The following is a 56,189-nucleotide window of genomic DNA, read 5'->3' as shown; positions in this document are numbered from 1 at the left end:
AATATGGCCGTGGACGATGCCGAGTTCAGCGATGATCGAGCGATTGGCTGCATGCATCGCCGCGTCTTCAGTCGGGAAACCGGCAATAAGGTCCGCCCCGATCGCAATGTCGGGCCTGCGGGCCTTAAGCCGCTCGACCAGCGCGACCGCATCGGCGCGGCTGTGGCGGCGCTTCATGCGCTTGAGGATCAGATCGTGACCATGTTGCAGCGAGAGATGCAAATGCGGCATCAGGCGCTGTTCAGCCGCAAAAAGCTCTTCAAGCAGCGGGTCGATCTCGATCCCGTCGAGCGAGGACATGCGCAGGCGCGGCAGTTCCGGAAATGCCTTCAGCACCGCCTGCACCATCGTGCCGAGGGCGGGGCAGTCCGGCAGGTCATGGCCCCAGCTGGTTACATCGACCCCGGTCAGCACAATTTCCGGTGCGCCCTGATCAATATGCCGCTCCACCTCGCGAAGGACTTCAGCGAGGCTCAATGATCGGCTGGGGCCGCGACCCTGCGGGATGACGCAGAAGGTGCAGCTGTGGTCGCAGCCGTTCTGCACTGTCACGAATGCTCGGGTGCGCGAGGCCGGTCGGGGCGGGGCGCTTTCCGGCACGTTCCACGCGCGCGGATCGAGCTTGGCGGTGTTGGCAACCAGCCCGTCAACTTCCGGCATGGCGGCTAGTTGCTCGCGTTCGATATCGGCGGCACAGCCGGTTACCAGCAAGCGCGCATCGGGGTTGGCGCGGCGCGCGCGGCGGATCGCCTGGCGCGTCTGTCGGACAGCTTCGCTGGTGACTGCGCAGCTGTTCACCACCACAACGCCTTCTTCGCCCGCCAGCATGTCGCGGATGCGTTCGCTTTCGGAGATGTTAAGCCGGCAGCCGAGCGAGATGACTTGCGGATTGCTGGTCGGCGCGTTCATCCAAAATCGTCCCATTCGAACGAACCACGGAAGCTTTCCTGTGCCGGCCCGGTCATGGTGATTGATCCGCCGGGCTGCCACTCGATGGTCAGCGCCCCCCCGGGCAAGCGCACTTCCACCGGTGAAGCAACCAGTTTGCGGCGGATAGCAGCCACAGCTGTCGCGCAGGCCCCGGTGCCGCAAGCCTGAGTCAAACCCGCGCCACGTTCCCAAACCCGCAAATCGATCGCTCTGTCCGTTACTTTTGCGACATTCACGTTGACGCGCTCCGGAAAGAGCGGATCCAGCTCAATCAGCGGTCCAAGTCGCTCCAATTCGACTGCACCGGCATCGTCCACGAAAAAGATGACATGCGGATTGCCGACATTGACCGCGTCAGGCGCTTGAAGCTGCTCCCACCCGACCGGTATCCGGCTGGTATCCATGGCGTATTCGAGCGGGATTGCGTCCCATTCGAAGCGCGGCTGACCCATATCCACGCGCGCACCACCATCGGCCGGGCTCAGAGCGATGATGCCGCCTGCTGTCGCGAGTTTGGCGGGCTTGCCATGATACAGTGCAACGGCGCGGGCAGCATTGCCGCACGCTTCGACTTCGCCGCCATCGTGATTGAAGATTCGCATGCGGAAATCGGCGTCTGATTGATCGCTCACCGGCTCCAGCAATATCAACTGGTCGCAGCCGATTCCGGTGTGTCGATCAGCCAGCGCCTTTGCCTTGCCGGCAGTCATTGCAGGGAGCGCAGTTTCACGCGCGTCGAGCACGACGAAATCATTGCCGAGACCGTGCATCTTGATGAAGGGAACGCGCATAGGCTGCGCATCTATGGATTGCACAGTCGCGCGTCTAGTACCGGCTTATGCCTGTCGCTGTTGATCGGCTGCTTCTGCGGCCTCGTCCTCGGCAGAGTCGCCACCTTCGCCAGCCATATCCCGCACGCCGCCACTCTGACTGAGCAAACCGAGCTGTAGCAACCGCGCGCGCACAGCGTCTGCCTGTTCCGGGCGCCCGTAAAGGTAGCCCTGGCCCTTTAGTTTGCCCTTGCCGCGCAGCGCCTGAAGGATCTTGTTGTCTTCGATGCCCTCTGCAGTGATCGGCAGGTTAAGCCCGTCACCCAGCGCGATGATCGCATTGATCAGCTTCTCATTGGCATCCTCGGCATTGAGTTCGCCCACAAAGCTGCGGTCGATCTTGAGCCGGTCGAAGGGAAGCGAGCGCAATTGCGCGAGGCTTGAGTATCCGGTGCCGAAATCGTCCAGGCTGATACGCACGCCCTGGTTTTTCAGGCTGGCGATCATCGAGCGGACATGGCTCATATTTTCGTGCAGGCAGCTTTCTGTGATTTCGATTTCCAGCCGCTCCGGCGGAAAGTTATGTTCAATCAGTTGTTTGAGCAATTTCTGGGCAAACCACGGATCGCGCATCTGGACGGGCGAAATGTTCACTGAGAGCGTAAGATGCTGCGGCCATTCCTTCGCGTCTTCGAGCGCCTTGTCGATCAATTGTTCGGACAGGTGCCCGATCAGCCCGATTTCCTCTGCGACGGGGATGAAGGTGTTCGGATCGACCACACCGAGTTCAGGGGAATGCCACCGGGCCAGCATCTCGAAGCCGACAATCTCACCGGATTCGATGTCGATCTGCTGTTCGTAATAGGGCACAAATTCGCCATTCAGGATGCCCTTGCGCAGTTCGGCTTCCATCTCGTTGCGAAAACGCAGTTCAGTTTCCATCGAGGTTTCAAACCAGTAGTGCCGGTTCTTGCCTTGCTTCTTGGCGTGATACATCGCGATATCCGCCCGGTGCAGCAGGCTTTCGCTCAATGTCCGACCGCAGTCATTCTGTCCCTTGAAGGTGGCGGTTGTCGCGATGCCGACCGATATCGTCGTTTCAACCGGCAGGCCGTCTATGTCATGCCTTTGGGAAATCGTGCTGATCAGCTTGTCCGCGATCCGATCGATTGCGTCGGGTGAGCGATCGTCGAATGGCAGCACGCAGGCAAATTCGTCACCACCTAGGCGCGAAAGCAAACTGCCATCGGGTAATATGGAGCGCATCCGCTCGGCTGTGACCTGCAACAGCAGATCGCCGACCTTGTGTCCGTTAAGATCGTTGACCTGTTTGAAGTTGTCCAGGTCGATCATCAGGAAGGCGACTGCGCCGTGACCATCCTTGTGCGCCTCGATCAGCGCTTCTGTTGCAGGAGCGATGCTGCGGCGGTTGAGGCAGCCTGTCAGCGGATCGATCTCAGCAAGTTGCTTTGCCGTCTCTTCGGATTGGCGACGCTGTTCGATTTCGGCGAGCAATTCGCGATAGCGCCGCATGCCGAACACGATCAGGGCGATATTGAGCAGCAATGCGTTGACCAGCAGGTAATCGGGTCCGCGTTCGTTATATAGCCAGCTGCGCATGATTTGCGGCAGGACCGAGCCGCCCGTGCCGATGAACATCAGGATCGCGGCTATAGCGATGCCGAATGCAACGATATCGCGTTCGACGCGGCGCCGTACATGGCTCAGACGTTCATTGGATTTCGACATTTGCCAGTCGGCCGCCAAACGGACCTGTTTCCCCCGTAGAAGTCTCCCGCTTCCGTTTGGCAAAACACAACTAAGAACAGGTTAATCTCGCTCTGCAGAAGGGGTGGCCATGCTCCTCGGGCCTCGCTACGCCGCTGGTGCTGACACGGCTACGCGGAGAAATTGCGGCGATGGCGCATTATTGGCTGATGAAATCGGAGCCTTACGAATACAGCTGGGACGACCTTGTCGAGGAAGGCGAGGGCGTCTGGAGCGGCGTGCGCAACCACCAGGCCAAGAACAATCTGGCCGCGATGGAAGTCGGCGACCTGGCGTTCTTCTATCACTCGAACAAAGGGCTGGAGATTGTCGGGATTTGCGAAATTAGCGTTGCAGGGATAGCGGATCCGACCGACCCCGAAGGCAAGTGGGCGGCAGTGAAAGTGAAACCAAAGCAAAAGCTCGCCAATCCCGTAACGCTGAAACAGATCAAGGCGGATCCGTCACTGCAGAATATGGAACTGGTCAAGCTTATGCGCCTGTCAGTCAGCAAAGTGCACGAGACGGAATGGGATCACATCCTGGCGATGGCGGAGGATTGATCGCTCGCAACGCACTGGCATGAACAAACAGGCTTAATGTCCCAAGCCTAGACGCTGGAAAAGCCGCAGGTGCGTGATGGTTAGCGGCGGGTTAACACCTGCCCATGCGTAGATCACTTGTCCTCACCGATGATTCCGCCAGACATTCGTTTCTGGCCAGTCTTCCGCCGCACGTCCGCAAGGGAGAAGCAGCCCAAGCTGCCCGTCCGTGGCTGCGGATCACGAAAGAGGACTGGACCGGCTTCCTGACTGCCTACATCGGCTGTTTTGTCGCGGTATCGATCTTTATCGCCTGATCACGCAGCGGATGTGACGGCCGCCGCGTCAAGCTCCGCCCGATAGAGCCGGCGGCCAAGCCAAGCGGAAATCAGGCACATTGCGGCGCACAGCAGCACCTGCTCGGCTATCGGCACGCCCGCGGCGCTCATCGCCATGGCGACCAGTGATCCGCCGACCATCGCCCCCGAATTGACGATATTGTTTGCAGCGATTGTCCGCGAGGCCTTGTCCGGCGCAACGCGCGTCGTGAGGAAAGCGTAGAGCGGGACAACAAACATCCCGCCGGCCACAGATATCCCCAGCAGGCAGAGCAAGAGCGCTGCCGCCATCGGCCACGCGATAAACTCGCTCACGCTGAGCAACTCTGTCGGCTGGTCGGCCTGCCACAATTTGCAGACGACGTAGAACGCGACCACGAACAGCCCCATGAAGATGACCGAAATCGGGGAATAGCGGGCGGAGACTTTTCCTTTGAGCAGGGCATTGATGGCAATCGATCCGATGGCGACGCCGACCGAGAACACGACGAGGAACAGGCTCGCGACCTCCGGGCTCGCCATGATGGTGTTCTTTGCGAGCGGGGGAAACTGGATGAACAGCACCGCGCCGATGGTCCAGAAAAAGCTGATCGCGAGGATGGCGTAATAAACTTCCGCATTGTGCATCGTGTCGCGAACGAGTTTGATCGATGCACGCAGGATGTGCCAATCGAGTTTCTCGACTTCACCCATGGGCGGTGCGGAAGGCACTTGCCGGCTGACAAGATAACCGATGCAGGCGGTCACAACGATCCCGATGGCAGCCCAGCCTGTGTATTCTACAGCGATCGGCCCGGCGAGGATCGTCCCGGCGAGAATCGCGATATAGGTGCCAGCCTCGACCAGCCCGGTACCGGCCAGCACTTCTTCTTTCTTCAGGTGCTGCGGCAAAATCGCGTATTTTATCGGCCCGAGGAAAGTCGACTGAACGCCGGTCAGGAATAGTGCCAGCAGCAGCAGCGGGATTGCCACGGTATGCACTGCGATGCCCTTGTAGGCGAGGTAAAGACCGCAGGCTCCGATGATCATCAGCCCGATTTCACACGCCTTTACCGTCCGGATGATTTTCGCCTTGTCGCGCATGTCCGCCAGTTGCCCGGCGAGCGCGGAAAGCAGGAAGAACGGCAGGATGAAAAGGCCCGATGCCAGACCGCTGAAGGCGGCTTCGGTGCTCTCGTCATTATAGACCGCATAGACCACGAAAAGCACCATCGTGGTCTTGTAAAGATTGTCGTTGAAAGCGTTGAAAAGCTGAGTGATGAACAGCGGGAGAAACCGCCTGCGGCGCAGCAGATGCGTCGATGTTGTCATTAAGCCCCGCCTGCATCCTGCGTCCCGATGCGGTCGGTCTAGCGCAATATGGACTTGGGACAAGGGCAACAGGATGCTTTTTCCCGCCGCATGGTTCGGCTAGGGGGCGGTCTATGCTGACGCTGCCGAATATCCTGACCCTGTCGCGCATCGTAGCGGTTCCGCTGCTTGCTGCCCTGTTGTGGTGGCCCGAATGGAACCTGGGGTATGCGTTGGCATTCGTGCTCTATTCGCTGATGGGCATCACTGACTATTTTGACGGTTATCTGGCGCGGTCCAGCGGTGCGGTTTCGAGACTGGGAATCTTCCTCGATCCGATCGCTGACAAGATCATGGTTGCGGCGGTCATTCTGGTGTTGACGGCACAGGGGTATTTGCGCGGGCCCTACGTCGGGGACCTGCATGTGATCGCCGGGCTGATCATTCTGATGCGCGAGATTGCTGTCTCGGGCCTGCGAGAATTCCTCGCCGGTTTGCAAGTGTCTGTCCCGGTGACGAAACTCGCCAAATGGAAGACCACGCTGCAAATTCTTGCTTTGGGCGCGTTGATTTTCGGCGGGGCCGTTCACGGTCCGCCGCCGCAGTCGCTGGCTGAAGCGAACATGCATATCATGGACCAGTGGATTCACCTGGTCGGACTGGTGAGCTTGTGGGGTGCAGCGGTACTGACGGTGATTACCGGCTGGGACTATCTCAGGGTCGGCCTCAAGCACATGGACTGAAGCGTTCCGGCAAAGTCAGACGCTGAGAGGAAGCCCGAAGCGATCACGCGGATCGTGCCGGTCGAACTCTTCGCTAGGCGTATAGCCGTAATGCTGAACCACTTTCTGGTGCAGCGGTGTCTCGAACTTGACGCCTGCGTTCTTGTCGGCTCGCCATACCACGCGTCCGGGAATAATTGTTTTCGGGCCGAGGCGAATCTTTATCTCAGCGCCGTTTTCGATCTTGTCACTGTCGGACTCGATCATGCAGCCACCGCATGAAAGATTGTACAGACGAACGAAGTGCTTCGTCTTGTCGACGCGACATTCGATTTCCTGATCGGTATCAAAACGATTGTACGAACGCATTGGCTTGCGACCCTTCTGTTATCGGACGCAACCATACTTAGTCGAAAATTTACCAAGAAAAGGTGAATACGGCGAAATTTGTAAAATCAACCGGCGCGCAATTCCTCTGCGAGCAGCCTGAATTCTTCTCCGCGCGGAGAGTTTTTCCGCCAGATCAGAGCAATTTCACGTTTCGCATTGGCGGATTTGAGCGGGCGCGCCACCACGCTTGTTCCGTTGAGTATCCCGGCATCGAGCGCCATCTGCGGCAGCATGGTCAGGCCCAGGCCATTGTCGACCATCTGGACCAGCGTGTGGAGGCTTGTGCCGATCATTGTTACACTGGCGCGAAGTTCGGGCCGGTTGCACGCCGCCAGCGAGTGTTCGCGCAGGCAATGCCCGTCTTCAAGCAGCAACAACCGCCCTTCATCGATCATCTGCGGCGGGATGGCGTCGGGCGGATCGCGCGGGTCGTTCTTGGGGAAGGCCACGAACAGCTGATCGTCCGCGATGTGTTCGACTTCCACTTCACCGGTAGAGAAGGGCAGGGCCAGCAACACACAATCCACCCGACCGTGATGCAGCGACTCGACAGCATCATGGCTGGTTTCCTCGCGCAGCATCAGCTTCAGATTGGGCCGTTCTGTGCGCAGGCGCGGCAACATCCGCGGCAGCATGAACGGTGCGATGGTCGGGATGACGCTCATCCGCAAATCGCCGGACAGCGGCTTGCCGCTCGCTTGCACGAGTTCGCTCAGCTCTTCCGCCTCTCGCAGCAATCGGTGCGCCTTGGCGACGACTTGCTCGCCCAACGGAGTGAACCGGACGACCCGCCGACTGCGTTCGACCAGCGTGACACCGAGCAGCGTCTCCAACTCCCGGATGCCGGATGAAAGCGTCGATTGCGAGACGAAGCTGGCCTCTGCTGCACGCCCGAAATGCCCATGCTCATGCAGTGCAACAAGGTATTGCAACTGCTTGATGGTGGGGAGGTACGTGCTCATTCGGCGGCGTGTGCTTCTTCCTGTGCGATATCGCGGGCGTCTTCCTGTGCCTGCGCAAGGTCGTCGGCCATATCGTCGATATGTGTCATATGCAGCTTGCCGCTCTTGACGGCAAAGGCAAGCTTGCCCTCGACCAGCTCCAGCGCATCACGCCCGAAGACGTCATAGCGCCAACCCTCCAGTATCTTCAGATCGCGTATCCCGGCAGCGAGCGCTTCCATCTCGTCCGCCTTGGTCAGCAACCTGCTCGCCACATCGATTTCGCGTGCGCGGATCTTGAGCAGCAGTTTGAGCAGATCGGCAACGAGTGCCCCTTCCTTGCCGAGCGGAGCGCCGCGTTTCATCTTGGCCGGCATTTCCGATTTATCCAGCGGTTCGGCCTTTTCGAGCACTTTCATCAGCCGCTTGCCGATGTCGTTTTCCTTCCACGCCCCGGAAAGCCCTCGCACCTTGCTCAAGTCCGCCTGCTTCTTCGGCGGATGGCTGGCGATATCGGCAAGGGTTTCATCGCGCATGATCCGCCCGCGCGGGATATCCTTGTGCTGCGCTTCGCTTTCTCGCCACGCGGCAAGCGCTTTGAGCCGTCCGAGTACCTGCGGATTGCGCCCGGCCTGCCGGATGCGTTTCCACGCATTATCCGGGTCGGCACGGTAGTTGTCCGGGTCGGCCAGCTTTTCCATTTCCGCATCGAGCCACGCCCCGCGCCCGGTCTTGATCAGCTTTTTCAGCATCTTGGGAAATATTTCGGCGAGGTGGGTTACATCGCCGATGGCATATTCGATTTGCCGGTCGGTCAGCGGGCGGCGGCTCCAGTCGGTAAACCGGGCGCCCTTGTCGACCGGAATGCCGAGCCAGCTTTCGACCAGATTGGCATAACCGATTTGTTCGGACTGGCTGATCGCCATCATTGCGATCTGCGTGTCGAAGATCGGATGCGGTGTTTTGCCGGTGAAATTAAAGACGATCTCCACGTCCTGCCCGCCGGCGTGGAATATCTTGAGCACTTCTTCATTGTCGGTCAGCAAGTCCCACAGCGAGCTCAGGTCGATGCCGTCTGCCAGCGGATCGACCGCTGCGGCCTCTTCCTCATTGCCAATCTGGATCAGGCACAGCTCCGGCCAATAGGTGTTCTCGCGCATGAACTCGGTGTCCACGCAGACGAATTCCGATTGGGCGAGGCGGGTGCAAAGCTCTTCGAGCTCGGCGGTCTTGGTGATCAAATCGTGTATTTTCATCGTTCTTTTCTTATCTCTTGGGCGGAGTGCCGCCCTCGGCTATTGCCACGGTGTTGTGCGGTGCCTTGACAAAGGCACGCGCATCCCCTGTTAGCGCGCGCGATGTGCGCGACGCGCCCCAGTGGTTTTCACCGGTGGCGCGCCCTTAGCGCCATAGCTCCGAAAATGGAAAGATTTTAGATGCACGCCTATCGTACCCACAACTGCGCAGCGCTGACCAAGAACGATGTTGGCGAAACCGTCCGCCTGTCGGGATGGGTGCACAACAAACGCGACCACGGCGGCGTGCTGTTTGTCGATCTGCGCGATCATTACGGCATCACTCAGGTGGTGGCCGACAGTGACAGTGCCGCTTTGCCTGTGCTGGAAAAGCTCAAGCTTGAGTCGGTTGTCACCATCGACGGTGAGGTGAAGGCACGCGATGCGGCGGCGGTGAACCCGGGCCTGCCCACTGGAGAGATCGAAGTTTTTGCCCGCGCCATCGAAATTCAGAGCCGTGCCGAAGAACTGCCGCTGATCGTCAATTCGGCGGAGGATTATCCCGAAGATATCCGCCTCAAGTACCGCTTCGTCGATCTGCGCCGCGAGCGGGTGCACAACAACATCATGCTGCGCAACAAAGTGATCACCTCGCTGCGCCAGCGGATGATCGCGCAAGGGTTCAGCGAATTCCAGACCCCGATCCTGGGCGCTTCCAGCCCGGAGGGCGCACGCGACTACCTCGTGCCGAGCCGCCTGCATCCGGGCCGGTTCTACGCGCTCCCGCAGGCTCCGCAGATGTTCAAGCAGTTGCTGATGGTTGCCGGGTTCGACCGCTATTTCCAGATCGCCCCATGCTTCCGCGACGAAGACCTGCGCGCTGACCGCAGTCCGGAATTCTACCAGCTCGATTTTGAAATGAGCTTTGTCACGCAGGAAGACGTGTTCCAGGCGATCGAGCCTGTGCTCGCGGGCGTGTTCGAAGAATTTTCGGGCGGAAAAACCGTAACCCCGGCAGGCGAATTCCCGCGGATTCCTTATGCCGAAACGATGCTCAAATACGGCACCGACAAGCCCGATCTGCGCAATCCGCTGATTATTTCCGACGTCACCAGTCACTTCGAGAAATCGGGCTTTGGCCTGTTCGAGAAGATCGTGGGCGGCGGCGGGCGTGTCCGGGTAATTCCTGCCCCCAACACTCACGAGAAGAGCCGCAAGTTCTTCGACGAGATGAACGACTGGGCGCGCAAGGAAGGCTTTGCCGGACTTGGTTATGTGACCCGCAAGGGCGGCGAATTCGGCGGTCCGATCGCCAAGAACCACGGCACCGAGGGCATGGAAAAGCTCTATGCCGAGCTGGGCTTGGGCGAAAACGATGGCCTGTTCTTCGCCGCCGGCAAGGAAAAGGACGCGGCCAAGCTGGCCGGTGCCGCGCGTACCCGTGTCGGCGAGCTTCTCGAGCTGATCGAACAGGGCTGTTTCAAGTTCTGCTGGATCGTCGACTTCCCGATGTTCGAATATGACGAGGACCAGAAAAAGGTCGATTTCAGCCACAATCCGTTCTCGATGCCGCAAGGCGAGATGGATGCGTTGGAAACGCAGGACCCGCTCGATATTCTTGCTTGGCAATACGACATCGTTTGCAACGGTTACGAGCTCTCGTCAGGCGCGATCCGGAATCACCGGCCGGATATCATGTACAAGGCTTTCGAGATCGCCGGGTACAGCAAGGAAACGGTCGATGCGGAATTTTCCGGCATGATCGAAGCTTTCAAGCTGGGTGCACCGCCGCATGGCGGCTCTGCCCCCGGGATCGACCGGATCGTCATGCTCTTGGCGAACGAGCCGAACATTCGCGAAGTGATTGCCTTCCCGCTCAACCAGAAAGCGCAGGACCTGATGATGGGCGCGCCGTCGGAAGTGTCGATGAAGCAGCTGCGCGACGTGCATGTTCGCACCATCGAACCACCCAAGCCGGATCAGAGCTAACGCCGCGAAATAGCCAATCCATGGCATAGTCGCCGGTGGCCGGATTGTGCAAGATTCCCTCAATCTCCGGGGGAATTGAAGATCGAAAGCAAGATTCCAAGGACCGACTGGCTTTTGCGATCGCCGGGTTTGATCCGCAGCGCTGCGGTGTATTCGGCGTTTCTGATAGATGGGACGATTTATTTCATCCGCACCGGTCCGGGCTGGCAAAGGCTGGGCGGTGCCTATGCCGCGATGAACTTCGTCACCAATCCGGTCATCGAGCGGCAAATCAACAAGAACCGGCAAATGCTGACCTTGCTGAATGGCTGGGACTATCGGCGCGATGTGCCGCAGAGAGCGGAAATAAGCTATCCGATCGACATGCTGAAAACGCTGCTGGTGATCGAGCCGCGCGGCTCGGCGGTGGCGACGATCCGGCTCAAATCGCGATCCGGCAAGCCACGGTGCCTTTCGCTCGATTCGCAGGATTATCTCGGCGATCCGCAGGTCAGACGCGCATTCTTTGCGAAGATTGCGATCACTGAATTGCGCTAAGCGATTGAATTGCTGCAGTCCGTGCCTATTTTCCGTGCGGCGCTAAACACTGTCTGCCCCTTGCCAGCCCGCGCGCCGTTCATTAGGGCGAAAGGGAAAGTTCCAACCCCAGTTTCAAGAGGGAAAATATGAGCGATACTGCTGACCGCGTGCAAAAAATTGTCGTCGAGCATCTCGGCGTAGAGGCCGACAAGGTCACTCAGGAAGCCAGCTTCATCGATGATCTGGGTGCTGACAGCCTCGATATCGTCGAGCTGGTGATGGCGTTTGAAGAAGAATTCGGTGTGGAAATCCCGGACGACGCGGCTGAGAAGATCGCAACGGTCGGTGATGCCACCAAGTATATCGAAGAGCACAAGGGCTGATTGCCGTCCCGCCGTGCTCGCCTGAGTAGGCGGGATCCAACAGGCTCGACCCGGAAGCGGGCCGGGCCTGTTCCATTTTGACGGAGAATTGCATGCGCCGCGTTGTCGTAACCGGTCTTGGCCTTGTCACCCCGCTGGGCGGCGACGTTGAAACCTCGTGGAAGAACCTCATTGCGGGTAGGAGCGGCGCAGGGCCGATCACGCGCTTCGATACCGAGGGGCAGAAATGCACCATCGCCTGCGAAGTGAAGGGCAAGGATCACGAATACGGCTTCGACCCCGACAAGCGGGTCGACCACAAGGTCCAGCGGCAGGTCGATCCATTCATCATCTATGGCATCGATGCCGCCGGGCAAGCGCTGGAAGACGCAGGCCTTGTCGATATGGACGAGGAACTGAAGCTGCGCACCGGGTGCTCGATCGGCTCGGGCATCGGCGGATTGCCGGGTATCGAACTCGAATCGGTCAATCTGCACGAGCGCGGTCCTGGTCGCGTGTCGCCGCATTTCGTTCACGGGCGCCTGATCAATCTGATCAGCGGTCAAGTGTCGATCAAATACGGCCTGATGGGCCCGAACCACGCGGTTGTTACCGCTTGCTCGACTGGTGCCCATTCGATTGGCGATGCTGCCCGCATGATCAAGGATGATGATGCCGACGTCATGCTGGCAGGCGGTGCAGAGGGTACGATCAATCCGCTTGGCGTAGCCGGATTCGCGCAAGCCCGTGCGCTCAACATGAGCATGAACGACCGCCCGACCGAAGCAAGCCGGCCGTATGACAAGGGCCGCGACGGATTTGTCATGGGTGAGGGCGCCGGTGTGGTGGTGCTGGAAGAATATGAGCACGCCAAGGCGCGCGGCGCGAAAATCTACGCTGAAGTCGTTGGCTATGGCCTGTCGGGTGATGCCTATCACGTGACCGCGCCGCATCCCGACGGAAAGGGCGCTGAGCTTTCCATGCGCATGGCGCTGAAGAAGGCTGGGCTTGACCCGTCGGACATCGACTACGTCAACGCCCACGGCACTTCGACCATGGCCGACACGATCGAACTCGCTGCGGCCAAACGCGTCTTCGGAGATGATTTGGGCGGAGCATCGATGAGCTCGACCAAATCGGCCATCGGCCACTTGCTCGGCGGCGCTGGTGCGGTCGAATCGATTTTTTGCATTCTTGCCATTCGCGATCAGATTGTGCCGCCGACCCTCAATCTGGACGATCCCGATGACGGGACCGAAGGCGTCGACCTGGTGCCGCATACAGCGAAGGAGCGCGCCGTCCATGCTGTGCTCAACAACAGCTTCGGTTTCGGCGGAACCAATGCTTCGCTGGTGATGAAGAAGGTCGACTGATTGTGGGACGGGCGCTGAAGCTCGCGATCGGGCTCGCCATGGTGCTAGGGCTGATTGTCGCAAGCTGGTTTTCCTACGGCTGGTTCAGCGCTGCCGAGGTCGATGCGGACGCGAACTTCCTCGTCCCGTCGGGTTCGTCGCTCACGTCGGTCGCGCAGTCGCTTGAGGAAAATGGCCACATCGCCTCGGCTGATGCCTTCCTGCTTCGTGCTAAGGTGTTTGGCGGCGGTGAACCAATCCAGGCGGGCGAATTCAAGCTGGTGGCCGGAATGAGCCCGGCCGACATGCTGCACGCATTCCAGAACGGCGACGTGGTGCGGCGCTTCATTACGATTCCCGAAGGCACGCCATCAATTATCGTGTTCGAAACCCTGATGGCGGAAGGCTTGCTGACCGGGGAAATTCCGGTGCCGGTAGAAGGGTCGGTGCTGCCCGACACTTATGATTTTGAACGCGGCGAAGATCGCGCCAAGGTCCTCGCTCGGATGCAGGGTGCGATGCAGAATTTCCTGGCCGAGGCATGGCCCAAACGCGCGCCGGACATCGCAGTCGACAATGTCCGCGATGCGGTCATCCTCGCCTCGATTGTCGAAAAGGAAACGGGCGTTGCCAAAGAGCGGCGGATGGTGGCCGGCCTCTATTCGAACCGGGTAAAAAAGGGCATGTTCCTGCAAGCCGATCCGACAATCATCTATCCGATCACCAAGGGCAAACCGCTTGGACGGCGTATTCTCCGTTCGGAGATCGCATCGATCAATGACTACAACACTTATTCGATGCCCGGCCTGCCCAAGGGTCCGATTACCAATCCCGGACGGGAAAGTATCGAAGCGGTTCTCAACCCGGCAAAAACCGACGCAATCTACATGGTTGCCGATGGCACCGGCGGGCATGAATTCAATGTCGAGCTGGCGGATCACGATGCAGCGGTCCAACGTTGGCGAGCGCTGCGGCGCGAACGCGGCGAAATGTGATTTCTGCGCCTGCCGACGCACCGCTAATCGTCACGGCGCTGCTGCCGAAAGACCTCGCTGCATGGGCAACCGGGTTGCGGCGAGCGCATTTCCCGCCCGAGCGAAACTATCTCGATGCGCATGTGACGCTTTTTCACGCCCTGCCGCCGCACTGCTGCGACGAGATCCAGGACCATTTTCGCCGGCTTAGCGCGGAATTCGCCCCAGTCGGCGCAAGGCTGGAGCGGATCATGTCGCTTGGCGGAGGAACCGCTTTCGGTATCGAAAGTGAGGCCATGCTGCGCATCAGGGCGATGATTGCCGAACGCATGCACGGTTTGCTGACACAACAGGATCAGCACCAGAAGCGCCTTCACGTCACGATCCAGAACAAGGTTACGAGTGCCGAGGCCAAGGCCCTGCAACGCATGCTCGAACCGCAATTCTCGCCCCGCACATTCGCTTTTCGCGGCCTGGGCCTGTATCGTTATCTCGGCGGGCCGTGGGACAAGGTGAGTGAATTTGCTTTCCGCGGCAAAGCGGAGGCATGATCTGGCGGCTAAACTGCCGCTGAATTAACGAGGGGCCAGGCCGATGGATAATCTGTTCGCAATTCTCGCCGGAGTACTGCTGGTCGCGGCGGTGGTGGTCACTTCCTTGCGTCTGGTTCGCATGGTCGCCTTGGCAGCCGGCATATCGGCGATGATCCACTTTGTTCTGATCGGGGAAACCGGCTTGTGGCTGGCGCTGGCGGCCGCTTTCGTGTTCGCGAACGGTGCTCAGCTTGCCGCTCTGTTCAGACGTGCCCGATCGGGCAATCTCGCGCAGGAAGAACATGAATTGCTGGCGCATGTGCTCAAGATCGAAGAGCCGGACCAGCAGAAACGTTTGCTCGATCTGTTCGAATGGAAACAATTCGACCCGGGCCAGGTGCTGATGGAGCAAGGTCAGGCAGAGCCGCCGCTGGTCTATATTGCCAGTGGTGAAGGCCGGGTCGAGCATGACGGTACACCGGTTGGCACCTGCGGACCGGGCGATTTCCTCGGCGAGATGAGCGCCGTGTCCGGTGAGAAAGCGACCGCGTCGATAGTGGCGGAGAGCGATATGCGAGTCGCCCGGTTCGACCGCGATGCGCTGTTCGAAATGACCCGCAACATGCCGGAAATGCGCCGCGCGTTCGATCATGCGCTAAACCGCAGCCTCGCGGCAAAAGTCATCCGCATGAACAAGAGCGCGACAGAGCACGGCTAACGTTCCTCGGCCAAGTACCCGGTTCATCACAAACGGGAGTTGACCGCGAGCGGCACCCGCCCTAAATGCGCCGCCTGCCGACCGGACTAGTGCCGCGGCATGCCTTTCGGGGCGGAGTAGCTCAGCTGGTTAGAGCACCGGAATCATAATCCGGGTGTCGGGGGTTCAAGTCCCTCCTCCGCTACCATTCTCGAATCCGCATGGGTTCGCTTGGGGCCGCATGCATCCGCAAAATTCAATTAAAACAGAATGATGTGAGCGATTCGCGTCCGCTTGCGTGCGCTTGCATTCGCTTGAAGCCGGATTTGGTGTGGGGGTATTTTGGGGGTATTTTCCGGGGGTAGCGAAAAGGAGCGATACCCCCAATGGCCTTGAGTGAGATTCAGATCAAAAAAGCGAAGGCGGCAGAGCGCCCATACAAGCTTGCGGATGGGGAGGGTCTATTCCTCCTTGTTCAAAAGAACGGCTCGAAGCTCTGGCGGCTGAAATACCGTTACCACGGTAAGGAGAAGCTGCTTTCTTTCGGCGCCTATCCCGAAGTAGGAATAGCGGCAGCAAGAGAACTCAAGAAAGTTGCCAAAGGTGTGCTGGCTGAGGGCAGGGACCCGATGGTCCACAAACCGGGTCGGGACTTCGAAGAGGCCAAGACCTTCAGGGCGATCGCCACCATGTGGCATCAGAACAGAGCAAGTAGTCTCGATCCCGCGCATGCGAAGCGTGTCTGGTCACGCATGGACCAGGATGTGTTTCCTGACTTGGGCGAGCTCATGATGCATGAGATCACTCCACCAGAAGTGCTAAAGGTCATTCGGAAAATCGAAGAGCGCGGCGCGCTCGACATCAGTCGGCGGGCAAAGCAATGTATTGGACAGGTGTTCCAGTTCGCTATTGCCAGCGGCCTTTGTGATTCCGACCCTACTGCGCATCTTCGCGGGGCACTGAAGCCACGGCCTCGGGTCAAGCATATGGCGAAGCTACCTCTCGCGCAGCTACCCGAGCTGATGATTAAGATCGGGCAATATCAAGAAGAGGGTGAGAGACGCTCCGAGATTACCCGGGCAGCATTGAATTTCGCTCTTCTTACATGGGTGCGGACGAAGGAGCTTCGATTCGCCAAGAAGCACGAGTTCGAAGATATGGGTGGACCTTCACCAGTATGGCGCATTGGCGCTGACCGGATGAAAATGGGCCGCGAGCATATCGTGCCACTGTCGCGACAAGCCGCTTCTCTTGCTCAGGATTTGATCAGCAAGTCCGAAGGTAAATACGTCTTTCCAGGCCAGAAGCCCAAGATGCCGCTCTCAGAGAATACGATGATCTATGGCCTCTATCGGCTCGGTTACCACGGGCGGCAAACTGTTCACGGCTTCAGGGGTCTGGCGAGCACCTGGGCGAATGAGCAGCTTGTCGAGGTCGGCGATCCCCCGATGTGGATCCGTCGATATCATGAAGACTGGGTCGAACTGCAATTGGCACACAGCGAAGAAAACGAAGTTCGCGGAGCATACAATGCTGCCGAATATCTCGCTCCTCGGCGTGCAATGTTGCAGGATTGGGCAGACTTCCTCGACTCCATCGGCGGCAAGCCGCAAAACATTGCGGTCTTGAGGGCCGCTTGACCTGCTCCTAAGCGGACACCTGACCAAGCCATTCGACGCGAAGCCGGTCGAACCCGACGACAATACCCTCTGCGGTAACTTCAAATCCGAAGTCATCGTTTGAGGGTTCATAGTCTTCAAGAACCCAGTGATCACCGGCATCGGTTACAATTGCAGCTCCCCGAGGAAGATGCTCGAGCCGTCCGCTGATCCTTTTCCGATTCGTAGTCATATCGAGCTGTATGCCATCCATCGGTCGATAACGCTCTTCACATATCCAGGCGTTTCCCGATTTTTCGGTATCCCGCCGGCTCGCGACACGGCGCCGGGTCCAGCGTTGTAGGCGGCCAGCGCGAGATGGATCGCACCAAAGCGCTCTAGCATCTGCTTCAGATACCGCGCGCCACCGTCGATGTTCTGAGCCGGATCGTGGCGATTGCTGACACCGAGTTCTCTTGCCGTTCCCGGCATCAGTTGAGCGAGACCAGCGGCGCCAGCCGGACTGATCGCCATCGGGTTGAACCGCGATTCCTGCCAAATCAGGGCCTGAAGCAGTCGAGGCGGTAATTGGTATCGCGCTTCAGCTTGCCGGATGAGTGGCTCGTACAAAGCTTCCTTGAAGCTTCTATCGATATAAGCCTTGCCGCCTTCTGGTTTGGCCAAGTCGATTGCAGTCGGGTTAAAGCCAAGACCTTTGTCGGTTGTAACCTCAACTTTGCTGAGGTCATGGTCGAAGACTTGAAACTCCCGCGCCCGCGCAGACCCGGAAATCGCTATCGCTATCGCAATCGGTAGCGCACCGCAACCGCAGGCCACCAGATACATTCGCATCGCATAACCTTTCACCTTGCCTCGATCTGCAAGAGAACATAAATAGAACAAATAGGTGTAGGAAAACGCTTTTTTGCGTGCTTATCCGAGAGGAGAGAGGGTCGGTTGGAGGGGCAATTGTGAGGCGATGGAGCCGGTATGCCCGTTTCGAATTCAACCCTGTCACGTACCTCGCTTGAGGACACCGCCCGCAAGATCTGCGAAAGCCGGGGCGGCAAGTGGTCCGGCACCAAGGGCATGGCCTGCTGCCCTGCGCATGATGATCGCACGCCGTCACTCGGTGTGTCGCTCGGCCGACAGGCCATCCTCTTCCATTGCTTTGCGGGATGCGATCAGCAGAGCGTGTTGTCTGCATTGGCGCGTGAAGGATTCGAGGCACCGGCGCTTTTTTCAGCTTCTGCGACCACCAACGGCCCCGAACCGACCAGCACCCGCAAACCCTCGGCGGCAGCGCTGAGGATCTGGCGCGATGCACAGCCACTGCGTGCCAGTCCGGCAAAGGAATATCTTGAGAGCCGCGGCATCCTCGCCGCATCTCCAGCGCTCCGCTTCCATCCACGAACGCCGCTTGGTCCAAAAGGACGGACCCGCTTTTTGCCCGCCCTGATCGCGGCAGTCAGCCTCGACGAGGGGCCGGTCGCCGTCCATCGCACGTTCCTTTCGGGCAATACCAAGGCCGCTTTCGACAAGCCGAAACGCGCGCTTGGCGCGCTCGGTGAATCTGCTGTCCGCCTCTTCGCTCCGGCCTCTGGCAAGCTCGGCCTTGCTGAAGGCATTGAAAGCGCAATGTCGGCTTATGCTCTCACCGGTGTCCCCGTCTGGGCGACCCTCGGGAATGAGCGCTTCGGCCTCGTCAGTGTGCCCGAGAGCGTGACCGAGCTTCATCTCTTCGTCGATCACGACGCTGGCGGCGAGCTGGCTGCGTCGCGTGGCCTGTCCGCCTATGCTTGCGATGGACGCACGGTACATGTCCGCAAACCGTCATCACGCGACACCGATTGGAACGACGAACTCACGGCATGGCTGCGCCGCAAGGCGGCGCCGTAGAGGAGAGAGGGCTTCTCGAATTCCTGATCCGGCAGAGGGCGTGTCCCGATGCCTTCATCAGGAGGACGAATTGCCATGTTTCAATCAGACCTGTTTCCCACCGGCGAGCAGTTGCCGTCAATGCCTTTGGCCTACGCTATCGGCACCCGAGTTGCCGAACTACTCGCTTCGGGACGGCATCTTACCCGTGCCGACATTTCCGGGCTGTTCGCCGAAGAGGCCGGCACCCCGGACTGGGGAAGCGCCTGGACCATCGATGACTACAACAACGCGGTCGAGATCGGCGCACTGCTCTGGCTTAGGGAGTCCTCATGCATCGATCTGGCAACAAGCGTGCACGAAGCCGACGCGCGGCTCGACTGGCTCGAAGCAGCCTTGCCGCCGCGGCATGTGCGCAGCGAAACACAGGTCGAGCTCCAGCAGTTCTCGACCCCGCCGATGCTGGCTTGGCTGATGGCGAAGGCTGCAGCTTTATGCGCGCAAGACACACTCCTCGAACCATCCGCCGGCAATGGCGCCCTCGCTCTCTGGAGCTCCCTCCAGAATGCTTCGCTGCTCCTCAACGAGATCGATCCGGCAAGACGAGATGGTCTGGCCCACATCTTCCCTTCGGCCACGATCACTGCGCATGACGGGGAACTGATCGCCGACCTGCATCGCGGCCCCATTCCGTCGGTCGTCCTGATGAATCCGCCGTTCGCGCGTAGCCAAGAACGCGGCAAGGATGGCGAGACGGCGCAGCGCCACCTTCGTAGTGCAATCCGGGCCGCGGCCAGTGGCGCAAGGATAGTCGCCATCATGCCCGAAGGCTTCGATGCTTCCACTTTCGCCAAGTCACAGCAAGAAGCGTCGCTGCTCCTCCATGTTCGCTTGCAGCAGATGTTTCGCCGGACAGGGACGGGGATTGCCGTTCGCCTGGTCGTCATCGACAAGACGCCGACTGCGTCTTCGCCCGCAATCAACGGGGATACCTGCGACCTGATCGCGCTCCACGCGCTTGTCACGAAGCTTTCGCCAAGGGCGAATATATCCGCCAACCTCCATCGCCTGCCAGTCGGAAAACCATTGCGCCTCGTTGGCAAGACTTCGAACCAACGCACGCCGGTCCGGCCGTTGGCGCCTTTCGCAGCGACATCAAAAGCCGCAGCGAATGCGATCGACCTCACCTATTCGGTCCTCGCCGAACCCGCGCCGGTGCCCGAACAGACAGGCATCTACCTACCTTACCGGCCAAGCCGAATCGCTTTCGAAGGCGCGCCGGTTCATCCCACCCCACTCGTGGAATCGGTCGCCATGGGGTCGGTTGCGGCTCCGCAGCCGAACGTTAGCCCGCGTCTCCCCGCAAATTGGCAGGCCAATGGCCTCTTGTCCGAAGCGCAATGCGAGACACTGGTCTATGCTGCCCAGGCATTCGCACGCGATCTCCCGGGGCGCTTCAAGGTCAGCCAGGAAGGCACCTCGCTCGAATTGTCGGGGAATGGGCACGCCTACCGACAGGGCTTCTTCCTCGGCGACGGAACCGGAGCGGGCAAGGGACGACAGATCGCCGCAGTCATCATGGATCGCTGGCTCGCAGGCGAGCGCCGCCATGTCTGGATCACCAAGAACGAGGCGCTGCTCGAAGATGCACGCCGCGACTGGGAAGCGCTTGGCGGGCTGCCGCTCGATCTCCAGCCGCTCTCGCGCTGGAAACTCGGCCAGCCCGTCACGATGTCCGAAGGCATTCTCTTCGTCACCTACCCGACGCTGCGCTCGGGGCGCGCCGACGATACGCGGCTCGACCAGATCCTTGCCTGGGCGGGCGAGGATTTCGATGGCGTGATCGCTTTCGACGAAGCCCACGCCATGGCCAATGCGCTCGGGGGCTCTTCAATCCGCGGCAAGGCCAAGGGCTCCGAACAAGGGATGGCGGGCCTCAGGCTGCAGAACCATCTCCCGCGCGCCCGCGTGCTCTATGCTTCTGCCACTGGCGCTTCGGATATTGCCAACCTCGGTTACACTTCCCGCCTCGGCCTTTGGGGACCCGAGACCGCTTTTCCGACCCACGAGGCATTCATGACCGAGATCCGCGCTGGCGGCGTCGCGGCGATGGAGCTCGTCGCCCGTGATCTCAAGGCCCAGGGCCTCTATCTTGCCCGTGCGCTGTCCTTCGCCGGGGTCGAGTACGACATCCTCGAACATAGCCTGACCGAAGCACAGGTACGGATCTACGATGCCTATGCTGATGCCTGGGCGATCATCCACCGCAACCTCGAAGCGGCGCTCGAAGCAACCCGCGTGGTCGACGAGGACAGCGGCGACACGCTCAACCGCAATGCCAAGACTGCGGCGCTATCGATCTTCGAAGGCACCAAGCAGCGCTTCTTTGCCCAGCTCCTGCTTTCGATGAAATTGCCGAGCCTGATCCCCGCGATGGAAGTAGCGCTTGGCGAAGAGCATTCGGTTGTCGTGCAGCTGGTCTCGACCGCCGAGGCCATGCTCGACCGGCGCCTTGCCGACCTTACCGTGGAAGAACGCGAAGCTCTCGATATCGATCTGTCCCCGCGTGAATACGTCATCGATTATCTGGCGAAGAGCTTTCCAGTGCGCCTGATGCAGGTCTTCACTGACGAGGAGGGCAATTTGCGTTCCGAAGCGATGAGCGACGAGCACGGCAATCCCGTTTTCTGCCCGCGCGCAATTGCTGCGCGCGATGCGCTGATCGAACAGCTTTGCGCACTGCCGCCCATCGCCACTGCGCTCGATGCGATTATCGAACATTTCGGAACCGACGCCGTGGCCGAAGTCACGGGCCGGACCCGCAGGCTTGTCCTGGGCCGCGATGGTGAGCAGCGCCTCGAACGGCGTAGCCCCAGCGCCAATGTCGCCGAAGCCCAAAGCTTCATGGAAGGGACCAAGCGCATCCTGGTCTTCTCGGATGCGGGCGGTACGGGGCGTTCCTACCATGCCGACCTCGGCTGCCGGAACCAGCAACGCCGGGTCCATTTCCTGCTCGAGCCGGGCTGGCGCGCCGACAACGCTATCCAGGGTCTCGGTCGTACCAACCGCACCAACCAGGCCTCGGCTCCGCTGTTCCGGCCGGTAACCACCGACGTGAAGGGCGAGCGCCGGTTCATATCGACCATTGCGCGAAGGCTCGACGCATTAGGCGCGCTGACGCGCGGCCAGCGCCAGACCGGCGGACAAAACCTGTTCGACCCGGCAGACAATCTCGAAAGCGACTATGCGCGCGACGCGCTCACCCGATGGTTCCAGCTGCTTTATGACGGCAGGCTCGAAGCCACCACATTCGGCAACTTCGTCGAGCGAACGGGCCTCCGGCTCGAAAGTCCAGATGGTGGACTGACCGACAATCTCCCCACGATCCAACGCTGGCTCAACCGCATTCTTGCGCTGCCGATCGCGCTCCAGAACGCGATCTTCGAGGAGTATCTCGGACTTGTCGAAGCGCGGATCGAAGCTGCGCGCGAGGCCGGAACGCTCGACCAGGGACTGGAAACCGTGAGGGTCGATCATTTTACGGTCCTGGCAGATGAACTCCTGCGCACCGATCCCGTGACCCGAGCCGAGACCCGCCTCGTCTCGCTCGAAGTGACGAGGCACCTTCGGCCTCTGCAATTGCAGCGCCTGGTGCGGATGCACGAGATCGGCAGTCGGCACGCGATCCCGATGCGCAATATGCGGTCAGGCAAGGTCGCGCTGTCGGTTCCAGCCCGTCGCCTCATCGCCGACGACGGGGCCGTGATTGAACGCAGGCGCCTGCTGCGCCCGCTCAAGTCCGCGAACTGGACCCTTGAGGCACTCGCTGAGAGCCACTGGGAGGAAATTGGCGTCTCTGCGTTCACCAGCGCCTGGCGGGCCGAGGAAGAAGAGGCGGCCAAATCACCGGTCACTGAGCGAGTCCATTTCGCTACCGGACTTCTGCTTCCGGTCTGGAAGCGCCTCCCAGGCGATCATGTTCGGGTCACCCGGCTCGTTGCCGAAGATGGTCAGTCGATCATCGGTCGCGAAGTGCTCGATATCGATCTCGCTGCGATCGCCGATACCTTTGGTCTATCCGGGGTTACCGGACCATCGGCAGAACAGATCGGCGCGCTTGTGATTGCCAGCGGCAAACCGCTGGGCCTTGCTAGCCATGATCCACTCACCGTGAAACGCTCGCTGGTCGGCGGCGAACAGCGCCTTGAACTGATCGGCTTCTCCCCCGATCGGCTCGACTGGTACAAGAACAAGGGCTGCTTCACCGAGATCATCCGCTACCGCACGCGGCTGTTCGTCCCGGTGTCGAGAGCCTCGTCGGTCCTCCCCGCGCTTGCCGCCTGATCCTTAGGGCAGACCCCAATCTCAGAATGAGAGTGGAGGGAGCCCTTTGGGCTTGTGGGCCTCGTGATCCTCACCTGCGCCTTCATTCCATCAGGAGAACACCCATGATCCATTCGATTCCCTTGAAGAAGCTCGTCCCGAGCCCGCGCAACGTTCGCAAGTCGAGCGACGTGCTGGCCGACCTCCAGCTGCGGGCAGACATTGCTGCGCGCGGCCTGCTGCAGAACCTCGTCGTGCGCAAAGGAAAGCGCGGCAAATTCGAAGTCGAGGCCGGCGGTCGCCGTCTCGCCGCGCTGCAGGCGCTGGCCGAAGAGGGCACCTTGCCTGACACGCACGAAGTCACCTGCCTCGTGATCGAAGGCGAGGAAAGCGAAGTGCGCGAAGCCAGCCTCGCCGAGAACTTCCAGCGACTCGCGATGAACCCGGCCGACGAGGCGCAGGCCTTCGCCTCCATCATCGAAGCAGGAGCTACGACGGAAGACGTAGCGCGACGCTTCGGCCTCACCGTCCGGTTCGTCGAAGGGCGCCTGCGTTTGGCAAGTCTGGCACCCTGCGTCTTCGAAGCGCTCGCCGAAGGCACGATCACGCTCGACATGGCCAAGGCCTACGGCGCGATCTCCGACGTCGAGCGCCAGGCGCATGTCTATGCCGAGCTGCAGGATGCCTGGTACCAGATCACGCCTGACACGATCCGCCGCATGGTGCTTGATGCCACGGTGCGTGGTTCCGATCCGCGGGCCGTGCTTGTCGGACGCGATGCCTATCTCGCCGCAGGCGGCCGGATTGAGCGCGAACTGTTCGACGATGACGCCAGCGAGAGCTGGATCGATGTCGCGCTGCTCGAAGACCTCGCGCACAAGGCCATGGACGAAGCCGCAGAAAAGACCGCGCTCGAATTTGGCCTTGCCTGGGTCCGGCCGACGCTTGGCAACTACGTCAGCCACGACCTTGTTGAAGGTCTCGGTCGCTTGCCCTGCGAGCCTGCGCCAATGACCGAGCAGGAAGCGCAGGAGCTCGGTGAGCTCGAGGCCGACTACGACCGCGTCGCCGCCGTGCTCGAAGACGAAGACAGCGACGAGGACGAGGTCGCCAAGGCCGAACAGGAACTCGTCGTCATCGACCGCGCCATGCGCGCGCTCAATGACCGGCCGCCGGTCCTCGCTGACGAACTGAAATCCGAGGCTGGTGCCTTCCTAGTCCTCTCGCGCAATGGCGAGCCGACCTTGGTCCCGCAGTTCTACACCGAGACCGAAGTCATCGCTGACGAAGGCGTGATCGAGGCCATTGAAGAGAGCGGTGCGGCGAAGCCCAAGGGCAGCTCGCTGTCCCAGCGCCTGCTCGACGAACTGGCCATGCAGCGCCGCGACATCCTTGCGATCCATCTCGCCAACGATCCGGCACTGGCGCTCGACTTCATGGTCTTCACGCTTGCCGATGTCGATGGACATGACTGGCGCGCCAAGAAAGCGTCGACGCTGGTCGGCTCTGTCGCTTCCGGCCCGGTCACCGGGTTTGAGGCCAAGGATGCGCCGGCGAGCGCTGCCCTGGCCGAGTTTGCCGGGTCGCTCGATGAAAGCTGGCGTGCTGGTGAATGCGACGTGAAGCGGTTTGCGAGGTTCCGGGCGCTTTCCGATGAGGCGCGTTCGGCCTGGCTCGGCCATGTCGTCTCGCGCACTCTAGTTGCAAGCCTTGCGTGCGAAGGCGAACGTTCGGTGCCGCTGCACGAGGCGCTTGGCTCGTTACTTGAAATCGAGACCGCGCATTGGTGGCGTCCCACGGCGGCCAACTACTTCGACCGCGTGGCCAAGGCTCGCACGCTCGAAGCGCTCGATGGCGCCGGCGGTCCCGAACTCGTCAGTCGCTATGCCGCATCGAAGAAGGCCGAACTGGCGAGCGCTGCCGAGCGCATCTTCTCCGGGAACTTCATTGGCGAGCCCGAGGTCAAGGAACGGGCGCAGGCCTGGGTTCCACCTATAATGCGTTTCGCCGGTTCTGAAGAAGCCGAACTGGCGGACCACGGAGGCGACGAGGCGGCCAACGTGGAAGCAACTGACGAAATTGCCGAGCAGGCTGCCTGACCCCTCCTGACAGGTCCAGGTCACTCGGCGGGCGGTCCGTCCCAATCGGGACGGGCCGCCTTTTCCATGTCAAATTTTGGGCCGGTTGCTAACAGTCCGCTCCCAGGCGACTGCGCAGCAGAAGCAGACGGCAGTCTGCTTGATCGAGACCACCCGCTCGTGTTCGCTTTGAAAAGGTTCTTGGTGGAGAGGGTCTCGTTTCTATTTCGCTGTGAACAGAAACCTGAGCTTACGCCGGTCTTCGCCAATACTTCCCTGCTATCCGTTCGGCGATAAAGCTGCCAGCAACTACCCCAAACGTGACCCAGATGATGACGCTTGGACCGTGTTTCCCGAAATCAGCCAAGCCGAATGCCACCATGGCAAAAAGCGCAGCACCAATCAGAAATGCTGGCCCTGCGATCATGCAGTGAAGCCGACGGCAACGCAAAGCGTTTAACGAGCACGCCGCCCCCATCCATAGGAACAGCACCGCCGCGATTTCCACCCTCTCGTTCGGTTGCAGAAGTTCTGCGGTAAAGTTTAGGCCGATTAGCGCCGCAAACGGCACGCCCCAGATTAGGATACGGTGCAGACGGTTGGCGGCCAAGTCACGCTTGTTGGTGGCTTCCGCGTTGCTCATCCCAACATATACCCTGCATCGGAGGCCGCCGTCGGATAAGCGAACATGGTAGATTTGATGTCGTCCGCGTTTAGCCCATGGCGCATGGCCAAGCCGAAGATATTGACGAGCTCGTCGGCGTCAGGGCCGACCAAGTGGGCTCCAAGGATGCGTCCCGTTCCGTTCTCGACCAGCAGCTTGTGGCCGTAGATCTCTTCGTTCAGCCGCCTCGCCGAGAACCAACCAGGGTGCGAGCCAGCATGCACCGTGAAATCCAGCCCTGCCTCACGCGCCTCGCTTTCCAGCATTCCGACCCTGGCCGCCGGCGGCTCCGTGAAAAGTGCACTTGGCACCCCTCGATAGTTCGGAGTTCGACCGGTATCATCGAGTATGTTTTCTACCACGACCTTGGCATCGTTACTGGAGACTGGAGTCAGTGGCGGGCCATTTGCAGCAGCGTCACCTGCCGCGAAGACCTTGGGGTTACTTTGGCTCCGTAGCTGGGCGGTAAGTGCCAAGCGACCCGCGTCACAGGCGACGTCTCCCGCCTCCAGATCGAGCGAGCCGATCGCAGGGATTCTTCCGGCAGCGTGCACCACCAGGCTCCCTTCGATCCTGCGGTCGCCAGCATGGACGGTCAGCACGCTGCCTTTCTTCGTTACGCGGTCCACTTCAGCGTCCACAATTTCGATGCCGAGATCATCGAAACTTGGCATGAGCCAATCGACCGTGTCAGGGTCGAAGGCTTTCAGAATGCGGCCTCGTTGGAAGATTGTGACCTTTGCACCGGCGCGCGCGGCGAGGTGGGCAAATTCTGCGGCAATGTATCCGCCGCCGACGAATACGATCCGATCTGGAAGGGTTTTGAGTTCTAGGAATGCATCGCTGTGAATCAGCAATTCCTCACCTTCGATCCCAAGCGGTCGAGGCTCTGCTCCCGTTGCGATAAGAGCGTGCGAGAAACTCAGTTCCCGGTCGCCTATCACGATCCTGTCGGGGCCAGCAAAGCGTGCCGCGCCGTGAAAAGTCGCGACGCCCTTACGCTCGTAGCGAGCTTCCTGCTTTTCAGGGACGGGGTCGGTAAAGCTGCGCTTGAATGCCTGGAGGTCGGCCCAATCAATTGAAACCGAGCCCTTGATGCCCTTCCCCTTCATTCGCCTGTATGCCGCGAGCGCTTCCTCTCCGCTCACCATCATCTTTTTCGGGTCGCACCCTCGAAGCGCACATGTGCCACCGTAAGGCCGATAATCGATAACCGCGCAGCGCTTCCCGGCGTTGGCCATCTGGTGGACCGCGACCTGCGCAGCAGTTCCCGATCCGATGGCGACGAAATCGAAAGCCTCAGCCATGGCAGCAATCCCCTTCCTGTATTGGGGGGCAGGGAACGGTGCCGTACGAGCAAAACACGCAGCAATCGCCTTGGAGCGGCTGAAGGCGAACGCCGCAACCCGCGCAGTTATGGAAGAACAGGCAAGCGTTGGTCGGCATTTCCATGTCCTCCTCATGACCGCATTCGGGACAGCGCAAGCGCGAGATCAGGATCGGATCAGCCATAGAGGAAGGCACCTGTCAGCAGCGCCGCACCGATGGCAATTCCTATGGCGGTCAGCGCTCGATAAGTCGATGATCCGCATGCACTGTCCGCCGGGCATGTTCGTGCCTGCCGAAACTGCCAGAGCAAACGGAGGGTCGCAGCGAGAAGAAGAGCCGACGCCAGGGTCAGCAACGGGACGCGATAGGGGGCCAGGACCGGCGAGATGCTGCCAAGCCACGCCGAGCCCACACCCACCGACGCGAGCATCAAGGGCAGTGCACAGCATGCAGCTGCCCCGAAGGCTGCAAAGATACCTCCGCCCGTCGCCAATCCGTTCCACCATGTGCTGATGCCGCGCATCGATCGTCCTTTTGCAAACCTCGATTCGCACACCTATTTACAGTCTGTAGCAACTACAGACTCAAGAGGTTGGCTTTGAAAATTGGCGAAGTGGCGAAGCGGACCGGGTGTAACATCGAGACAATCCGGTATTACGAACGGATAGGCGTTATCGATGCTCCGCCGAGAAGGGGCGCCTACCGCGACTATGGTCCTCACGACACGGAGCGCCTCCGCTTCATTCGGCGCGCGCGCGAACTCGGATTTTCCCTCGAAGAGGTGCGGGCATTGCTTGACTTAACGCCAGGTCAGGAAGTGCGTTGCGATGAGGTGCAATCGATCGCCGAACAGCACCTCGCAAACATCCGTGCGAAGCGGGCCGACCTTGAGCGTATGGAGAACGCTCTCGCTAAACTGATCGAGCAATGTGGCACCACGAGCAATGATCGGTGCCCGGTATTGGAAAGCCTCGCGGGCGAAGGCTAGCCCAGCGAATTCAAGCTACAGACCAACGGGTTTCCACCCAGCACTCAAAATTGGCGCAGCCTGCCGGATCAGAAAAGCAAGCGGTCCGCTTTCGGGCACCTTGCAATGTGCGGCCTACGACCAGAATTGGGGCGCATAACGGTCATCATTGAAGGAGAGAGGAGGCAGCTTTGCTCATCCTGAGCCGGGATATGTCCGTCCCGGCCATCAGGAGAACTCCCATGACCAAGTATCGCCGCAGTGCTTCGACTTCGCCAGCCCAGCGCATTACCGCTGCCATCATCGAAAAGCTCGAGCAAGGCACAAAGCCCTGGGTCAAGCCGTGGCGTGGCGTACCGGTTTCGCGGCCCTTACGCTCCTGCGGGACCCCCTATCGCGGGATGAACACCTTCTGGTTGTGGACGGTGGCCGATGGCTGTGGCTACGCCTCGCCCTACTGGATGACCTACCGCCAGTGCCAGCAGCTCGGCGGACAGGTCCGCAAGGGCGAAAAGTCGACCATCGCAATCTTTTACAAGAGCTACACCAAGGAGGTCGAGAGCGCCGAAGGCGAAGCTGACACCGAGAACCGGCGCGTGCTCAAGGCCTATGCCGTGTTCAATGCCGACCAGTGCGACGGCCTCCCCGACTTCTACCATCCAGAGCCACTGGTTGCCGCGCTGGAGCCCTATGGACGAGAAGATCGCCTTGATACCTTCTTTGCTCATGTCGGCGCACACCTGCGCCACCATGGCGCGCAGGCTTACTATGAGCCGTTGCGCGACCGGGTCACCATGCCGCCAGCCGAACTCTTCGAAGCCTACGACCAATACTATGCGACGCTCGCACACGAGCTTTCGCACTGGACGGGTCACTCTTCGCGGCTCGACCGCGATCTCAAGAACCGCTTCGGCAGCGACGCCTATGCCGCCGAGGAACTGATCGCCGAACTTTCCTCGGCCATTCTCGGGGCAGAACTGGGTCTTCCTGTTACCCATCTCGACCATCACGCCAGCTACATCGCGTCTTGGCTCAAGATCCTCAAATCGGACGAGCGCGCGATCTTGACCGCTGCGGCCAAGGCCGAGGAAGCGGCAAGCCTGTTGCTCGAGCTTGGGGGTCACCAATCCTGCGATAGCGAGGCCGACATCGATCTCTCTGATGCAGCCTGAGGAGCAGTGAGATGGGACGTTCCGTCAGCTATCCAACTGGCTCCGTGGTGGCCTTTCGCCTGCTTGATGAGGGCGAAGGCGGCGATGTCGACTGGGTCTACGAGTGCCTGGTCGACGAGGTCATCGATATCACGAAGGCGACCTTTCCTTCCTTTGAACGCTTCGATGGATGGCGCGGCCGCGAGGACCGCATCCTCCTGCGAAACGCCTTCGCCGATTGCGGCATATCGACCTATTGCGGGCTCGCCGCGATCTGGCTCGCCGAACGCGATGATGCCCGGTACTGGGAGGCGGATTTCTACATCCCAAGAACGGCAAGGGCACGGCACTGGCTCGCCCAGGTGTCAGGAAAGTTCATCGACCTGTTTGGTGAGCTGCGCCTGGTTGGGCGGTTCTCGAATGGTGAAGCGATCTTCGAGCGCTCCCGATCCACCTGCGACAGCGGGTCCTGATCCTGCCTCATCCCAGTCCGCCGGGAGAGGCCCTTGGGCCGGTCGTGGCGAGCCGCAACCTGCGGCCCGTCGGCCCGTGTTGCCCGCGCCAGCCTAGGGCCGCAGGTTTCCCGCTGCGCGGTGCGTCTCGCCCCTTCTCCCGGCTCTGATCGGGCTCCGGCGGACAGGGCCGAGGCAATGGTGCCTCCTCTCCTTGTCCCCGCGATCAGGAGACACCCCATGTACGACAGCTTCATCGACCAGTTGAGCGGCCTTGACCTTTCAAGCCTCAGCATCAGGCCCGCCCCATTCAATGCAACCGACTTTCCCTGCGAGGACGCGATCGACCAGACACTTGGCGCCGTATGGTCCGACCTTTTCGCGATGTTTTCCGACACTGCTTTGGAGGCTGATGCCGAGGATATTGCCTGGGGCATGGTCAATCTCTTTCACCGCGCAGCCAGCCGTAAGTCGGCTCAATTGGATCGGGCCAGCGACGAGATCCGGACTCTGCTGGCATCCGCTGATGGATCCGAAGTGCATTCGAGCAATCTGGAAGAGCAGGTCGAGCGCGCGCAGGCTGCCGAAGCCAGCATGCTGGCCTTCGAGCAAATGCGCGAGGCGACGGCAGCACTTTATCGCGACGAGACCGGTTCCTCGTGGAAGCCCGTTTCCGGCTCGCGCACGAACCATTCGCGAAATCTCACATCGGCCGTGATCGATGCCCGCGATTTCCTCCGCGCACGCGCGGAGAACCGGCGTCATGCCCTGATTCCGGAGGGCACTCCGGTAGTCTTTGCCGGTGGTCGCCAAAGCTTCGAGAGCGCCGAGGATGCGAAGCGTTATGCCGAAAATGTTTGGGCGACGCTGGACAAGGTTCGCGATGTGGTTCCTGATCTCTTCCTGGTTCATGGTGGCGACGGCAAGGGTGCCGATCGCCTGGCCGCGAGCTGGGCCGAGCGCCGCGAAGTACAGCAACTGACCTACTCACTTGATCGTCGGCTTGGTGCCCGCGCCGGATTCAAGCGCAACGAGCAGATGCTCTCGCTCAATCCGCGCTACGTTGTCGCCTTTCCGGGCAATGGCGTGACCGAACGGCTCGTCATCGATGCCAAGGCGCGCCGGATCACCGTGGTCGATCGTCGTGGCCACTTGGGCACCTCTCCCGGGTCCTGAGGGGCCCTTCATCATCTGCATGAGAATTGCCTGGATGTGCATTCGGCGCCGACCCGACTATGCATGAGGTCATGCAACTTGACGATCTGCTGCAGCGCTACTTTGCTACCACCGACCTCTCCGCGGTTGCTCCCGACACATTTGCAGCCGGCATCGAGCATTGCCGGGTCGATTTCGGCCTTGAGGAGGACCGGGGCAAGCGCTTTGCACTGTGGTCGTTCCTGCACATGTTCGGGTCCGCCCCCGACCTCGATGTGGCGTTCGAGAACGAGGAAGACCGGGAAGCTGCGCGCAACTTTATGGATCTCCTAGCGGCATCGGAAGACGATGGGGCAAGCTGATTGCATCGGGAACACGCGAGCCTTCAGACCCGCACCCGATACCCATCCGGCTTTTGTCGCGAACAGTCCTGAACCAGGCCAGCTGAGGACAGCAACCCGTTCCTTTGACGGCCGTGTTGTCGCGCTTCGCGCGCCTGCCCGCACCACCCGTCATGAACAGGTTTCCCTTGGAGCTTCGCTCCTGCGGTGCAGTCCTCCCATGCCCTGCTTCTTCTGGATGTTCGCAAGCCGGAGATGGTCTCCGGTTTGAGGAACTGAAGGACTTACACCATGACCAATATCGCAATCCTCACCGGTCGCATCGCCCGCGAGCCCGACACCCGCGAGACCAAGGGCGGCACCAACGTCACCGGGATCACCGTCGTCACCGATCGCCCAGCACGGGACAAGGACGGCAAGACATACAAGGACGAGAACGGCTACACCGCCAAGGAAAGCGAGTTCCACCGAGTGACCTGCTTCAACGGCCTTGCCAAGACCGTCGGCCAGTACTGCTCCAAGGGCCAGCTGGTCAGCGTCCAGGGCCGCATCCACTACACCCAGTGGGAGGACAAGGACGGGGTCACCCGCTACGGCACCGAAATCCTCGCCGACAAGGTCGACTTCCTCTCCCGCGGCAACGGCTCCGGCGAGAACGACGACAACAAAGATGCTCCCGAGATCGACTGAACTCTCCCGTCGATCTCCCTCCCGAAGGGGTCCTGTCCAACCGGACAGGGCCCCTTCTTGCTGTTCCTACTCTCCGGATGGCTGTTCGGTGCGAGGAGACGAGCGAGCCGGTGGAAGCAGCTTCTGCAGAGACGCCTCTTCACCGAGCTTTCCGAGCTCTCCGGCAACTCTTGCGAGCGCCTTCTTCGAGAAGGTCTCAAGCCCCGTTCCCAGGATGATGCGTCCCAGTTCTAGGGCGGCTTGAGCTTCAAGTAGCTTCTGGCGCTCGGCAAGTGCCAGCCGGTCGGCCTCGAGTTTCCGGAGTGCTGCGACAGCGCTTCGTTTGGTTGGCATCGGGGTTCCTTTCCTGCACCCCTCGGTGGTTCCTCCCTTCGATCAACATGCACCCGGGCACAGCCTGTAGGAAAGTCCAATCGCGCTGGTCGTCCCTTGCACTACGTAACGGAGCGGGGGAGGGGGCTGGCTCACCGAATTCCAAGGGTGATGGGCATGGGGCCGGCGCGTCAAGGACGGCGGGGCCCCACCATTTTGCCTCCCCTGCGCTTTGCTCCGGTCCGACAAAATCGTTGCCCCCACCGCCGCTTCGCGGTCGCCCTCGGGGCGATCCCTGACCCGCCGGCCCCATGCCCCTCCGCCTGTTTCCTGTCGTCTCAGCGACAGGTTTCAGGAGGATATCATGACTACACTCAGCACCTTGGACATGAACGCGCACAGCTATTTCGAAGCGCTTGCAGTTGCCGAAAGGCGCGCCCAGCACAGTTTCTTCGACCAGCACGTGGTGGAAGATGAAGACCTGGGCTACTTCGCCCTGGACGAGGGTGACTACAACGCACTGCCTGCGCATCTCGCCAGCCGCGTGGTGCACACGGTCCATGGAGCCATGCTGGACGAATACTGACGACCATACGAGGGCAGGAGCCGGTGACGGTTCCTGCCTTTTTTCGTGTTCGCTGGCACTGGAGCGGGACGAAAAGCGGAGCGGGGCTGGGGTCGCGCTCGGTCCCGCCCCGCCTTCGGCGGTGCTCCTGCGGGCGCGGCCTTCTTGTTCTGGGCCCCGCACGCACGCCCGAACGACAGCGGGTCGGACCGGCGCGGTGCCGCGGGAACCGACAGGCCCCGGTCCCGGGCACCGCACGCGCTCCTTTGCCGCCGCCTTTGCGGGGTGTGCGGTCCTTGTGCGTGGTATTCATTCAAACGCAGATCAGGCTCAATTACGGTCGCGAACTGGATGCTCGCGCCTCCGAGGGCTCAGTTGGAAAATGCCTTAGAGAAAGGAGCGACCATGATCACTGGATTTCGCCGCACAATGGGGAACAGAATTGGCACACCGTACGCAGCGGGTGCTGCAATGGAAGGCATTAAAATGCTTCGCGAATTCACGAAATCTCGCCGTTGTCATCTTCTGTGCCGGATGCGGTCCAGTTGCTCGCTCGTCCGTGCCGAGTCGGCACAGATCCGTTTAATCTGCTGAAAAGCGATGTGAATTTTCCGTTTTCCTACACCCCATGCTGCGGCCTAGAGTGGCACTTGCCTTTCGAAGGGTGAGCCAGGTTCTTTGAACACAAGGAACTTGGAAAAATGCAAAGACACCACCGGTTCGTGACCTATGTCACGCCCCTGATCGCCGAATGGATCAGGAAACAAGCAGAAGAGCGCAGGGTCAGCGCGAGTATCGTTGTTTGCGATTGCATCTTCGATGCCTGGCAGCGCGCAACCGAAGCTGATCTGAGGACCCCGGCGACCGATCCAGTGCGCCAGAACATCTTCATCACGGTCGCATTGGATGCGCTGCTTACGCATCATCCCGACAGCACACTGCGCGACAGAACGGTCGCAGCCTACCAGCGCCGGCTGGAGCGCCTCGGTATCGTTGCACCCCGACCCATGGGAGGCGATGATGAAGCATAATCTCGTCAACTTCACCCGCGGCAGCCAGCTCCTCGGGCATTTCGGCTTCATGTTTGCCGCGGGCCTCAAGGGACCCCTGATCGTGACACTCCTGGTCGTTCTCGGGCTGGTCTATTGGGACGTAAGCAGCGCGCTAGATGACTACCAGGTCTACCTCCTGTGGATGCATGCCTATGCCTCTGGCTATGCCTTCATGGAGTTCGATCCGGACAAGCTTGTGAACCTCAAGCTGGCCGATGGTAGCCTCGTCGCATTTCCCATTTCCGTGGTCACCGATTACCCGCCGATGCGCGAAGCGGTCGCGCTTTTCCAGAGCGCGGTCATCAGCGCCTTGTGGCTTGCAGGGTTCATTCTTGCGCCGCTCTTCGCGCTCTTCTGGTGGGTTGCCGAACGCTTCGGCGAGAAGTCCAAACAAAAGAAGCATGTACGCGGGGCGGAGCTTGCTACCTTGCGCGACCTTAGCCGCGAGATCGCTGCACACAACCGCGATGCCCGTGCCCGCGAGTATGGCGATGCGTTGGGCTGGCGCTGGCGTCTGGCCGGGTCGGCTTCGCTGCGGGATGCGGGCTTCTATTCTCCCGCGCATCTGGCCGGGGTCAGCTGGCCCTGGCGGCTTGAGCAGAGTCACGCGATGCTTGTTGGCACAACCGGGACAGGCAAGACCGTCGTCCTAACCGAGCTTACCAGGGAGATCCGTGAACGGGGCGAACGTGCGGTCATTTTCGATCTTACTGGGGCCTTTGTCGAAACCTTCTACGATCCCAAACGCGACATCATTCTCAACCCGCTCGACGCGCGTTGCCCCGCCTGGAGCGTGTTCAACGATTGCTCCACGCGTGCCGAATTCCATGCCGCAGCGGAGTCCCTCGTCCCGCACGATGGGGGCGGTGCCGAACAGTTCTGGGTGCTCGCCGCGCGCACGCTGTTCGTCGAGACCTGTCTCAAGCTCGCCGAAGCTGGGAGGGGCACCAACGCCGCGCTCGCCCACGAACTCATGAACGCCGATCTCTCCGATCTGCACCGTCTCGTCGAAGATACCATGGCCGGTCCCATCAGCACGCCGAGCGCGGCGCGCATGGCGGAATCGGTGCGTGCAGTGTTCAATGTCAACGCCAAGGCGCTCCAGATGCTGCCCGAAGACGGGACGCCCTTTTCGGTCCGCGAGTGGGTCAACGGGGCAGGTGAACCGGGCTCTATCCTGTTTCTGTCCGCGCGCTACATCGACATGAGCGTGCTCTCGCAGCTGCTCACCCTGTGGCTCGATACCGCGATCAATACGCTGATGGCGGGCCAGCGCTCGCGGGACATCAGGCTCTGGTTCCTGATCGACGAACTGGGCGCGCTGCATCGCCTGCCTTCGCTCGAGAAGGGCCTCCAGACCGCGCGCAATTTCGGGGGCGCGATCGTCACCGGGATCCATGCCTTTGCCAAGCTCAAGGATGTCTACGGCGAGAACATGGCCATGACCCTGTCCTCGCTTGCCCGAACCAAGCTGATCCTCGGCACAGCAGATCGCGAGACCGCCACCTGGTGTTCCGATATCATTGGCCACCGCGAGGTTCGCGAGATGGAGGAAGGATACAGCTACGGCTATAACAATGCGCGCGACGCGGTAAGCCTGACGCCCCGGCGCCAGGTCGTCCCACTGCTGCTTCCCGACGAGCTGATGAAGCTCAAGAACCTACATGGTTTCATCAAGTTTCCCGAAGGATTTCCGGCGGCACCCGTGGTTCTCGCACCGCGCAACTGGCCTCGGGTGGCCGAAGGCTTCATTCCCCGGGATATGCCGAAGTTACCACCGCAGACCCGGCACGCTGATGATAATGAGGGAGCAGGGGGCGGTGCCGGAGCAGCCTCTGAAACAGGCGACAATGATGGTGATCCTCGCCGGATGAGGAATGCGCACGATCGCACCGACAGCGCTGAAAAGAAAGCCGACAAGGAAGACAAAAAGGAACTGCGCCGGACCCGTCGCAGCAACAAGGGCGATCAGGCTCGACCGGACCAGACAAGGAAGCGTCGCGATCCGAATGCGCGAGGGAAAAGGGCGACATCGGACCCTCAGCGGCCGGCTCAATCCGAACTCCCTCTGTCTTCGAAAGCTGAGGAGCACCGCGGCATGGAGCAACGGGCTGTGCCTTCCGCCAGGTCCGATATTCCCGATCCCGCAGCGCATCAGCGAGCACAGGTCGCGCGCGGCAAGGCCGACCAGAGGCTCCAGGAAGAGCAGCAGAAGTCGCTTCTTGGCGGTGCAGCGAAGCAGGGCCGCGATGCCGATCAGGGGCAGGACCATGGTCACGATTACGGGGACTTCGATCCGGATATGTGACGCTCAACCGGGGAGGGGACGAGGGCCAAGAGAAAGTGATCCCAGCCCATGCTTTCCGTCGCCAATGTCCGCTCGCCATCGGCGGCGGCAAGCTACTTCGCTTCGGACAATTACTACGCGAGCGCCGATGCCGACCGCTCGGGCCGGTGGGTCGGCGAGGGTGCAAGGCGCCTTGGTCTCGACGGCAAGGTCGAGACCGCAGTGTTCGACGCGCTGCTGCGCGGAGAGCTGCCCGACGGCAGCAGTGTCGGCAATCCCGGGCAGGCACACCGCCCAGGTACAGACCTCACCTTCTCCGTTCCCAAGAGCTGGTCGCTGCTGGCGCTCGTCGGGAAGGACGAGCGGATCATCCCTGCCTATCGCGAAGCCGTCCTCGAAGCGCTGCACTGGGCTGAGAAGAATGCGGCCGAGACCCGGATGGTGGAGAAAGGCAAGATCGTCACTCAAGCCACGGGAAGCCTTGCGATCGGCCTGTTCCAGCACGACACCAACCGCAACCAGGAGCCGAACCTCCACTTTCATGCGGTCATCGCCAATGTCACGCAAGGCAAGGACGGGAAGTGGCGCACGCTCAAGAACGACCGGCTCTGGCAGCTCAACACCACGCTCAATTCTATTGCAATGGCGCGCTTTCGCGTCGCGGTCGAGAAGCTTGGCTACGAGCCGGGACCGACCCTCAAGCACGGCAATTTCGAAGCGCGCGGTATCACCCGCGAACAGGTCATGGCGTTCTCGAGCCGCCGCCAGGAAGTGCTCGATGCGCGGCGCGGTCCTGGTCTTGAAGCTGGCCGCATCGCTGCGCTCGATACGCGCGCCAGTAAGGACACGATCGAGGACCGCGAAACCTTGGGCAAGCTCTGGAGCGAAACCGCGAAATCCATCGGGTTGGACCTCGCTCCCTTGGTCGAGCGGGCCCGGATCCGCACACTGAAACAGTCGATCGAAACTGGCAGGTTCGGCTCGCTTGTCGAGCGCGGGCGCGCATGGCTGGGACGCTTCGCCGCGCATGTCAGGGGCGATCCGGCTGATCCGCTTGTGCCCAAGTCGGTCCTCAGACAGGACCGTGAGACGATCGCAGCGGCACAGGCCGTCGCTTCGGCGGTGCGTCATCTCTCGCAGCGCGAGGCTGCCTTCGAGCGCACCGCGCTCTACAAGGCCGCGCTCGATTTCGGGTTGCCAGCGACGATTGCCGATATTGAAAAACGGACCCGCGCCTTGGTGCGCTCCGGCGACCTCATAGTGGGCAAGGGAGACCACAAGGGCTGGCTGGCTTCGCGTGACGCGGTGATCGCTGAGCAGCGGATCTTGTCCGAGGTTGCCGCTGGCAAGGGTGCGAGCTCGTCTGCAGTTGAGACGGGAAGCGCGACCGCTCGTGTCCAGGCCGCTGCAATGGCAGGGCAGGGATTCCGCCTCAACGAGGGTCAGCTCGGAGCGGCGAAGTTGATCCTGACGTCCGAGGATCGAACGATCGCGGTCCAGGGAATTGCCGGTGCCGGCAAGAGCAGCGTTCTGAAACCCGTCGCCGAGGTGCTGCGCGCCGAGGGCCGCCCGGTCATTGGCCTCGCAATCCAAAACACTCTCGTCCAGATGCTCGAACGCGACACCGGTATAGCCTCGCAGACGCTGGCCCGGTTCCTTGGTGGCTGGAACAAGCTGCTCGACGATCCCGGTAACGCGGTGCTGCGTTTGGAGGCAAAGGCGGCGCTGAAGGACCATGTGCTGGTGCTCGACGAGGCTTCGATGATCTCGAACGAGGACAAGGAAAAGCTCGTCCGCCTTGCCAATCTTGCTGGCGTTCACCGCCTGGTCCTGATGGGGGACCGCAAGCAGCTCGGCGCAGTCGATGCGGGCAAACCCTTCGCGCTGCTGCAGCGGACGGGTATGGCGCGCGCTGAAATGGCGACCAACCTGCGCGCCCGCGATCCAGTCATCCGCGAGGCGCAGGCGGCAGCGCAGGCGGGCGATGTGCGCACGGCGCTGCGTCACCTGCAGCCGCACACGGTCGAAGCCAAGGGCGATGGCGCGCTGGTCGCTGCTGACATCTGGTTGGCGCTCGACAAGAACGACCGCGCGCGGACATCGATCTACGCCTCGGGCCGCGCCATCCGCTCTGCGGTCAATGCTGCCATCCAGCAGGGACTTCTCGCCAATGGCGAGATTGGCCCGGGCAAGGCCGAGCTCGGAGTGCTCGACCGCGTCAACACGACCCGCGAAGAGCTGCGACATCTCTCGGCCTATCAGCCTGGCCGGGTGCTCGAGGTCTCGAGAAAGCAACAGGCCCTGGGACTGTCAGCGGGCGAGTATCGTGTCCTGGGACAGGACCGGAAGGGCAGGCAGGTCGAAGTTGCGGATAAGCGCGGCAAGCGGTTCCGGTTCGACCCGGCACGGATCAGGGCAGGGAAGGGCGACCAGAATCTGACCTTGCATGAGCCGAGGAAGCTCGAGATCCATGAAGGCGACCGGATCCGATGGACCCGCAACGATCATCGCCGCGGCCTGTTCAATGCCGACCAGGCCAGGGTGGTTGCCGTTGTCGGCGGGAAGGTCACTTTCGAAACTTCCAAGGGAGACCAGGTCGAGCTCAAAAAGGACGATCCGATGCTGAAGCGGATCGATCTTGCCTATGCGCTGAACGCCCATATGGCGCAGGGTCTGACATCCGATCGCGGCATTGCAGTCATGGACAGCCGCGAGCGCAACCTGTCGAACCAGAAGACCTTCCTGGTGACGATCACGAGGCTTCGCGATCACCTGACGCTGGTTGTCGACAGTTCGGACAGGCTCGGAGCAGCCGTCGCACGCAACAAGGGCGAGAAGGCCTCGGCCCTCGAGGTCACCGCACAGTTGACCCCGCCAGAAAAGAAAAACGGCGAACTTGATCAGCTGAAACCGGAAGAGGTCAACAAGGCCGAAAAGGAACTCGCCCGAAGCAAGAGCAAGACACTGGACTTCGGGATTTGAAGGGCCGCTATGTGCCAGATTTTCTGACGAATTGGGCCAGGCAGTTGGTCCAGGTGGTGCTTACACGCGAACGGCCGGATTTCGGAACCGCTCTCAGATCGCAAGAGTCTTGCGATGCCTCTCAATCGCGCTTCGCACGTCATCGGGGAAGGGCAGGTGTCCGCTTTCGTTGCTCCAGGCGTCGTCGAACTGTGCAACGACATCCTTCGCTGTCGCGGTGATCAGCTTGGCAGGCAGCCTTGCCTTGTCGGCGATCGCCTCGAGTTCATCATAGGTATAGGACGCCCACTCGCGCGAGCTATGAAACTTGAGTGCAGCATCGTCGCCTGGGATATAGGCGAGCGTCGAAAGCAGGTCATAGGCAGGTGCCAGCAGCGCGTTTCGCCTATCCGGATAGATCAACGACCAGTTCTTGAGGTGCATGTCGCCATTCCCGATCAGCACCGAGTAGGTGAGCCGGCGGACCAATTCGACCACGCTTTGCTCGTCGGTCTCGATCGCCAGCACGCTGAGGATCTGGCGGTAGCTCGCATTCTCGTATTTATCGTCTGCAAAGACACCGAACACCTGGGCGAAGTCTTCGGTGTGTACGGGTCCCTCTTCTCCCCGGTCGAAGCGCCGGATGGCAAAAGCGGACTCTCCGTAACAGGTGATACCTTCGGGTATGCCATCGATCTGATCGAGAGGCACAAGGCCGATTTCAGGTACGTCGATCCCGATCTTTGCTGCCAGTTTCATCGCTGCGAATTCAGCCTCGGGCACGTCCGGATGTCTCGCAGAGGGCAGCTTGACGATCCAGTCGCCGCCGCTGCCTGTGACTGGGATCGTCAGTCCGCCATTCTTGCCCTGGGCTTTGATCGCCGAGAATTTGAGTTGCACGCCGGCAAGCGAGAAGCGCAGCGCGCGCTCTGCCTGCTTCCCCGCCGCTTCTTCATCTAGCTCGTCGGCCTCCGTTTCCTCGGCATCGACGGCGACGGCGCGCACTGCGCCGGGAAGATCGTGCCCGAGCTGTGCGAGAAGGTGGTACTCGCGCATGGCTTTCACGCCCGCGCGGCGGGCCAGGTAGTCGCGAAGCGTGCCTTCGGGAAGGAGGTTGGAGAAGAACGGCTCAATCTTCGTTCGATAGCTGCGTGTCTCGGCAATGATTTCGCCGTTCGCGTCCTTGTAGGCCAGCGACAGCGTTGGCCGATCCTGGTCGGCAAGGTAGACTTCGTCGAATGTGAAGATGCTCGCATCTCCATCGAGGCGCGCAATGGTTCCAACGCGCGTCTTACCCAGAAAGATATCGAGAGCAGCTGCGTCGATCATGTGGCGTCGTCCCCAAGGCGGTAAGCAGGCCGTCTTGAGGCACTGTCTTGACCGATTGCTTGAACCTGCGAGTTTCTGACGTGTTGGAGGGCACGCGTGGATGCTGCGATCTGTTGGGTGAGTTTCTTCCTTCCCTCTTGCTGCTCAAGCGCCCAGCCGAGATCCTGGAGATGCTTTTTCAGATGAGCGACGGGCTGCAAGGCCTGCTCGATGGCTTTGAGCGTTTCGGGAGTGAAATTAACGGCCTGGATATCCTTAAGTGCGCTTTGAAGCTCGGTCACTTCGGTGACGCTCGGATAGCTCTCCCGTACTCGCTCGGCGAACCGGTTGGTTTCGGCAATCGTTGCGAGCACTCGACTTGCCTCGCTTCTTTCGCGCTGTGAGCGAACTACGCCTTCGATCGCCGGTACGGTCCTTCGAGGCACTAGCTTCAGTTCGAGGTCGAGCGCGCGCGCTATTTCGACGAGGCTGGAAATCTGTAGGTCTACACTCCCGCCTTCGATTTTGGAGATATGGCTTTGAGGCAAGCCTACCCGTTCACCCAGCTGTTTCTGGGTAAAGCCTTTTGCTATCCGTGCCGCTTTGATGCTTGCGGCGATGTCCTCGATTGTCGTGCTCATAAATATGTTTCTACATATGCTGGCCTACGTCTATATGTTTTAGCATATACCATGATCGTTGAGAAAGGCAATAGAGATATGCAATGGCATATATACACTACCCATGATAGGCCATTGCATATCATGGGTAGTGTTTGCCGCGCATAAAGCGTGAGCCGTCGTCACTTCAAAGAGCCTTTTCCCGCTCTTTCGATGACAGAGCTTTCGCCCAGAGATCTGCCATTCAGTCAGGAAGGCCAACGGCGGCAATGCGCCCTAATCCCGGTCATTCGAGTAGTCACGATTTTCGCCCAAAAGCTGCCGTTGGTTCAGACTAGCGTCGATGGCAGCTATGCGCCCCAATAGCGGCCATAAAGTCAGGCCAGGACACGCTTGAAAGCTGCCGTTCCAAAGTTTCGTCTGATTGAGGGAAAATAAGCCTTCAATCGCAATAGGTCGAAAAATTTTCTTCGCGATGCGTCTTGGTCGCTGAAGTGAGGCGCATGAAATCCTCGTTAAGTTCGGCTTTGCCGTATCGTGACCGTGCACGAATTAAGTTGCTCCTTCATTATGACTTTCGGATGAGCACCACCCCAGCAATCACAAGCGCGCCGCCAGCCAGAAGCCAGGATTGATCGACAAGCAACGCGCTAGCTATGATCAATGCGGCAGCTAGAGGGCCTTTCAAGGACTGACGCTCATTGCGAAGTCCAGCGAGCTGCTCGATACTGAGCGGATCGAGCTGAACCGGCACATATCCTGACTTTGCGATCGAGTTCGCAGTGGCAAGTATGTCGGGCAAGGACGCCGACAAACCCAGCAGCTGACCGCGAAGTCTCTTCAAACCCGACCGAGCGCTGCCGAGCGAGAACCGCTCGGCGAGAAGCTCCGTGATGATCGGCCGGGTCTCTTCGGCGATGTTGTAGTCCGGTGCCAGCGATCGGACGAAGCCCTCTGCAGTCAACAAGGTACGCAGAAGAATGGCCAGATCAGGTGGCAGAACCAGTCGATAATCCCGCAACAGGTCGAAAGCGCGGGAAAAAATCTGCGAGAACTCGATGCCAGATAGCACGGTCCCCCTGAACTCTCCGATCAACTGATCCAGATCCACCGCGAGCGCATCGCGATCCACCTTCGGCTCCCCCGCCCATGCGAGCAGGACATTCGCGACATCGCTGGTTTCCTCACCAGCGATCGCAAGGACGAGGCGGACGATCTCGTCGCGCCTGGCCTTGGTGAGCGTCCCGACCGATCCAAAGTCGATGAAGCCGACATCCTGCTCGCCGATCATGAAGACGTTACCGGGATGGGGGTCGCCGTGAAATTCGCCGTTCAGGATGATCATCCGCAGGACAGCGTTGGCATAGCTTTTAGCGAAAGCCGCCACCCGCGGGTCGCCCGATGGGCTGCCCAGCGAAGACGCGGGCCTGCCGTACAGGCGTTCCTGAACGTTCACCCGCAGCCCGGTCAGTTCCCAATGGATGGCCGGGGACCTGACGCCGATGGTATCGAGATATGCGCCGATCCGCTCGCAGGCTCGGGATTCCGCAGCGAGGTCCATCTCCCAGGCAAGATTGCGGCCGAAGGTCCGCAGAAACTCGACTGGCCGGTAACGCGCGATGTCCGGCGACCGTGCTTCCACGATCCCGGCAAGGCGTATAAGGAGGCGCACATCAGCCTCCATCCGAGCGGCAGTGCCTGGCCGCCGAACCTTCACGATGACCTCGCTTCCGTCCCGCAGTCTGGCGGAATAGGTTTGCGCTATGGAGGCAGAGGCCAAAGGCTTTTCGTCGAACTGCGCAAAGTCGCTCCGCCAGTCCTCACCCCAGCTTGAAGCAAGTACGGGCTCGATATCTGCGAAGGGCACTGACGACACCTGATCGTGCAGGGTTGAGAATGCCGTGATCCAGTGTTCGGTAAACAGATCGCTTCGGGTGGCGAGGAGTTGCCCCAGCTTTATGCCGACTGGCCCGATGTCACGGAGGAACGCCACAACTGCAGCCGGATGAAATTCGCGAGGATCGATGACATTGCTCGAAGAGGGAATAAATCCGAGGGCTCCGGCGAGATTCTTCGCGCCGTGCCTCATTAGGATTTGGCCGATCTCCGCGGCGCGAGCGATGCTGCTGATAGGCTTTTCCGGGGGCGATGCCATGATTTTACTCAGCCTCGGCCCGGAGTTGGTCCAGATTTTCCGATACCCTTTCAAGAGTCTGCTGCAACGTTTGCTTCTCGTCGGCGGCAATGTCGCGCCAAAGCAGACCATGAAGCCTATCCGCGGAGCCTCTCAGTTCGGGCAGCAGATCGTCAAGCTGCTCCGTGAGGATGAGCTGCCACGCTCGCCGATCCGTCTCAGCTCGAAGCCTTTTCATCAGCCCGCGTGCGCAAAGACCTGCAACCGCCTGGCCGATGGTCGCCGATTCCAGTTCCAGTTTCTTGGCGATTTCAGCCTGCGTAAGGGCAGGATCGCGAAGAAGTTGTCCGATGATCCTCCACTGTGTCTGATTGAGACCGATCCTGGCGACCCTCGCATCGTACACTCTGCGCGCGCCGCGACTGATCTCGTCCATAAGATAGAGAATGCGGTCATCATCGGTGATGAACTTCTGCCGACGCTGAGACCGTGACATGGTATCTGGTTTTTCATCCATAGCGCTGTGTAGTCGGATAGCCTCGGATGCCCAAATGCAAACTGCTAAATGCCTTTACTATCTGACTCACGGCTCATAGGGCGCGAGACGCGTTCACCTTTTACTGAGGCTGCCGAAAGAGTCAGATGACCGATAACTCCAACCAACCGGAGCAGGAGGGCACAACCCCAACGAAACCGCAATCGCGGCGTGGCTTGCGCATCGTGCTAATCATCGTTGGTCTTGCCGTGCTGCTTGGCGGGATCTGGTGGTACTACCGGCACGTAACCTACGGACAGTACATGCAGACGACCGATAACGCCTATGTCGCTGCCGACAGCGTCGTTATCTCTTCCAAGGTAGCGGGATACGTCGAAGAGGTCTTCGTGGGGGAGAACGAGCAGGTTGCTCGCGGCGGAGCCCTCGTACAACTGGATCTGCGGGATTATCAGGCGCAAGCGCAACAGGCGCGCGCACAGATCGCTGCGACCCTGGCCGGTGCCGACACAATCCGTTCTCAGGTAGCCGAACAGGATGCAGCCATTCGCCAGGCGCGGGGCCAACTCGCCGCCGCGCGCGCAGCACTGGACCTCGCGAACGACCAGGTGGCGCGATATCGGCCCCTTGCCGCGACAGGAGCCGAACCGCGGGAAAAGCTAGACCAGTATGAGGCGCAGGCGCGGCAAGCGCGGGCCGAACTCGTCGCCGCGCAGGCAGCGGTGGCTGCCGCGACCGCGCGCCGAGGGACCCTGTTCGAGCAGATCAACCAGACCCAGGCGCAGGCGGACGCTGCTCGCGCTCAGCTGGAAACAGCCGACCTTACGGTTGAATCGACCTTGCTGCGCGCCAGCAAGGCCGGCCGCGTCGGCGATCTCTCGGTGAGGGTGGGCCAGTTCGTGCAACCGGGTCAACGTTTGATGACGGTGGTTCCGGTGAGGGCGATCTACGTGACGGCAAACTTCAAGGAAACGCAGGTCGGCCTGATCCGGGCCGGCCAAAGCGTCAGGCTCGAAGTTGACGCCCTACCCGACCTTGAGATCGCGGGGCGAGTGGTCAGCATATCGCCGGGAACGGGCGCGGAATTTTCCATCCTCCCCCCCGAAAATGCCACCGGCAACTTTACCAAGATCGTTCAACGGATACCCGTCCGCATCGGTATCGATGCTCCCCCTGAAGTGCGGCGTCTGCTCGTTCCCGGCATGTCGGTAGTGGCTACGGTCGACACCCGGAATGCTGCCGGCGAATTGGAAGAGATCTCGAGTCGGACTCAATGACCGAGATACTGGCAGCGCAGGACACTTCGATCGGGCCGGCCGGGGGCCGAAAGAACGCAGACGTGACTGCCTGGGTCGCTGTGGCCGCGGGCGCGCTTGGCGCCATGCTCGCGACGCTGGACATATCAATCGTCAATTCCGCACTCCCCGTCATTCAGGGCGAGATCGGTGCCACAGGCGCCGAAGGCACCTGGATTGCTACGTCATTTCTCGTTGCTGAAATCGTCGTCATTCCGCTGAGCGCTTGGCTCGAACGGCTGTTCGGTCTGCGAACCCTCCTCATCATCGCGGTTAGCGCGTTCACCGCATTTTCGGTGCTATGCGGGATTGCAACCGACCTTACGACCATGATCATCGGCCGAACGGGTCAGGGATTCACGGGCGGAGTCCTCATTCCGACCGCAATGACTATTGTGGCTAAACGATTACCGCCGCACCAACAGCCAATCGGAATGGCCCTGTTCGGCATGACTGTGGTTCTTGGCCCCGTGATGGGGCCATTGATCGGCGGCTGGCTGACCGAGAACCTGAGCTGGCACTATGCCTTTTTCGTCAATGTGCCAGTCTGCGCAATCCTGCTGCTCTTGCTGTTTATCGGGCTGCCTCACGAGAAGCCCAAGTGGGAATATCTCACGGACGCCGATTGGGCTGGCATTCTCGGGCTGATCCTCGGACTGGGCGGTCTGACTGTTGTACTCGAGGAAGGGCACCGTGAGGAATGGTTCGAGTCCTCACTCATTCGCTGGCTAACGGTGGTGACCATTATCGGCTTTGCCTGTTTGATTTACGGACAGGTGAAGGCACGCAAGCCAGTCTTGAAGTTGCAGCTCCTGTTCAATCGACAGTTCGCCAGCGTCGCGATCATGGCGCTCGCCCTGGGCATGGTGATGTATGGTTCGACCTATGTCATTCCGCAGTTTCTGGCGATCATCTCTGACTATAATGCTTTTCAGACGGGACTGGTCATCTTCTGGATGGGTGTCCCGGCCTTTCTCCTGATGCCGGTTCTGCCCCTGATGATCCGCAAGGTGGACATCCGCATTGCCGTCGGCACCGGAATGCTGCTGATGGCGATCAGCTGCTTTGTCAGCACGAGTCTGACCGCCGAATCCGGCGGCGCTGTCTTCACTGAAAGTCAGCTTATCCGCGGGGCCGGAATGATACTTGCGATGATGTTCCTGAATCAGGCAACGGTTGCGTCGGTGGCCAAGGAAGACGCGGGCGATGCCTCGGGCATTTTCAACGCGGCCCGCAATCTTGGCGGATCATTCGCCCTCTCGGCCCTCGCTTCGTTCCAGGACCAGCGAATTTGGCACCATACGAGGCGCATGGAAGAAACGCTGAATGCGAACAGCGTTTCGCTGCAGACCTATCTCGACGGACTGGCGCGAAGCTTGGGCGATATGGAACGAGCGATGGCGGCACTCGGCGGCACTCTCCAGCGCGAAGCGTTCATCATGACCTACAATGATGTCTTTCTGGTGATGGGACTTCTCACACTCGCGACAGTCCCGCTTGTTCTGTTCCTCAAGCCGCTTCCGGAAAATGTCTCCCTTTCGATGCACTGAGCCCGAGATTATGCGCCACTTGCTACCTCCGATTATCACTATCGCCTTGCTAGCTGGATGCACGGCTGGGCCCGATTATGCAGGCCCCCCGGAAGTTGTGTCAGCAGACACGGGCACTCGCTTTGTGCGCGCTGGCAGTGATGTGAGCGCATCTGATCCGGTTGTCGCTCAATGGTGGCTGCTGCTCGGCGATCCCGAGTTGACGCGGCTGGTGGAGGCTGCGCTGTCCGGCAACCCTTCGCTCGCCGCAGCGCAGGCGCGCATTGCCCAGGCACGGGCATCCATCAGGCAAGACCGTGCGGGTCGAATGCCATCGCTTGGGGCACAGGCCACCACCGTGCAGGGCCGGCTTCGTGGTCTCGACATTCAAGGCGGGGCGCCCCCCCCGTCAGAGCAAACCAATTCCGACGCAGAAACCGATGACTCGCTCAGCTTTTTCAATGTGGGCCTTAACGCCAACTGGGAGCTGGAGTTCGCCGGTGGCTCGCGCAGGCGCATTGAAGCCAGCAATGCCCAAGCTGCTGCAACCGTGGCCAATGCAGAGGACGCAAAGGTCCAGTTGACTGCCCAAGTGGCCAGCACCTACGTCAATTTGCGGGAGGCCCAATTCCGCGCAGAGCAATTTGAGGCGCAGATTTCGTTGCAGGAAGAGATCCTGGCGCTGACATACCAACGCTATCAGCACGGTGCATTGCCGCTTTTCCCGGTAGGCACCGCGAATGCCGAACTGGAGATGCTCAAGTCACAACTTGCCGAAGCTGAAGCGGATATCGCAGTCCTGTCTGATGCACTCGCTATACTGACCGGACAGGTGCCGGGATCAGTTGATGCAGCGCTCACGACTGCGCATTCCATTCCCATGCCGCCAGAGCAGGTCGCGATCGGCGATCCGGCAAGCCTGGTGGCGCGTCGGCCTGACATAAGGGCGGCCGAACGGTCTCTTGCCGCGTCGACGGCGCGGATCGGGGTGGCCGAGGCGGCGCGGTTCCCGAAATTGTCCTTCACGGGGATCCTGGGCCTCGGCGGATCCTCGTTGGACGACGTTGTCGATGTCGGCGATTTCTCCGCACTCGCGATCCCACGCCTCCAGTGGAATTTTCTGGATTTCGGCAGGGTAGACGCTGCGATCGACCAAGCCGGGGCGGCGCGCAACGAAGCAGTCGCCAATTACCAGCAGACGGTGCTTCTGGCACTGCAAGACGCCGAACGTGCCTTGGCTCGCTTCGGCCAGCAGCGTGTGGCGCTCGCTGCCAGTATGCAAATCAAGAAGCAGGCTGACGGCGCGGCGGACCTGAACCGCCAACGTTTTGCCGCAGGAGCGATCTCGAAGGCTGACCTCAACCGGGCCCTGCGAGAACAGCAGCAGGCCTCAGCAGACCTCGTCCGGGCAAAAGGTGCCCTTACGCTGGCGTGGATCGCGCTGCAGAAGTCGCTGGGCCTTGGGTGGCAAGAGCCTGTTCGAGATCAATAGTCCCGCCGCGCTGATCAAGTGATCCGGTTGACGAGAAGTAGGCGCCCCTGCCGCTGGCGACCAACTTGTCGTCGGGCTCGAGAACCCGGGTTTCCGCCACCGAAATCTGTCGCCCGATCTTCACGATCTGTCCGTGAGCAGTGAGAGGTCCTGAGGTTGCAGGACGGTGGTAATCGACATGCAGATCGGCCGTCGCTCTCGCCGCGACGCCCCCGGCAAGCAGAGTATAAAGCCCGGTGAGGTCGACCAGTGAAGCCAGGATCCCTCCATGCGCCGACCCAATCATAGGGTTCGACACGATCTCTTCGCGCCATGGCATGGTGATCGCGATTCCCTGGTCGGAGCATGTTGCAATCTCCAGCCCAAGCCATCGATGAAACGGCGCGATATTCAGCATTTCCTGCAAGCGCTCTCGATCGATCATAGCTCCCTCGTCCCCTGTGGTTGAGCCGTATCGCAAGAGTGATGGGTTCGTAGGAAATCGACGATAGCGGCGGAGAAGGCATCGTTCGCATCGCCCACGACCATGTGCGTGGCATCGGCAATATCGGTGTATTCTGCATGGGGGGCGAGTTGTCGCAGATGCAAAACGGCCTCTTCGGAAACAAGATCGCTAGAGCCGCCTCGGATGAGGTGAAGCGGAAGCGTGAGATTCGCCGCAGCTTGGCTCAGCATTGCCGATTGACGTTCTTGGCTGTCTGGGTCGCCTTGTCTGGCTGACATTATATTACGGATAAACACCGGGTCCCAGTGCCAATAGAAGCGCCCATCCGACTTCTGCCGCAGATAGTTTTTCAGACCATCGCTCGCGCCCCGCTTGGGACGATGCGGTATGTAGCGAGCGATCACGTCGGCCGCCTCCTCTGGTGAGGCGAAGCCGCTATCGACATGCTCTTCCATGAAACCAACCACGCGCATCACACCGCTGGGCTCCATGCGCGGGGCAATGTCGACCAATGTGAGTGAAGCAAAGCTACCTGGAGCAAGCTCCCCTGCGGCAATCAGTCCAGCGAGCCCGCCCAGTGAAGCGCCAACCAGCGCTGGCTTCTGGTCCAGGCGCGACGCTGCAGCGACCAGATCCGCCGCGAAGTCGCGCATTTCATAAGCTCCGCATAGCGACCAATCGCTGTCTCCGTGACCGCGCATGTCGAAGGCGATTGCGCGAAAGCCGGCTTGAGCCAGCTCGCTGACCACCCTTCTCCACGCGCGCCGTGTCTGCCCGCCGCCGTGCGCAAGAAGGACGGGTTTAGCGTAGGCATCCCCCTCAGCCTCGGCTGTAAGAGAAATCGCGCCTGCGCCCTCAATCGTAAAGGTTTCTCTCGCCATCTCCGGATGGTAGGAAAGGCGCGCTAAATAGTAAACCAATTTAGTTTGTGGCTCTCGGCTCCGTGTTGGCTGTCCTGCAGGGGCGTTTCAACGACGGCAAAAGTCTATGCCAAGAGGGGTTTCTCCAGACCATTCTCTAATGCACCGGCTTGCGATTCGGTCAGTAGTCGCTGTCCGCTTAATCCGCTCAAAGATATAAAAGCTGCCTTTCCGCTTCCGGCCCAAGTCCTGCCGTTACAAGGCTCGGCCAAACCAGATGACCCGACCGACGACGTGCACCTCAGATCGGTCCATGTCGTGCCAAGTTGGATAAGCTGGGTTGTCGCTGGCGATTGTGATTTGTCGGCCACCAGGCTTGATAGCAATACGCTTAACGACCAGAGCATCATCAGCGCGCAAAACGTAGATTCCATCGCGCAATCGTGAGCCATGGTCTGACGCGTCGACCAGGACCTCGTCACCATCGCTGAGCGTGGGCTCCATCGAGTCACCCTTTACGCCGACGATCGACAGGCTGGCGCTCTTGGCCGACGTCAGGTGCCGCAGCCACCGCTCATCGAACCCGAACCGGGTGTGTGCAGTCTCACTGGCAGCTACCGCGCCGAATCCAGCAGATGCTTCCACATCGAGAACGGGGATCTCGACCATACCATCATTGACTGGATTGGCGGGACCGCCGAGCACTTGCTCATCGACGCCGAAGAAGCAGGCAAGTGTCTTTCGGTCTTCGTCATCGAGCTTTCGCGGTGAACCGCGCTTGATGAATTGCTGCACATAGGCAGGGTTGCGGCCAAGCAGCCGCGATATCGAGGCGTAGCCATATCCGCCCTTGAGGATCAGCCGGTCGAGCTCTTCCCTGACATGTTCCATCTGTCTGTCCTTCGAATCTCAATTGTAGGAATTTTCCTAGACTCGCGGATGTGATCCTACTAAGAACATAACAAGAACACAAGGGATTTGCGAGTCGGAGCGAAAGGGTTATGACCTTGCTGGAACGGATCGAAAAGCATCTGAAAGATCACCATATTTCGGCAACGCGCTTCGGCCGGCGCGCAGTTGGCGATCCTCGATTCGTACTCGATCTCAGGCAAGGGCGAAGGCCGCGTCGACGAACGCTTGAACGGCTGGAAGCCTATCTGCAGTCAGTCGACGCTAGAGATCCTCAAGGTTCTATCAGGAATAGGTCCTGCGCTCGACAAGTTGCTCATAGCGACGGGCAACATTCTGCCAAAGTCTTGCCCCGTCCTGCTCGCCGGCCTGGTATAGCTGATCGATCTTCGACGCAATGAATTCACCTCCGGCGTCGCCATGGTGCTTATCCACCCACAGCGCCATGCCCCAAAGCTCCTGATCACGGGTGAGCATCAGAAGAGTGACCCGATGCCTGCGATGAGCATAAGGACAATCGGAATACCCAGCAGCCATGCTTCGAGCTTCAATTTCCATTCCCGCTCGTTGCCCGGCAAGGGATCGTCACTGTCCGGCCAGATGCGCATCAGCACCATGGCTCCCTGCGTCCGGACCAGGTTCGTGCTAGTCCTTCCGCGACCAATTGGTCGCCGATCGAGCGGCCATCGCGCATCAGGACACGGAGCTTACGACCGTACTGGTCTTCGTCTCGATTACCGATTGGAACGGCGGAGAACTCTCCCTGATTGAGCAGAACCACCAACCTGTCGCGTGCCCTTATGCCGAGATCGTATTCGATATCGCATCTTGGCTGCGAAATTTCAGGCGTGTCGATATCCGCGATCCTGATCTTCACGCCTTCGAGCCAGATCGTGTCGCCATCGATGACACAAGTGCGTCTGACCATGCCGCAAACGGCAAAGCTGTGCTTGGTTCGTGCCTCAGCGATCGCCGAACCAAAAGGCCAGTAGATGCCAAGAATGCCGCCCAGAATGCCAACGAGTAAGCCTCCGGCAACAAGCAGCGCAAGGCCGCGCCGTTTGCCTTGCTTCTGTCGGAGAACTCCTGCGTGAAAATCGAAGACATTATTCTGAGGTGATCTTCCTGCCATGCCAACTCCTTTCATTTTCGGGCCTGCAAGCCAAGATACCGTGCTCGCTTTTCCGATGATTTTCGGCTATTTTCTCAGCAACAAGATGGGGCTGAGAAGAGGAGAGGGCGGCTCCCTTCTTGTGAAGGAGAATGAGCGATGAACGATCCAGACGACACACCCCCGGGCGGCAAGGAGGGCTGGGAGGGCTTCCGCGAAGTAGATCGGGCCATCGCCGAGAACCGTCTCACTTCCTACACCTGGAAAAAGACCTGGGCTGACCCGTGGGGCAAGCTTGGATTGATCCTGTTCGGGGTCCTGTTCCTCGCCTTTTTGATCTATGTGATCATCTACGACGGGCTGATCTGAGCTACCATTCCTTCACATCGTCGGCCGCCTCAGCCGAGGCTCCCTTGGCATCGCGAGTCTTGCCATCGAGGTATCCTTTGACGGTCCCGATCCGCCGGTCCCCTTGTTGTTGGACCCGACCTACATTCCGGGCGATGTCTTCACGCTCGCTTGAGGGGGCGCCAAGGCTCCCTGGTACCCCGCCAAGCCGTACCGATCCCCGCACGCCATCTGCGCTGCTCACAGCGGGTCGAGCGACGGACGCAAAGGGCGGCAGAGCCAGGTCATCCGCGATCTCGGCATTGAGCTGGTTCGCATAGCTTTCGACGAACCGCGCCTGGAGTTTCTGGCCCCGCGCACTCATCTGGAAATCGATGTCGTCGAAGCGCACCGGCCCATAGTAGTCGCGGTTACCATCGATCTCCGCCATGCCCCATTCGCGATAGGCCTGGCTGAGGTTGAGCGTGCCTGCGGCATTGGCACTTTCGTACCAGCTTGCCTGGTTTTCGAGGCGGCTGGCGATCTCCTCGGCTCGGCGCGCTTCGCGGGTGTAGCTCTGCGCTTCGGTGATCGACGTGGTGATCCCGGCCGAGCTGCTTGACACCAGCGCCTCCGAACTCGAACTCGTTTCACGCAGGAAGCCTTCGCGCGTGCTCGACCAGCTGCGACTGTCCGAGATCTGGCTCAGCGCGCCCATGATGCGCGAGCGATCCTCGGAGGCGATCCCGATATCACTGTCAGTCCAGGTCTGGTTCCGACCACCCTTTAACCCGAGGGTGCCCTTGATCGAGCCTCGTTCTCCTTTGACCCCGAGACCGGCATCCCCGTTCAGGAACCAGGACACAGTAATGTCGTCGGCCGCGCGGCGCGACAGCCCGAACTGCTGCTGGAGTGTTTTCGAGGCGTTGTCGACTTCGCTGAAGGCGCTGCCGATGCTGTCGCTCGTTGACGTGCCACTGACGCTCTCGTTCGAGCGCGAGCGGGTGTAGGCATCGCGCAACTCGCTGAAGCGGGTGACAGCCGAGCTCGTCGATTGCTGGGCAAGGTTCGAGAATGTCTCGCTCTGGCCGCGGCTCTGGCTCGCCATGGTCGCAAGCCGGCTCGAGAAGTCCTGCCCTAGCGTTGGTGTGAACGGATAGCTCGAGGTCGGCACAGTCGCGAACTCGGCCTGCGGGAAGCCGGTGGTTTGGGTGCCGTTTTCGCCCGTCGTTCGCGTCTGCGCGGCGCCGTAGCCAATGTTGGGAGCAAGGCTGGCTTGCGCAAACTGGCGCGAAAACACGTTCGAGTTCTCAAGGCTGGAATTGCCGAGCGAAATATTGCCGGTGCTCGCTTCGCGCGCCGCCTCTTCTGCCGCGTTCTGGCTCGGATTGAGGTAGCTGGTTGCCTGGCCCGATATTGCGAGCGCGCCCCTGGCGACGCCGCCTGCAAGGAACGGTATCGATGCGACGAGGTAGCCGGCCAGGATCCCGATATCGTTGTTGACGTCGGTCATGCCGGAGAAGGTCGCGAGGCTGAGACCGGTCGCGCCGCCCGCTGCCGCCACATCGCTCGCGCCCTTGAGCATCAGGATCATGTGCAGGATGACGAACAGCGGCCCCCAAGCTGCCAGATAGAAGAAGCCCGTGACGTATCCTCTGAGAGCGATCGGTCCGGTCTTGGGCATCAGGAACAGTGGGAAGAGCACCGGAAAAAGCGCGTAGAATACGACCGTCAGGACGACATTGAGGATCGGGACCCATTTCATCGCGTTGTGCGCGATCGAGGAATAGGTCCGTTCGGTTTGGATGTCGGCGCGGGTCTGCGCGAACACATCGACGCTCGATGCACCGCTAGCTCCGGCGAAGCCATGCATCGCCTGGTTCATGGCGTTGATGGTCAGAACCTGGCGGAAGATGCTGCTTGCATCCTTCGAGACGCCGGTGAGGTATTGATAGGCAATCGGCAGGTCTGCGATGAGCTTGGCCTTCGCGAGCGCCTCGGTCTGCCGGGGGTAGAGCTGGCGCCCGGCGACCCGTGTCATCTCATCAATAAGCCCGGCCCACTGGTTGGAGAGCGCAGTGTATGCTTCGCGGCAGGTGATGATCGTGGCCGTGACGCTATCGTCCGCCTGCCGGGTGAGGAAGCGCTGTGCCCGCGCGGCACTGCCAGGCGCAATGGTCGCCCAGATATCGTTGCTTTCGGACAGTTCCTTCATCGAGTAGCGGCCGAGGAGCAGGTCGTAGAACACGCATTGCCGCACATGCTCGTCGAAATTGGCGGCAAACTCGGGATCGGCAATGCGCAGGGACCGTGTCGCTTCGAGCAGGCGCGCGCCATAAATCATGCCGTTCTTCGAGTAGTTGAGATCGTCGGGGAGGCCGAAGACGAGCTCGGCGGAGCGGGTAAGGTAGTCGCCTGCCTGACTGGTGAAGCTTGCCATGAGCGCGAGCCCGAGCGGGACATTGGCGACTGTCGCCGGAGCGAGGCTCGGATTGACACGGTCGGTGACCTGCACATCCATGCGCGGCACCATCAGGCACATGTAGATGAGTGTCGCGCCGAGGAACCAGTTGAGCCAGGCGCGCCAGTCCTGGTTGAACGCGACGACAATGACCGCAAGCGCCATGCCCATGACCAGCGCCACCTGGATCAGGCTCTTGTAGCCACCGGCCCCGGTCCACGCGGCGACGGCGTTCAAGACATTGACGATGTATTCGCCGCCGCCGGTTGTGAAGATCTCGACCATGTCGCGGCCTCAGGGGATAATCGAGCGCGACTGGAGCCCGCGCGACCAGTCGAGCGCTGCCGACATCGAGGGCGACATCGAGGCGGCAAGGGCGTTCTCGATCATCGCCGTTTTCTCGATGATCTGCATGATAGCGGAGACCTTGGCCTGTCCGGTGGCCTGTCGCTGGACGAGCCCCGAACGCACCTCAGCAACCTGGCCGCGCCAGATCGCGAGCTTGGCTTCGTCGGCGGCGATGAAGCTCGCCATCGAGCGCCCGGCTTCCGACACGATCCGGTCGAGGATGGCATAGAGCAGGTCGATGCTGGCGATCTCGGCGAGCGTGTCGCGGTCGTCAGTCGGCATTCCGCGCCCATAGGCGGCCTGGACGGTAAGGATCTTGTACAAGGGGACCGAGGCGACCTGCAGCAATTCCTTCTCTGCGTTTCCGATCGCGGTGTCGGCGCGGATCGCATCGACCATATTGCCGATGAGGAGTGCGACGCGAGGGCGGATCGCCTTGGCGTTTGAAAGACTCATCTGCTCGAATGTCGGATTGAGGCAGAGATCGGTCTCGTCGCAGCGGAACACGCGCACGGTCTGGCCCTGCGTCCCGTCGAGCAGCGCGCTCACCAGCGTCGAGGAGGCATCGCCTGCGAAAGGCACGAACTTGCCTGCCTCGTCGTCCCTGGGCGGCACGTAGATCACCGTGCCGATGAGCGTCATGGCGTATTCGGCAAGCTCGCGGTCGAATGTCCCGCCGGGATTGAAGAAGGCGCTCTTCTTCAGGACGTGCCAGGTGTAGTTGCGCGCCACGCCTGGATTGATGTCGGCGTAATCGGCGCCGGCGCCTTCGTTGGTCGAGGCGCGCTGGCCGCGTGTGCCACAGCCGTGCTTCGCTGCGGCATAATCGGTGAAGATTCCTTCGGAGTTACCGATCGCTTCGCAGATCGCCTTGTCGGCGAGATCGCCCTTGGGCCAGAGGCCTCCGACCAGCCCCTGCGCCATCTCGCAGGAGTTGATCGAGAGATTGTTCATGAGCTGAGCCTTTTGCGAAAACTCCTGCATGATTTTGTTGCACTCGGGGCAAACGGTATCGATCGCGAGACTGAAGGCGAACCCGACCGCGTTGTTCGCCACGGCTTTGAGCAGCGCGACCATCTCGCTTGCGTTGATGAAGGAAAAGGACCCGGCGAAGATGTCGATGCCGCCGCAGCCCGCGCGGGCGCGGGGCAGCTGGAGATTGGCCACATTGGTCGTCTTCTGTGGGAAGCGCGTCCAGACATTGCCGAGGCTGTAATAGCCTGCCGATTGGCCTTCGAAGGCAGTCGGGCCGGTCACGTTCGCCGCCGCGCCCATGTCGTCCATGAAGCGATCCATGCTGTCGCCGACGTTAGCGGCAACCGGGGACGCAACCATGCTGGCGGCGGCGAGGGTCAGCGCCGCGTTGCGAATACTAGTAATCATGTCCGGCTTCCTTCGAGGTGAGGAGGTAGATGCGGTCCTGGAGCTCGTCGGCAGAGAGCACGCCGTAGCCGATCGGGATCGGGCGTTTGGTCGCGCTGTCCCAAAGCACGAGCGCCGGGGTGGCCTTGCCTTCAAGACCGAGCCTGGCGCGCTGGTTCGTTTCCACGCGGTAGTCGGGAAAGTGTCGCGAAGGACCGCCATCGGTCGAGATCGCGCGCACCGTAATGCGCCAGCGGTCGGCAACACCTTTGACGATCGGGCTCATCACTTCGCACGGGCCGCAGGTGGCGCTGAAGAAATAGAACAGGCCGTAGCGCTGT

55 protein-coding genes and 1 tRNA gene (1 of these 56 running past the window's edge) are annotated in these 56,189 nt (G+C 60.6%); 29 read left to right on the top strand and 27 right to left on the bottom strand.

What is annotated here, in order from left to right:
• The 3 genes in view from E0502_RS00275 to E0502_RS00265 are tightly spaced (at most 45 nt apart) and all read right to left on the bottom strand, a layout consistent with a single transcriptional unit that may run on beyond the window.
• Positions 1 to 909 carry the 5' portion of a MiaB/RimO family radical SAM methylthiotransferase gene (locus E0502_RS00275; protein ID WP_137676007.1) on the bottom strand. The gene continues 279 nt to the left of window position 1, outside the view, so only the first 909 of its 1,188 coding nucleotides appear in the window; its start codon is at positions 907 to 909; its stop codon lies beyond the left edge, outside the window.
• Complete coding sequence (gene dapF / locus E0502_RS00270; RefSeq protein WP_137676006.1) at positions 906 to 1,721, bottom strand: diaminopimelate epimerase; 816 nt, start codon at positions 1,719 to 1,721, stop codon at positions 906 to 908. Before dapF ends, E0502_RS00275 begins: the two co-directional genes overlap by 4 nt.
• A gap of 45 nt (positions 1,722 to 1,766) precedes the next feature.
• Positions 1,767 to 3,449, bottom strand: a complete 1,683-nt coding sequence (locus E0502_RS00265; protein ID WP_137676005.1) for a putative bifunctional diguanylate cyclase/phosphodiesterase — start codon at positions 3,447 to 3,449, stop codon at positions 1,767 to 1,769.
• A gap of 170 nt (positions 3,450 to 3,619) precedes the next feature.
• On the opposite strand from E0502_RS00265, the gene E0502_RS00260 reads away from it, so the two are divergent.
• Together E0502_RS00260 and E0502_RS00255 are read left to right on the top strand one after the other, a co-directional pair.
• Entirely contained in the window at positions 3,620 to 4,030 is a 411-nt protein-coding gene (locus E0502_RS00260; RefSeq protein ID WP_137677446.1) for an EVE domain-containing protein, read from the top strand.
• Between the two features lie 104 nt (positions 4,031 to 4,134).
• Entirely contained in the window at positions 4,135 to 4,326 is a 192-nt protein-coding gene (locus E0502_RS00255; protein ID WP_137676004.1) for a hypothetical protein, read from the top strand.
• Here the strand turns inward: E0502_RS00255 and E0502_RS00250 are convergent, their stop codons facing one another.
• Positions 4,327 to 5,658 carry an MFS transporter gene (locus E0502_RS00250; protein WP_137676003.1) on the bottom strand — a complete coding sequence of 444 codons (1,332 nt, stop codon included), beginning with the start codon at positions 5,656 to 5,658 and terminating at the stop codon, positions 4,327 to 4,329.
• Positions 5,659 to 5,771: 113 nt separating this feature from the next.
• On the opposite strand from E0502_RS00250, the gene pgsA reads away from it, so the two are divergent.
• A complete protein-coding gene (pgsA, locus tag E0502_RS00245) occupies positions 5,772 to 6,380 on the top strand; it encodes a CDP-diacylglycerol--glycerol-3-phosphate 3-phosphatidyltransferase (RefSeq protein WP_137676002.1) in 609 nt (202 codons plus the stop codon).
• Positions 6,381 to 6,395: 15 nt separating this feature from the next.
• On the opposite strand, the gene E0502_RS00240 is transcribed toward pgsA, so the two are convergent.
• The 3 genes from E0502_RS00240 to rnd all read right to left on the bottom strand — a co-directional run bounded on the left by E0502_RS00240 (position 6,396) and on the right by rnd (position 8,946).
• Positions 6,396 to 6,728, bottom strand: a complete 333-nt coding sequence (locus E0502_RS00240) for a PilZ domain-containing protein (RefSeq protein ID WP_137676001.1) — start codon at positions 6,726 to 6,728, stop codon at positions 6,396 to 6,398.
• Between the two features lie 86 nt (positions 6,729 to 6,814).
• A complete protein-coding gene (locus E0502_RS00235) occupies positions 6,815 to 7,711 on the bottom strand; it encodes a hydrogen peroxide-inducible genes activator (RefSeq protein WP_137676000.1) in 897 nt (298 codons plus the stop codon).
• Entirely contained in the window at positions 7,708 to 8,946 is a 1,239-nt protein-coding gene (gene rnd, locus E0502_RS00230) for a ribonuclease D (protein WP_137675999.1), read from the bottom strand. The genes E0502_RS00235 and rnd overlap by 4 nt, the downstream gene beginning before the upstream one ends.
• 180 nt (positions 8,947 to 9,126) lie before the next feature.
• Between rnd and aspS the strand changes: the two genes are divergently transcribed.
• The 9 genes from aspS to E0502_RS00185 all read left to right on the top strand — a co-directional run bounded on the left by aspS (position 9,127) and on the right by E0502_RS00185 (position 16,991).
• Positions 9,127 to 10,914: an aspartate--tRNA ligase gene (gene aspS / locus E0502_RS00225; protein WP_137675998.1), complete on the top strand. Its 1,788-nt coding sequence runs from the start codon at positions 9,127 to 9,129 to the stop codon at positions 10,912 to 10,914.
• Positions 10,915 to 11,043: 129 nt separating this feature from the next.
• Positions 11,044 to 11,451, top strand: a complete 408-nt coding sequence (locus tag E0502_RS00220) for a hypothetical protein (RefSeq protein WP_137675997.1) — start codon at positions 11,044 to 11,046, stop codon at positions 11,449 to 11,451.
• A gap of 128 nt (positions 11,452 to 11,579) precedes the next feature.
• Positions 11,580 to 11,816 (top strand): acyl carrier protein, encoded by a 237-nt coding sequence (locus tag E0502_RS00215; protein WP_057883643.1) that lies wholly within the window; start codon positions 11,580 to 11,582, stop codon positions 11,814 to 11,816.
• A gap of 92 nt (positions 11,817 to 11,908) precedes the next feature.
• The gene (gene fabF, locus E0502_RS00210) at positions 11,909 to 13,168 is read left to right on the top strand and encodes a beta-ketoacyl-ACP synthase II (protein WP_137675996.1); all 1,260 of its coding nucleotides are present in this window, start codon (positions 11,909 to 11,911) and stop codon (positions 13,166 to 13,168) included.
• Between the two features lie 2 nt (positions 13,169 to 13,170).
• The gene (gene mltG, locus E0502_RS00205) at positions 13,171 to 14,142 is read left to right on the top strand and encodes an endolytic transglycosylase MltG (protein ID WP_240048792.1); all 972 of its coding nucleotides are present in this window, start codon (positions 13,171 to 13,173) and stop codon (positions 14,140 to 14,142) included.
• Positions 14,139 to 14,672: a 2'-5' RNA ligase family protein gene (locus tag E0502_RS00200; protein WP_240048791.1), complete on the top strand. Its 534-nt coding sequence runs from the start codon at positions 14,139 to 14,141 to the stop codon at positions 14,670 to 14,672. The genes mltG and E0502_RS00200 overlap by 4 nt, the downstream gene beginning before the upstream one ends.
• A gap of 43 nt (positions 14,673 to 14,715) precedes the next feature.
• Entirely contained in the window at positions 14,716 to 15,372 is a 657-nt protein-coding gene (locus E0502_RS00195; protein ID WP_137675995.1) for a Crp/Fnr family transcriptional regulator, read from the top strand.
• A 110-nt stretch (positions 15,373 to 15,482) separates the two neighbouring features.
• A tRNA-Met gene (locus E0502_RS00190) sits at positions 15,483 to 15,559 on the top strand.
• 178 nt (positions 15,560 to 15,737) lie between these two features.
• A complete protein-coding gene (locus E0502_RS00185) occupies positions 15,738 to 16,991 on the top strand; it encodes a tyrosine-type recombinase/integrase (protein ID WP_011413769.1) in 1,254 nt (417 codons plus the stop codon).
• A gap of 7 nt (positions 16,992 to 16,998) precedes the next feature.
• On the opposite strand, the gene E0502_RS00180 is transcribed toward E0502_RS00185, so the two are convergent.
• Both E0502_RS00180 and E0502_RS00175 read right to left on the bottom strand, forming a co-directional pair.
• The gene (locus E0502_RS00180) at positions 16,999 to 17,202 is read right to left on the bottom strand and encodes a DUF5818 domain-containing protein (RefSeq protein ID WP_081432275.1); all 204 of its coding nucleotides are present in this window, start codon (positions 17,200 to 17,202) and stop codon (positions 16,999 to 17,001) included.
• A complete protein-coding gene (locus tag E0502_RS00175) occupies positions 17,199 to 17,795 on the bottom strand; it encodes a lytic transglycosylase domain-containing protein (protein ID WP_137677443.1) in 597 nt (198 codons plus the stop codon). Before E0502_RS00175 ends, E0502_RS00180 begins: the two co-directional genes overlap by 4 nt.
• A gap of 144 nt (positions 17,796 to 17,939) precedes the next feature.
• On the opposite strand from E0502_RS00175, the gene E0502_RS00170 reads away from it, so the two are divergent.
• The 3 genes from E0502_RS00170 (at position 17,940) to E0502_RS00160 (ending at position 25,249) form a co-directional block, all read left to right on the top strand.
• Positions 17,940 to 18,848: a DUF7146 domain-containing protein gene (locus E0502_RS00170; protein WP_011413771.1), complete on the top strand. Its 909-nt coding sequence runs from the start codon at positions 17,940 to 17,942 to the stop codon at positions 18,846 to 18,848.
• A 75-nt stretch (positions 18,849 to 18,923) separates the two neighbouring features.
• Positions 18,924 to 23,171 carry a strawberry notch-like NTP hydrolase domain-containing protein gene (locus tag E0502_RS00165; RefSeq protein WP_137675994.1) on the top strand — a complete coding sequence of 1,416 codons (4,248 nt, stop codon included), beginning with the start codon at positions 18,924 to 18,926 and terminating at the stop codon, positions 23,169 to 23,171.
• Between the two features lie 104 nt (positions 23,172 to 23,275).
• A complete protein-coding gene (locus tag E0502_RS00160) occupies positions 23,276 to 25,249 on the top strand; it encodes a ParB/RepB/Spo0J family partition protein (RefSeq protein WP_011413774.1) in 1,974 nt (657 codons plus the stop codon).
• Positions 25,250 to 25,478: 229 nt separating this feature from the next.
• On the opposite strand, the gene E0502_RS00155 is transcribed toward E0502_RS00160, so the two are convergent.
• The 4 genes from E0502_RS00155 to E0502_RS00140 are packed head-to-tail and all read right to left on the bottom strand — an operon-like array spanning position 25,479 to position 27,744.
• Positions 25,479 to 25,871, bottom strand: a complete 393-nt coding sequence (locus tag E0502_RS00155; RefSeq protein ID WP_011414916.1) for a hypothetical protein — start codon at positions 25,869 to 25,871, stop codon at positions 25,479 to 25,481.
• Complete coding sequence (locus E0502_RS00150; RefSeq protein WP_011414915.1) at positions 25,868 to 27,199, bottom strand: dihydrolipoyl dehydrogenase family protein; 1,332 nt, start codon at positions 27,197 to 27,199, stop codon at positions 25,868 to 25,870. Before E0502_RS00150 ends, E0502_RS00155 begins: the two co-directional genes overlap by 4 nt.
• Positions 27,192 to 27,404, bottom strand: coding sequence for a GDCCVxC domain-containing (seleno)protein (locus tag E0502_RS15370; RefSeq protein ID WP_081432306.1), 213 nt, complete (start codon positions 27,402 to 27,404; stop codon positions 27,192 to 27,194). Before E0502_RS15370 ends, E0502_RS00150 begins: the two co-directional genes overlap by 8 nt.
• Positions 27,397 to 27,744, bottom strand: coding sequence for a mercuric transporter MerT family protein (locus E0502_RS00140; protein ID WP_007163747.1), 348 nt, complete (start codon positions 27,742 to 27,744; stop codon positions 27,397 to 27,399). Before E0502_RS00140 ends, E0502_RS15370 begins: the two co-directional genes overlap by 8 nt.
• Positions 27,745 to 27,819: 75 nt before the next feature.
• Between E0502_RS00140 and E0502_RS00135 the strand changes: the two genes are divergently transcribed.
• From E0502_RS00135 to E0502_RS00110, 6 genes are all read left to right on the top strand, one after another.
• Entirely contained in the window at positions 27,820 to 28,209 is a 390-nt protein-coding gene (locus E0502_RS00135; protein ID WP_007163748.1) for a MerR family transcriptional regulator, read from the top strand.
• 221 nt (positions 28,210 to 28,430) lie between these two features.
• Entirely contained in the window at positions 28,431 to 29,360 is a 930-nt protein-coding gene (locus tag E0502_RS00130) for an ArdC family protein (protein WP_090481500.1), read from the top strand.
• Between the two features lie 11 nt (positions 29,361 to 29,371).
• Complete coding sequence (locus E0502_RS00125; protein WP_090481503.1) at positions 29,372 to 29,812, top strand: hypothetical protein; 441 nt, start codon at positions 29,372 to 29,374, stop codon at positions 29,810 to 29,812.
• A gap of 219 nt (positions 29,813 to 30,031) precedes the next feature.
• Positions 30,032 to 30,967, top strand: coding sequence for a DUF2493 domain-containing protein (locus E0502_RS00120; RefSeq protein WP_090481505.1), 936 nt, complete (start codon positions 30,032 to 30,034; stop codon positions 30,965 to 30,967).
• Between the two features lie 71 nt (positions 30,968 to 31,038).
• Positions 31,039 to 31,308, top strand: a complete 270-nt coding sequence (locus E0502_RS00115; RefSeq protein WP_090481660.1) for a hypothetical protein — start codon at positions 31,039 to 31,041, stop codon at positions 31,306 to 31,308.
• Positions 31,309 to 31,578: 270 nt separating this feature from the next.
• Positions 31,579 to 31,977: a single-stranded DNA-binding protein gene (locus E0502_RS00110; protein ID WP_011413783.1), complete on the top strand. Its 399-nt coding sequence runs from the start codon at positions 31,579 to 31,581 to the stop codon at positions 31,975 to 31,977.
• Positions 31,978 to 32,043: 66 nt separating this feature from the next.
• Here E0502_RS00110 and E0502_RS00105 read toward each other — a convergent pair whose 3' ends face one another.
• Positions 32,044 to 32,310, bottom strand: coding sequence for a DUF6437 family protein (locus tag E0502_RS00105; RefSeq protein WP_083825588.1), 267 nt, complete (start codon positions 32,308 to 32,310; stop codon positions 32,044 to 32,046).
• A 343-nt stretch (positions 32,311 to 32,653) separates the two neighbouring features.
• Between E0502_RS00105 and E0502_RS00100 the strand changes: the two genes are divergently transcribed.
• From E0502_RS00100 to mobF, 4 genes are all read left to right on the top strand, one after another.
• On the top strand, positions 32,654 to 32,875 hold the full coding sequence (locus tag E0502_RS00100) for a hypothetical protein (protein WP_029140018.1): 222 nt from the start codon (positions 32,654 to 32,656) through the stop codon (positions 32,873 to 32,875).
• Between the two features lie 680 nt (positions 32,876 to 33,555).
• A complete protein-coding gene (locus E0502_RS00095) occupies positions 33,556 to 33,885 on the top strand; it encodes a hypothetical protein (protein ID WP_029140019.1) in 330 nt (109 codons plus the stop codon).
• Positions 33,875 to 36,214: a type IV secretion system DNA-binding domain-containing protein gene (locus E0502_RS00090; protein ID WP_137675993.1), complete on the top strand. Its 2,340-nt coding sequence runs from the start codon at positions 33,875 to 33,877 to the stop codon at positions 36,212 to 36,214. Before E0502_RS00095 ends, E0502_RS00090 begins: the two co-directional genes overlap by 11 nt.
• A 48-nt stretch (positions 36,215 to 36,262) precedes the next feature.
• Entirely contained in the window at positions 36,263 to 39,175 is a 2,913-nt protein-coding gene (gene mobF / locus E0502_RS00085) for a MobF family relaxase (protein ID WP_137675992.1), read from the top strand.
• Positions 39,176 to 39,268: 93 nt separating this feature from the next.
• On the opposite strand, the gene E0502_RS00080 is transcribed toward mobF, so the two are convergent.
• From E0502_RS00080 to E0502_RS00065, 4 genes are all read right to left on the bottom strand, one after another.
• Positions 39,269 to 40,483 (bottom strand): type II toxin-antitoxin system HipA family toxin, encoded by a 1,215-nt coding sequence (locus E0502_RS00080; RefSeq protein ID WP_137675991.1) that lies wholly within the window; start codon positions 40,481 to 40,483, stop codon positions 39,269 to 39,271.
• Positions 40,480 to 41,103 carry a helix-turn-helix domain-containing protein gene (locus E0502_RS00075; RefSeq protein WP_090483105.1) on the bottom strand — a complete coding sequence of 208 codons (624 nt, stop codon included), beginning with the start codon at positions 41,101 to 41,103 and terminating at the stop codon, positions 40,480 to 40,482. The genes E0502_RS00080 and E0502_RS00075 overlap by 4 nt, the downstream gene beginning before the upstream one ends.
• A 547-nt stretch (positions 41,104 to 41,650) precedes the next feature.
• Positions 41,651 to 43,171, bottom strand: coding sequence for an ABC1 kinase family protein (locus E0502_RS00070; RefSeq protein ID WP_240048790.1), 1,521 nt, complete (start codon positions 43,169 to 43,171; stop codon positions 41,651 to 41,653).
• 70 nt (positions 43,172 to 43,241) lie between these two features.
• Complete coding sequence (locus tag E0502_RS00065; protein WP_090483095.1) at positions 43,242 to 43,733, bottom strand: MarR family winged helix-turn-helix transcriptional regulator; 492 nt, start codon at positions 43,731 to 43,733, stop codon at positions 43,242 to 43,244.
• Between the two features lie 125 nt (positions 43,734 to 43,858).
• Between E0502_RS00065 and E0502_RS00060 the strand changes: the two genes are divergently transcribed.
• From E0502_RS00060 to E0502_RS00050, 3 genes are read left to right on the top strand one after another with little or no spacing between them, the layout of a single operon-like run.
• On the top strand, positions 43,859 to 44,986 hold the full coding sequence (locus tag E0502_RS00060) for an HlyD family secretion protein (protein WP_061926347.1): 1,128 nt from the start codon (positions 43,859 to 43,861) through the stop codon (positions 44,984 to 44,986).
• Positions 44,983 to 46,554, top strand: coding sequence for an MDR family MFS transporter (locus tag E0502_RS00055; protein WP_051051456.1), 1,572 nt, complete (start codon positions 44,983 to 44,985; stop codon positions 46,552 to 46,554). Before E0502_RS00060 ends, E0502_RS00055 begins: the two co-directional genes overlap by 4 nt.
• Positions 46,555 to 46,564: 10 nt before the next feature.
• A complete protein-coding gene (locus E0502_RS00050; protein WP_137675990.1) occupies positions 46,565 to 48,025 on the top strand; it encodes an efflux transporter outer membrane subunit in 1,461 nt (486 codons plus the stop codon).
• Here the strand turns inward: E0502_RS00050 and E0502_RS00045 are convergent.
• The 6 genes from E0502_RS00045 to E0502_RS15250 form a co-directional block, all read right to left on the bottom strand.
• Positions 47,955 to 48,449 carry a hotdog fold thioesterase gene (locus E0502_RS00045; protein WP_082745685.1) on the bottom strand — a complete coding sequence of 165 codons (495 nt, stop codon included), beginning with the start codon at positions 48,447 to 48,449 and terminating at the stop codon, positions 47,955 to 47,957. The genes E0502_RS00050 and E0502_RS00045 overlap by 71 nt on opposite strands.
• Positions 48,446 to 49,351 (bottom strand): alpha/beta fold hydrolase, encoded by a 906-nt coding sequence (locus E0502_RS00040; protein ID WP_090483092.1) that lies wholly within the window; start codon positions 49,349 to 49,351, stop codon positions 48,446 to 48,448. The genes E0502_RS00045 and E0502_RS00040 overlap by 4 nt, the downstream gene beginning before the upstream one ends.
• Before the next feature lie 234 nt (positions 49,352 to 49,585).
• Positions 49,586 to 50,221: a S24 family peptidase gene (locus E0502_RS00035; protein WP_137675989.1), complete on the bottom strand. Its 636-nt coding sequence runs from the start codon at positions 50,219 to 50,221 to the stop codon at positions 49,586 to 49,588.
• A gap of 303 nt (positions 50,222 to 50,524) precedes the next feature.
• Positions 50,525 to 50,716 (bottom strand): DUF6961 family protein, encoded by a 192-nt coding sequence (locus E0502_RS00030; RefSeq protein WP_137675988.1) that lies wholly within the window; start codon positions 50,714 to 50,716, stop codon positions 50,525 to 50,527.
• The gene (locus E0502_RS15365) at positions 50,716 to 50,847 is read right to left on the bottom strand and encodes a hypothetical protein (protein ID WP_255478505.1); all 132 of its coding nucleotides are present in this window, start codon (positions 50,845 to 50,847) and stop codon (positions 50,716 to 50,718) included. Before E0502_RS15365 ends, E0502_RS00030 begins: the two co-directional genes overlap by 1 nt.
• Positions 50,847 to 51,386 carry a thermonuclease family protein gene (locus E0502_RS15250; RefSeq protein ID WP_240048789.1) on the bottom strand — a complete coding sequence of 180 codons (540 nt, stop codon included), beginning with the start codon at positions 51,384 to 51,386 and terminating at the stop codon, positions 50,847 to 50,849. The genes E0502_RS15365 and E0502_RS15250 overlap by 1 nt, the downstream gene beginning before the upstream one ends.
• 123 nt (positions 51,387 to 51,509) lie before the next feature.
• Here E0502_RS15250 and E0502_RS00020 point away from each other — a divergent pair, with 123 nt between their 5' ends.
• Positions 51,510 to 51,719, top strand: coding sequence for a hypothetical protein (locus tag E0502_RS00020; protein ID WP_137675987.1), 210 nt, complete (start codon positions 51,510 to 51,512; stop codon positions 51,717 to 51,719).
• A gap of 1 nt (position 51,720) precedes the next feature.
• Here E0502_RS00020 and E0502_RS00015 read toward each other — a convergent pair whose 3' ends face one another.
• The 3 genes from E0502_RS00015 to traF form a co-directional block, all read right to left on the bottom strand.
• Complete coding sequence (locus E0502_RS00015; RefSeq protein WP_137675986.1) at positions 51,721 to 54,423, bottom strand: conjugal transfer protein TraG N-terminal domain-containing protein; 2,703 nt, start codon at positions 54,421 to 54,423, stop codon at positions 51,721 to 51,723.
• A 9-nt stretch (positions 54,424 to 54,432) separates the two neighbouring features.
• A complete protein-coding gene (locus tag E0502_RS00010; RefSeq protein WP_137675985.1) occupies positions 54,433 to 55,869 on the bottom strand; it encodes a conjugal transfer protein TraH in 1,437 nt (478 codons plus the stop codon).
• Positions 55,859 to 56,189: conjugal transfer protein TraF (gene traF, locus E0502_RS00005; RefSeq protein ID WP_137675984.1), on the bottom strand; the 331-nt coding region annotated here is incomplete at its 5' end. The genes E0502_RS00010 and traF, both read right to left, overlap by 11 nt.

Origin of the sequence: Parerythrobacter lutipelagi (genome assembly GCF_005434975.1) — a bacterium.
In the GTDB taxonomy this organism is placed as follows: Bacteria; Pseudomonadota; Alphaproteobacteria; order Sphingomonadales; family Sphingomonadaceae; genus Parerythrobacter_A; species Parerythrobacter_A lutipelagi.
The sequence above is the reverse complement of the archived record's forward strand: the minus strand, read 5'-3'. Positions and strand labels throughout refer to the sequence as shown.

Bases quoted from the DNA above. Each gene is read 5' to 3' on its own strand.
- E0502_RS00185 (WP_011413769.1), top strand. From the start codon at position 15,738: ATGGCCTTGAGTGAGATTCAGATCAAAAAAGCGAAGGCGGCAGAGCGC.
- E0502_RS00170 (WP_011413771.1), top strand. From the start codon at position 17,940: ATGCCCGTTTCGAATTCAACCCTGTCACGTACCTCGCTTGAGGACACC.
- E0502_RS00115 (WP_090481660.1), top strand. From the start codon at position 31,039: ATGCAACTTGACGATCTGCTGCAGCGCTACTTTGCTACCACCGACCTC.
- E0502_RS00075 (WP_090483105.1), bottom strand. From the start codon at position 41,103: ATGAGCACGACAATCGAGGACATCGCCGCAAGCATCAAAGCGGCACGG.
- E0502_RS00250 (WP_137676003.1), bottom strand. From the start codon at position 5,658: ATGACAACATCGACGCATCTGCTGCGCCGCAGGCGGTTTCTCCCGCTG.
- E0502_RS00080 (WP_137675991.1), bottom strand. From the start codon at position 40,483: ATGATCGACGCAGCTGCTCTCGATATCTTTCTGGGTAAGACGCGCGTT.
- E0502_RS00105 (WP_083825588.1), bottom strand. From the start codon at position 32,310: ATGCCAACCAAACGAAGCGCTGTCGCAGCACTCCGGAAACTCGAGGCC.
- E0502_RS00060 (WP_061926347.1), top strand. From the start codon at position 43,859: ATGACCGATAACTCCAACCAACCGGAGCAGGAGGGCACAACCCCAACG.
- E0502_RS00055 (WP_051051456.1), top strand. From the start codon at position 44,983: ATGACCGAGATACTGGCAGCGCAGGACACTTCGATCGGGCCGGCCGGG.
- E0502_RS00020 (WP_137675987.1), top strand. From the start codon at position 51,510: ATGAACGATCCAGACGACACACCCCCGGGCGGCAAGGAGGGCTGGGAG.
- E0502_RS00070 (WP_240048790.1), bottom strand. From the start codon at position 43,171: ATGAGGCACGGCGCGAAGAATCTCGCCGGAGCCCTCGGATTTATTCCC.
- E0502_RS00100 (WP_029140018.1), top strand. From the start codon at position 32,654: ATGACTACACTCAGCACCTTGGACATGAACGCGCACAGCTATTTCGAA.
- E0502_RS15365 (WP_255478505.1), bottom strand. From the start codon at position 50,847: ATGCGCATCTGGCCGGACAGTGACGATCCCTTGCCGGGCAACGAGCGG.
- E0502_RS00040 (WP_090483092.1), bottom strand. From the start codon at position 49,351: ATGGCGAGAGAAACCTTTACGATTGAGGGCGCAGGCGCGATTTCTCTT.
- E0502_RS00180 (WP_081432275.1), bottom strand. From the start codon at position 17,202: ATGACTACGAATCGGAAAAGGATCAGCGGACGGCTCGAGCATCTTCCT.
- dapF (WP_137676006.1), bottom strand. From the start codon at position 1,721: ATGCGCGTTCCCTTCATCAAGATGCACGGTCTCGGCAATGATTTCGTC.
- E0502_RS00240 (WP_137676001.1), bottom strand. From the start codon at position 6,728: ATGCGTTCGTACAATCGTTTTGATACCGATCAGGAAATCGAATGTCGC.
- E0502_RS00095 (WP_029140019.1), top strand. From the start codon at position 33,556: ATGCAAAGACACCACCGGTTCGTGACCTATGTCACGCCCCTGATCGCC.
- E0502_RS00015 (WP_137675986.1), bottom strand. From the start codon at position 54,423: ATGGTCGAGATCTTCACAACCGGCGGCGGCGAATACATCGTCAATGTC.
- E0502_RS00175 (WP_137677443.1), bottom strand. From the start codon at position 17,795: ATGTATCTGGTGGCCTGCGGTTGCGGTGCGCTACCGATTGCGATAGCG.
- E0502_RS00090 (WP_137675993.1), top strand. From the start codon at position 33,875: ATGAAGCATAATCTCGTCAACTTCACCCGCGGCAGCCAGCTCCTCGGG.
- E0502_RS00125 (WP_090481503.1), top strand. From the start codon at position 29,372: ATGGGACGTTCCGTCAGCTATCCAACTGGCTCCGTGGTGGCCTTTCGC.
- E0502_RS00140 (WP_007163747.1), bottom strand. From the start codon at position 27,744: ATGCGCGGCATCAGCACATGGTGGAACGGATTGGCGACGGGCGGAGGT.
- E0502_RS00235 (WP_137676000.1), bottom strand. From the start codon at position 7,711: ATGAGCACGTACCTCCCCACCATCAAGCAGTTGCAATACCTTGTTGCA.
- E0502_RS00010 (WP_137675985.1), bottom strand. From the start codon at position 55,869: ATGATTACTAGTATTCGCAACGCGGCGCTGACCCTCGCCGCCGCCAGC.
- E0502_RS00030 (WP_137675988.1), bottom strand. From the start codon at position 50,716: ATGCTCACCCGTGATCAGGAGCTTTGGGGCATGGCGCTGTGGGTGGAT.
- E0502_RS00265 (WP_137676005.1), bottom strand. From the start codon at position 3,449: ATGTCGAAATCCAATGAACGTCTGAGCCATGTACGGCGCCGCGTCGAA.
- E0502_RS00110 (WP_011413783.1), top strand. From the start codon at position 31,579: ATGACCAATATCGCAATCCTCACCGGTCGCATCGCCCGCGAGCCCGAC.
- E0502_RS00215 (WP_057883643.1), top strand. From the start codon at position 11,580: ATGAGCGATACTGCTGACCGCGTGCAAAAAATTGTCGTCGAGCATCTC.
- E0502_RS00255 (WP_137676004.1), top strand. From the start codon at position 4,135: ATGCGTAGATCACTTGTCCTCACCGATGATTCCGCCAGACATTCGTTT.
- rnd (WP_137675999.1), bottom strand. From the start codon at position 8,946: ATGAAAATACACGATTTGATCACCAAGACCGCCGAGCTCGAAGAGCTT.
- E0502_RS00130 (WP_090481500.1), top strand. From the start codon at position 28,431: ATGACCAAGTATCGCCGCAGTGCTTCGACTTCGCCAGCCCAGCGCATT.
- E0502_RS00150 (WP_011414915.1), bottom strand. From the start codon at position 27,199: ATGGCTGAGGCTTTCGATTTCGTCGCCATCGGATCGGGAACTGCTGCG.
- E0502_RS00260 (WP_137677446.1), top strand. From the start codon at position 3,620: ATGGCGCATTATTGGCTGATGAAATCGGAGCCTTACGAATACAGCTGG.
- E0502_RS00165 (WP_137675994.1), top strand. From the start codon at position 18,924: ATGTTTCAATCAGACCTGTTTCCCACCGGCGAGCAGTTGCCGTCAATG.
- E0502_RS15370 (WP_081432306.1), bottom strand. From the start codon at position 27,404: ATGGCTGATCCGATCCTGATCTCGCGCTTGCGCTGTCCCGAATGCGGT.
- E0502_RS00045 (WP_082745685.1), bottom strand. From the start codon at position 48,449: ATGATCGATCGAGAGCGCTTGCAGGAAATGCTGAATATCGCGCCGTTT.
- E0502_RS00050 (WP_137675990.1), top strand. From the start codon at position 46,565: ATGCGCCACTTGCTACCTCCGATTATCACTATCGCCTTGCTAGCTGGA.
- E0502_RS00155 (WP_011414916.1), bottom strand. From the start codon at position 25,871: ATGAGCAACGCGGAAGCCACCAACAAGCGTGACTTGGCCGCCAACCGT.
- E0502_RS00120 (WP_090481505.1), top strand. From the start codon at position 30,032: ATGTACGACAGCTTCATCGACCAGTTGAGCGGCCTTGACCTTTCAAGC.
- mobF (WP_137675992.1), top strand. From the start codon at position 36,263: ATGCTTTCCGTCGCCAATGTCCGCTCGCCATCGGCGGCGGCAAGCTAC.
- E0502_RS00195 (WP_137675995.1), top strand. From the start codon at position 14,716: ATGGATAATCTGTTCGCAATTCTCGCCGGAGTACTGCTGGTCGCGGCG.
- E0502_RS00065 (WP_090483095.1), bottom strand. From the start codon at position 43,733: ATGGATGAAAAACCAGATACCATGTCACGGTCTCAGCGTCGGCAGAAG.
- pgsA (WP_137676002.1), top strand. From the start codon at position 5,772: ATGCTGACGCTGCCGAATATCCTGACCCTGTCGCGCATCGTAGCGGTT.
- E0502_RS00035 (WP_137675989.1), bottom strand. From the start codon at position 50,221: ATGGAACATGTCAGGGAAGAGCTCGACCGGCTGATCCTCAAGGGCGGA.
- E0502_RS00160 (WP_011413774.1), top strand. From the start codon at position 23,276: ATGATCCATTCGATTCCCTTGAAGAAGCTCGTCCCGAGCCCGCGCAAC.
- fabF (WP_137675996.1), top strand. From the start codon at position 11,909: ATGCGCCGCGTTGTCGTAACCGGTCTTGGCCTTGTCACCCCGCTGGGC.
- E0502_RS15250 (WP_240048789.1), bottom strand. From the start codon at position 51,386: ATGAAAGGAGTTGGCATGGCAGGAAGATCACCTCAGAATAATGTCTTC.
- aspS (WP_137675998.1), top strand. From the start codon at position 9,127: ATGCACGCCTATCGTACCCACAACTGCGCAGCGCTGACCAAGAACGAT.